The organism is Vibrio sp. 10N.261.46.E11 (assembly GCF_041472735.1).
Classification (GTDB): Bacteria; Pseudomonadota; Gammaproteobacteria; order Enterobacterales; family Vibrionaceae; genus Vibrio.
On sequence record NZ_JBFRQW010000030.1, the window covers coordinates 1 to 57,671 of the forward strand.

The 57,671-nt window shown below is 43.4% G+C and carries 46 protein-coding genes and 6 pseudogenes (1 of these 52 running past the window's edge); 25 read left to right on the forward strand and 27 right to left on the reverse strand.

The genetic code is table 11. From position 1 onward, the window contains the following. The first annotated feature begins 166 nt into the window (after nucleotides 1-166). Nucleotides 167-1,033: a DUF2971 domain-containing protein gene (locus tag AB4407_RS09910; RefSeq protein WP_372120435.1), complete on the forward strand. Its 867-nt coding sequence runs from the start codon at nucleotides 167-169 to the stop codon at nucleotides 1,031-1,033. Nucleotides 1,034-1,303: 270 nt separating this feature from the next. Here AB4407_RS09910 and AB4407_RS09915 read toward each other — a convergent pair. After that, a pseudogene (locus tag AB4407_RS09915) lies at nucleotides 1,304-1,420 on the reverse strand (integrase); the annotation flags it as partial. Nucleotides 1,421-1,658: 238 nt separating this feature from the next. Between AB4407_RS09915 and AB4407_RS09920 the strand changes: the two are divergent. Beyond that, nucleotides 1,659-2,192 (forward strand): shikimate kinase, encoded by a 534-nt coding sequence (locus AB4407_RS09920; protein WP_372120436.1) that lies wholly within the window; start codon nucleotides 1,659-1,661, stop codon nucleotides 2,190-2,192. Between the two features lie 292 nt (nucleotides 2,193-2,484). On the opposite strand, the gene AB4407_RS09925 is transcribed toward AB4407_RS09920, so the two are convergent. The 3 genes and pseudogenes from AB4407_RS09925 to AB4407_RS09935 all read right to left on the reverse strand — a co-directional run. Next, nucleotides 2,485-2,763: a type II toxin-antitoxin system RelE/ParE family toxin gene (locus AB4407_RS09925; RefSeq protein ID WP_372120437.1), complete on the reverse strand. Its 279-nt coding sequence runs from the start codon at nucleotides 2,761-2,763 to the stop codon at nucleotides 2,485-2,487. Further along, nucleotides 2,760-3,044, reverse strand: coding sequence for a damage-inducible protein J (locus AB4407_RS09930; protein ID WP_372120438.1), 285 nt, complete (start codon nucleotides 3,042-3,044; stop codon nucleotides 2,760-2,762). The genes AB4407_RS09925 and AB4407_RS09930 overlap by 4 nt, the downstream gene beginning before the upstream one ends. 77 nt (nucleotides 3,045-3,121) lie before the next feature. Further along, nucleotides 3,122-3,241, reverse strand: a pseudogene (locus tag AB4407_RS09935) (IS110 family transposase); the annotation flags it as partial. 91 nt (nucleotides 3,242-3,332) lie between these two features. Between AB4407_RS09935 and AB4407_RS09940 the strand changes: the two are divergent. Continuing rightward, nucleotides 3,333-3,806 (forward strand): GrpB family protein, encoded by a 474-nt coding sequence (locus tag AB4407_RS09940; RefSeq protein ID WP_372120439.1) that lies wholly within the window; start codon nucleotides 3,333-3,335, stop codon nucleotides 3,804-3,806. A 251-nt stretch (nucleotides 3,807-4,057) separates the two neighbouring features. Here AB4407_RS09940 and AB4407_RS09945 read toward each other — a convergent pair. The 3 genes and pseudogenes from AB4407_RS09945 to AB4407_RS09955 form a co-directional block, all read right to left on the reverse strand. Continuing rightward, nucleotides 4,058-4,153, reverse strand: a pseudogene (locus AB4407_RS09945) (integrase); the annotation flags it as partial. 103 nt (nucleotides 4,154-4,256) lie between these two features. Beyond that, the gene (locus AB4407_RS09950; protein WP_372120440.1) at nucleotides 4,257-4,547 is read right to left on the reverse strand and encodes a type II toxin-antitoxin system RelE/ParE family toxin; all 291 of its coding nucleotides are present in this window, start codon (nucleotides 4,545-4,547) and stop codon (nucleotides 4,257-4,259) included. Then, a complete protein-coding gene (locus tag AB4407_RS09955; protein WP_009847096.1) occupies nucleotides 4,540-4,761 on the reverse strand; it encodes a TA system antitoxin ParD family protein in 222 nt (73 codons plus the stop codon). The genes AB4407_RS09950 and AB4407_RS09955 overlap by 8 nt, the downstream gene beginning before the upstream one ends. A 351-nt stretch (nucleotides 4,762-5,112) precedes the next feature. On the opposite strand from AB4407_RS09955, the pseudogene AB4407_RS09960 reads away from it, so the two are divergent. After that, nucleotides 5,113-5,439, forward strand: a pseudogene (locus AB4407_RS09960) (hypothetical protein). A 449-nt stretch (nucleotides 5,440-5,888) separates the two neighbouring features. Here the strand turns inward: AB4407_RS09960 and rplY are convergent. Further along, nucleotides 5,889-6,167, reverse strand: coding sequence for a 50S ribosomal protein L25 (rplY, locus tag AB4407_RS09965; RefSeq protein ID WP_009847093.1), 279 nt, complete (start codon nucleotides 6,165-6,167; stop codon nucleotides 5,889-5,891). A 468-nt stretch (nucleotides 6,168-6,635) separates the two neighbouring features. Here rplY and AB4407_RS09970 point away from each other — a divergent pair. Both AB4407_RS09970 and AB4407_RS09975 read left to right on the forward strand, forming a co-directional pair. Further along, nucleotides 6,636-7,075 (forward strand): annotated as a pseudogene (locus tag AB4407_RS09970) (glycosyltransferase family 2 protein); the annotation flags it as partial. Further along, nucleotides 7,074-7,216 (forward strand): annotated as a pseudogene (locus tag AB4407_RS09975) (VOC family protein); the annotation flags it as partial. The pseudogenes AB4407_RS09970 and AB4407_RS09975, both read left to right, overlap by 2 nt. 111 nt (nucleotides 7,217-7,327) lie before the next feature. Here the strand turns inward: AB4407_RS09975 and AB4407_RS09980 are convergent. From AB4407_RS09980 to AB4407_RS09990, 3 genes are all read right to left on the reverse strand, one after another. Further along, on the reverse strand, nucleotides 7,328-8,677 hold the full coding sequence (locus tag AB4407_RS09980) for an ATP-binding protein (protein WP_372120441.1): 1,350 nt from the start codon (nucleotides 8,675-8,677) through the stop codon (nucleotides 7,328-7,330). 102 nt (nucleotides 8,678-8,779) lie between these two features. Next, nucleotides 8,780-9,439 carry a response regulator transcription factor gene (locus tag AB4407_RS09985; protein ID WP_372120442.1) on the reverse strand — a complete coding sequence of 220 codons (660 nt, stop codon included), beginning with the start codon at nucleotides 9,437-9,439 and terminating at the stop codon, nucleotides 8,780-8,782. 25 nt (nucleotides 9,440-9,464) lie between these two features. Continuing rightward, nucleotides 9,465-9,863, reverse strand: coding sequence for a PepSY domain-containing protein (locus tag AB4407_RS09990; protein ID WP_371694658.1), 399 nt, complete (start codon nucleotides 9,861-9,863; stop codon nucleotides 9,465-9,467). A 286-nt stretch (nucleotides 9,864-10,149) separates the two neighbouring features. Between AB4407_RS09990 and AB4407_RS09995 the strand changes: the two genes are divergently transcribed. Next, nucleotides 10,150-12,531 (forward strand): GGDEF domain-containing protein, encoded by a 2,382-nt coding sequence (locus tag AB4407_RS09995; RefSeq protein ID WP_372120443.1) that lies wholly within the window; start codon nucleotides 10,150-10,152, stop codon nucleotides 12,529-12,531. A 76-nt stretch (nucleotides 12,532-12,607) separates the two neighbouring features. Here the strand turns inward: AB4407_RS09995 and AB4407_RS10000 are convergent, their stop codons facing one another. Beyond that, entirely contained in the window at nucleotides 12,608-14,347 is a 1,740-nt protein-coding gene (locus tag AB4407_RS10000; protein WP_372120444.1) for a DEAD/DEAH box helicase, read from the reverse strand. Nucleotides 14,348-14,444: 97 nt separating this feature from the next. On the opposite strand from AB4407_RS10000, the gene rsuA reads away from it, so the two are divergent. The 3 genes from rsuA to AB4407_RS10015 all read left to right on the forward strand — a co-directional run bounded on the left by rsuA (nucleotide 14,445) and on the right by AB4407_RS10015 (nucleotide 17,196). Further along, nucleotides 14,445-15,140 (forward strand): 16S rRNA pseudouridine(516) synthase RsuA, encoded by a 696-nt coding sequence (gene rsuA, locus AB4407_RS10005; protein ID WP_009847085.1) that lies wholly within the window; start codon nucleotides 14,445-14,447, stop codon nucleotides 15,138-15,140. Nucleotides 15,141-15,319: 179 nt separating this feature from the next. Further along, the gene (locus tag AB4407_RS10010; RefSeq protein ID WP_016788018.1) at nucleotides 15,320-16,537 is read left to right on the forward strand and encodes a Bcr/CflA family multidrug efflux MFS transporter; all 1,218 of its coding nucleotides are present in this window, start codon (nucleotides 15,320-15,322) and stop codon (nucleotides 16,535-16,537) included. Further along, nucleotides 16,537-17,196: a DUF2913 family protein gene (locus AB4407_RS10015; protein ID WP_017101185.1), complete on the forward strand. Its 660-nt coding sequence runs from the start codon at nucleotides 16,537-16,539 to the stop codon at nucleotides 17,194-17,196. The genes AB4407_RS10010 and AB4407_RS10015 overlap by 1 nt, the downstream gene beginning before the upstream one ends. Before the next feature lie 126 nt (nucleotides 17,197-17,322). Here AB4407_RS10015 and AB4407_RS10020 read toward each other — a convergent pair whose 3' ends face one another. Then, entirely contained in the window at nucleotides 17,323-18,759 is a 1,437-nt protein-coding gene (locus tag AB4407_RS10020; RefSeq protein ID WP_372120445.1) for a DUF2867 domain-containing protein, read from the reverse strand. A 96-nt stretch (nucleotides 18,760-18,855) separates the two neighbouring features. Here AB4407_RS10020 and AB4407_RS10025 point away from each other — a divergent pair, with 96 nt between their 5' ends. From AB4407_RS10025 to nhaA, 5 genes are all read left to right on the forward strand, one after another. Continuing rightward, complete coding sequence (locus AB4407_RS10025; RefSeq protein WP_372120446.1) at nucleotides 18,856-20,229, forward strand: MATE family efflux transporter; 1,374 nt, start codon at nucleotides 18,856-18,858, stop codon at nucleotides 20,227-20,229. A gap of 122 nt (nucleotides 20,230-20,351) precedes the next feature. After that, a complete protein-coding gene (locus AB4407_RS10030) occupies nucleotides 20,352-21,023 on the forward strand; it encodes an ABC transporter ATP-binding protein (RefSeq protein ID WP_017060385.1) in 672 nt (223 codons plus the stop codon). Further along, nucleotides 21,004-23,457 carry an ABC transporter permease gene (locus AB4407_RS10035; RefSeq protein ID WP_372120447.1) on the forward strand — a complete coding sequence of 818 codons (2,454 nt, stop codon included), beginning with the start codon at nucleotides 21,004-21,006 and terminating at the stop codon, nucleotides 23,455-23,457. Before AB4407_RS10030 ends, AB4407_RS10035 begins: the two co-directional genes overlap by 20 nt. Next, nucleotides 23,447-24,595 carry a lipocalin-like domain-containing protein gene (locus AB4407_RS10040; RefSeq protein WP_372120448.1) on the forward strand — a complete coding sequence of 383 codons (1,149 nt, stop codon included), beginning with the start codon at nucleotides 23,447-23,449 and terminating at the stop codon, nucleotides 24,593-24,595. Before AB4407_RS10035 ends, AB4407_RS10040 begins: the two co-directional genes overlap by 11 nt. 275 nt (nucleotides 24,596-24,870) lie before the next feature. Next, the gene (nhaA, locus tag AB4407_RS10045) at nucleotides 24,871-26,034 is read left to right on the forward strand and encodes a Na+/H+ antiporter NhaA (RefSeq protein ID WP_372120449.1); all 1,164 of its coding nucleotides are present in this window, start codon (nucleotides 24,871-24,873) and stop codon (nucleotides 26,032-26,034) included. Nucleotides 26,035-26,268: 234 nt separating this feature from the next. Here nhaA and AB4407_RS10050 read toward each other — a convergent pair whose 3' ends face one another. Next, a complete protein-coding gene (locus AB4407_RS10050; RefSeq protein ID WP_372120450.1) occupies nucleotides 26,269-26,880 on the reverse strand; it encodes an OmpA family protein in 612 nt (203 codons plus the stop codon). Further along, entirely contained in the window at nucleotides 26,880-28,187 is a 1,308-nt protein-coding gene (locus tag AB4407_RS10055; protein WP_372120451.1) for a TolC family outer membrane protein, read from the reverse strand. The genes AB4407_RS10050 and AB4407_RS10055 overlap by 1 nt, the downstream gene beginning before the upstream one ends. A gap of 302 nt (nucleotides 28,188-28,489) precedes the next feature. On the opposite strand from AB4407_RS10055, the gene AB4407_RS10060 reads away from it, so the two are divergent. From AB4407_RS10060 to fabV, 4 genes are all read left to right on the forward strand, one after another. Further along, nucleotides 28,490-31,585 carry a VCBS domain-containing protein gene (locus tag AB4407_RS10060; protein WP_372120452.1) on the forward strand — a complete coding sequence of 1,032 codons (3,096 nt, stop codon included), beginning with the start codon at nucleotides 28,490-28,492 and terminating at the stop codon, nucleotides 31,583-31,585. 445 nt (nucleotides 31,586-32,030) lie between these two features. After that, nucleotides 32,031-32,660, forward strand: coding sequence for a TetR/AcrR family transcriptional regulator (locus AB4407_RS10065; protein ID WP_017065403.1), 630 nt, complete (start codon nucleotides 32,031-32,033; stop codon nucleotides 32,658-32,660). 55 nt (nucleotides 32,661-32,715) lie between these two features. Beyond that, nucleotides 32,716-34,998, forward strand: coding sequence for an acyl-CoA dehydrogenase (locus AB4407_RS10070; RefSeq protein ID WP_372120453.1), 2,283 nt, complete (start codon nucleotides 32,716-32,718; stop codon nucleotides 34,996-34,998). Between the two features lie 210 nt (nucleotides 34,999-35,208). Further along, nucleotides 35,209-36,411, forward strand: a complete 1,203-nt coding sequence (gene fabV, locus AB4407_RS10075; RefSeq protein WP_372120454.1) for an enoyl-ACP reductase FabV — start codon at nucleotides 35,209-35,211, stop codon at nucleotides 36,409-36,411. Nucleotides 36,412-36,596: 185 nt separating this feature from the next. Here fabV and AB4407_RS10080 read toward each other — a convergent pair whose 3' ends face one another. Together AB4407_RS10080 and AB4407_RS10085 are read right to left on the reverse strand one after the other, a co-directional pair. Further along, nucleotides 36,597-38,279, reverse strand: a complete 1,683-nt coding sequence (locus tag AB4407_RS10080; protein WP_012604238.1) for an aspartate:alanine antiporter — start codon at nucleotides 38,277-38,279, stop codon at nucleotides 36,597-36,599. Between the two features lie 251 nt (nucleotides 38,280-38,530). Next, on the reverse strand, nucleotides 38,531-38,794 hold the full coding sequence (locus AB4407_RS10085; protein WP_009847069.1) for a GrxA family glutaredoxin: 264 nt from the start codon (nucleotides 38,792-38,794) through the stop codon (nucleotides 38,531-38,533). 525 nt (nucleotides 38,795-39,319) lie between these two features. Here AB4407_RS10085 and AB4407_RS10090 point away from each other — a divergent pair. Further along, complete coding sequence (locus AB4407_RS10090; protein WP_372120455.1) at nucleotides 39,320-40,621, forward strand: iron-containing alcohol dehydrogenase; 1,302 nt, start codon at nucleotides 39,320-39,322, stop codon at nucleotides 40,619-40,621. 127 nt (nucleotides 40,622-40,748) lie between these two features. On the opposite strand, the gene AB4407_RS10095 is transcribed toward AB4407_RS10090, so the two are convergent. The 5 genes from AB4407_RS10095 to AB4407_RS10115 all read right to left on the reverse strand — a co-directional run bounded on the left by AB4407_RS10095 (nucleotide 40,749) and on the right by AB4407_RS10115 (nucleotide 46,307). Beyond that, nucleotides 40,749-41,603, reverse strand: a complete 855-nt coding sequence (locus AB4407_RS10095; RefSeq protein WP_004734686.1) for a MurR/RpiR family transcriptional regulator — start codon at nucleotides 41,601-41,603, stop codon at nucleotides 40,749-40,751. A 359-nt stretch (nucleotides 41,604-41,962) separates the two neighbouring features. Continuing rightward, nucleotides 41,963-43,606, reverse strand: a complete 1,644-nt coding sequence (gene panP, locus AB4407_RS10100) for a pyridoxal-dependent aspartate 1-decarboxylase PanP (protein ID WP_372120456.1) — start codon at nucleotides 43,604-43,606, stop codon at nucleotides 41,963-41,965. 118 nt (nucleotides 43,607-43,724) lie between these two features. After that, nucleotides 43,725-44,252, reverse strand: coding sequence for a hypothetical protein (locus tag AB4407_RS10105; protein ID WP_372120457.1), 528 nt, complete (start codon nucleotides 44,250-44,252; stop codon nucleotides 43,725-43,727). 174 nt (nucleotides 44,253-44,426) lie between these two features. Further along, nucleotides 44,427-45,332 (reverse strand): lysine exporter LysO family protein, encoded by a 906-nt coding sequence (locus AB4407_RS10110; RefSeq protein WP_372120458.1) that lies wholly within the window; start codon nucleotides 45,330-45,332, stop codon nucleotides 44,427-44,429. A gap of 54 nt (nucleotides 45,333-45,386) precedes the next feature. Continuing rightward, a complete protein-coding gene (locus AB4407_RS10115; RefSeq protein ID WP_372120459.1) occupies nucleotides 45,387-46,307 on the reverse strand; it encodes an HDOD domain-containing protein in 921 nt (306 codons plus the stop codon). 355 nt (nucleotides 46,308-46,662) lie between these two features. On the opposite strand from AB4407_RS10115, the gene AB4407_RS10120 reads away from it, so the two are divergent. Further along, nucleotides 46,663-47,244 carry a TfoX/Sxy family DNA transformation protein gene (locus tag AB4407_RS10120; protein ID WP_009847061.1) on the forward strand — a complete coding sequence of 194 codons (582 nt, stop codon included), beginning with the start codon at nucleotides 46,663-46,665 and terminating at the stop codon, nucleotides 47,242-47,244. Between the two features lie 127 nt (nucleotides 47,245-47,371). On the opposite strand, the gene AB4407_RS10125 is transcribed toward AB4407_RS10120, so the two are convergent. From AB4407_RS10125 to AB4407_RS10135, 3 genes are all read right to left on the reverse strand, one after another. Further along, nucleotides 47,372-47,914, reverse strand: a complete 543-nt coding sequence (locus AB4407_RS10125; RefSeq protein WP_372120460.1) for a hypothetical protein — start codon at nucleotides 47,912-47,914, stop codon at nucleotides 47,372-47,374. A 357-nt stretch (nucleotides 47,915-48,271) separates the two neighbouring features. Continuing rightward, on the reverse strand, nucleotides 48,272-48,769 hold the full coding sequence (locus tag AB4407_RS10130; RefSeq protein WP_372120461.1) for a response regulator: 498 nt from the start codon (nucleotides 48,767-48,769) through the stop codon (nucleotides 48,272-48,274). Beyond that, complete coding sequence (locus tag AB4407_RS10135; protein WP_372120462.1) at nucleotides 48,762-50,705, reverse strand: ATP-binding protein; 1,944 nt, start codon at nucleotides 50,703-50,705, stop codon at nucleotides 48,762-48,764. The genes AB4407_RS10130 and AB4407_RS10135 overlap by 8 nt, the downstream gene beginning before the upstream one ends. Before the next feature lie 183 nt (nucleotides 50,706-50,888). On the opposite strand from AB4407_RS10135, the gene AB4407_RS10140 reads away from it, so the two are divergent. The 3 genes from AB4407_RS10140 (at nucleotide 50,889) to AB4407_RS10150 (ending at nucleotide 54,166) form a co-directional block, all read left to right on the forward strand. Further along, nucleotides 50,889-52,151 carry a DUF945 family protein gene (locus tag AB4407_RS10140; protein ID WP_372120463.1) on the forward strand — a complete coding sequence of 421 codons (1,263 nt, stop codon included), beginning with the start codon at nucleotides 50,889-50,891 and terminating at the stop codon, nucleotides 52,149-52,151. Between the two features lie 163 nt (nucleotides 52,152-52,314). After that, nucleotides 52,315-53,409 carry a 3-phosphoserine/phosphohydroxythreonine transaminase gene (gene serC / locus AB4407_RS10145; protein ID WP_372120464.1) on the forward strand — a complete coding sequence of 365 codons (1,095 nt, stop codon included), beginning with the start codon at nucleotides 52,315-52,317 and terminating at the stop codon, nucleotides 53,407-53,409. Between the two features lie 64 nt (nucleotides 53,410-53,473). After that, nucleotides 53,474-54,166: an MOSC domain-containing protein gene (locus AB4407_RS10150; protein WP_372120465.1), complete on the forward strand. Its 693-nt coding sequence runs from the start codon at nucleotides 53,474-53,476 to the stop codon at nucleotides 54,164-54,166. A gap of 116 nt (nucleotides 54,167-54,282) precedes the next feature. Here the strand turns inward: AB4407_RS10150 and AB4407_RS10155 are convergent, their stop codons facing one another. Both AB4407_RS10155 and AB4407_RS10160 read right to left on the reverse strand, forming a co-directional pair. Continuing rightward, on the reverse strand, nucleotides 54,283-54,999 hold the full coding sequence (locus tag AB4407_RS10155; protein ID WP_372120466.1) for a 3'-5' exonuclease: 717 nt from the start codon (nucleotides 54,997-54,999) through the stop codon (nucleotides 54,283-54,285). Between the two features lie 5 nt (nucleotides 55,000-55,004). Further along, nucleotides 55,005-56,894, reverse strand: coding sequence for a DUF294 nucleotidyltransferase-like domain-containing protein (locus AB4407_RS10160; protein WP_372120467.1), 1,890 nt, complete (start codon nucleotides 56,892-56,894; stop codon nucleotides 55,005-55,007). 150 nt (nucleotides 56,895-57,044) lie between these two features. On the opposite strand from AB4407_RS10160, the gene AB4407_RS10165 reads away from it, so the two are divergent. After that, on the forward strand, nucleotides 57,045-57,671 hold the 5' portion of the coding sequence (locus AB4407_RS10165; protein ID WP_372120468.1) for an outer membrane beta-barrel protein. 15 nt of this gene lie beyond the right edge of the window; 627 of the gene's 642 nt are visible here — the first part of the coding sequence; the start codon lies at nucleotides 57,045-57,047; the stop codon falls past the right edge of the window.

The window sequence follows — 57,671 nt, forward strand, 5'->3', positions numbered from 1 at the left end:
GAAAATGAACCACTGACGGGTACCGGTCTTAATGATAAGAGTGGAGCGCAAGTCAGTCCTAAAAAGCAAATTCCATAGATAGAAGCGGCCAAGTCCAACAGGTATTTATCCATTGTGCTACGACAACGGATAAATACTTAAGCGTTAAAAAGGTCAATAGGACACAATGGAAGAAAAGTTAAAAAAAGATATAGAAAAAATAGATAAGGTTTATAGGTTTTTAAGCGATGCTAAATACAATATTGAGGGTTTCAGTCAAGACTACCTTTGGTTTAGTGAACTCGATCGTTTTAATGATCCATTTGAATTAGTAGTCAAGGAAGGCGATTTTAACTTTACTAAGCTTTCTCATCAGCAACTAAAGTCATTCCTTCTTAGTAACTCTGGAATCACATTTGGAGATCCAGAATCTCCTGCTAAAAGTTATTCGATTAGTGACTTTAGCGATAAGCAACTAGAAAAATTGGTCGTCGAAAAATTCGATGAAGTGGCTAGCGCACTCAATGTTATTGTACTTGATATTATAAACAAGAAACAAAATAACAAGTTTCATAGTTTAGCTCATGATGCAAATACACAACCGCTTGAGAATAGGTTAATGTGGTCACACTATACTAATGGTTTGAGAGGTTTTGTTATCGAGTTTTACCTAGATCCTCTTTTGGCCTCGATTGCTAGTAAAGCAAGTTCATCTTTTGGTGGGTATACGCTTATGAACTACACAGCTCTCAACTTTGATAACTATATTAAAGAGACAATTGATAGCGGTAAACCACTATATGCCGATAGAATGTTGTTTTCCAAACATCTTGACTGGAGCTACGAAGAAGAGTTGAGGCTAATATGTGCAGAACAAAAAAACACATATGACAAATCGTGTATCTCCAGAGTTATTATTGGTGAAAAAATGGATCCTAATAAGAAGAGAGATTTGATCGGAATTATCAAAAGTAAAGGGCTTCTAGATAAAACGTATGTCACTTCAATAGACAGAAAAGACTACTCAATAAATATTTGCAAGTTTGTAGAGTAGCCTGCTTAAATTTAACTAACTAATAAGGATTAAGGTGTTGCGCAGCCAACACTAAATCCCGAGTGTTGAACAAGCCCGAAGCCACTTTATTAAGTAAATTGTACGATTGAACTTGAAGGGCGCACCGTTTTGAGGCTTTTCTCAAGGCGAGCGAGGCCAAGATGAGGTTGTGATAGCAATCTTATCAACCAGTTAGCTTTTTTTCGTTTCTTTCGTCGTCACATCTCCTCTGTTTTCGTCAATGCCATTCTCCTTATTATCAAATGCCTTTCGACGAACCGCACGAGAATAGGCATCAATGGTCGCAGGTCGTTTACCTTGCAGCTTTAGGCTGGTAAGGTGTTGTTCATAAAGGGTGTTGTAGCGTTTTAAGTCATCGGGTTTCATGGGATTACTCCTGTGAACGACCATCAGTGTGATGGTGTTACAAGAGTATGGCTTGCACTCGCTTTACTCTGCCGCGCAGCGACTTCGTTCAACAAACAATTTAAGAGTGATTCACAACGCTTGGTGTCCTTACTTCAAGTCAGTTTAGCGTTTATGGCACAATGCTTTAGGTAAGGTGTTAGCGTTGTTCACACCTGAATTTGGGGTTATGTGCTAAGGCAAAAAATCAGGTCAGGCGATGAAAAGAATCAATGTAATAGGCACTAGTGGTAGTGGAAAAAGTACTTTCAGTCGCCGGCTTGCGAGTGAGCTAAAGTACCCTTATGTAGAAATGGATGCCATATTCTGGAAGCCCAATTGGCAAGAATCTTCAGATGAAGAGTTTTTCGCTAATTTAGCTGATAGGTTAGGCGCCGAGCATTGGGTTCTTGATGGTAACTACAACCGAACTGCTGAAATAAAATGGAACAGAGTAGATACCATTGTTTGGGTTGATTACTCCTTTGTAAGAACGTTGTTTCAAGCTGTGAAAAGGGCTTTAGTTCGTACAGTGACCAAGCAGGAATTATGGGATAAAACAGGTAATGTTGAGTCGTTCAGAAAGTCTTTTCTTAGCAAAGACTCTATCATTCTTTGGACGCTGAAAACGTACAGTAAAAATCGGTCTCGTTACACAGAACTACTTAACGATCCAAAGTATAGTCATATCAAATTTGTAAGAATAACAAGCCCTAAAAAAGCAAAGGCGTTCCTGAGCGAGTTACGCACATAACTAATAAGGATTAAGGTGTTGCGCAGCCAACACTAAATCCCGAGTGTTGAACAAGCCCGAAGCCACTTTATTAAGTAAATTGTGTAATTTAGTTTGAAGGGCGCATCGCTTTGAGGCTTTTCTCAAGGCGAGCGAGGCCAAGATAAGGTTGCGATAGCAATCTTATCAACCAGTTAGCTGTTTTTAATAGAATAATCAGACCTTGCACCTTCGGTGCAATTAAGTACCACATAACTGTGGTAAATCCTCTGAATGGGGGCGTGTCATTCGTTAGTTCGCCCACTGATTATAATCAGTCGGTAGGGAATTTCTGCTTCTGGTGTAGAACTCGCATGACACGCACTGCTGGGCAATCAACCCAGTACGAAACGACCATAGAGATTTCAGGAACAATTAGTAATCGTCCTCGAATACCAACACGTTGAACTCCCATTCGTGGTTGCTCAAGTAAATTTTCTACTTTGGCTTCGATAATTTCGTCAGTTTTTTCTGCCACGTCAGGGCTGAAATCATAAAGAAACTCAAAGATCTTCTCACGATCATTAAGTGATTCTTCTTCCCATAAAATCATTGTTGTTCTCGGCTGCGAATCTTAGCTTTTCGGTCTGCCATTCTTGTTTTTGCTGAGTCATGATCAACAAATGAAGCTTTTCCTGAGTCAAACTTCTCAAATGCTAGGTTAACTTGTTCAGCTAACCAAGTGTCATGAGATAATGTTTTTCGTTGTTGTTCAGCCATTTGCTCCGTAAGCTCACGGCAAGCGTCGCTGAGTGTGCGTCCTTGGCTCTCTGCCATTTGCTGAGCTAAACGTTTAACTTCGTCATCAACGCGAAATTGAATTCTAGTATCCATGAGTAACTCCTAAATTGACGTGTGTCAAATGTTAGCACTGGAGTAGAGCAAGGGCAACTAACAAGCGAGTATGGGATCAGCAGTTTAGAGCGGGTTACTGACTTATGAAGTAAGACTTTACCATTTTGGTCTACGGCATGAAGGCTAAAGTGGTTTTTAGCTAGGTCGATACCGCAGAAATAAGAATAATCAGACATGGTGCCTTCGGTGCAATTAAGTACCACATCAGTGTGGCAGATCCTCGGTAGGGGGAATCCATGTCATTCGTTATACCTTTTGGGAGAAAATATGCAATTTTACAAAGCAGATGACTATCAGGTCTCTTGTGCAAATCTCTATCGTAAGTATGAACTTCAGATAGCCGCTTTACTTCCAGGCGCAACAATTGAGCATATTGGGGCATCTTCTATCCCTAATACTGTATCTAAGGGAGACCTAGACATACTTGTTGGTGTTAACGGTAACGAGCTAGAAAAAGCAGTGAAGTTACTTTCTACTTTAGGCTTCAACGAAAAATCCAATACGTTAAGAACTCCAGAGCTTTGCATGTTAGAAAACAGCTCAGGTGAAGATGTCGCTTTTCAAGTTGTAGCGAATGGCTCAGAATTTGACTTCTTTGTAAAGTTTAGGGACAAGCTCCGTAGAAGCCCTGAGTTAGTTCAACAATACAATGAACTCAAAATGTCTTGTACAGGTTGGGCTCACGAAGAGTATCGTCGAAAAAAGTCAGCTTTTATTGAGCGCGTTTTAGGACAGGCATAACAAATAAGGATTAAGGTGTTGCGCAGCCAACACTAAATCCCAAGTGTTGAACAAGCCCGAAGCCACTTTATTAAGTAAATTGTACGATTGAACTTTAAGGGCACATCGCTTTGAGGTTTTTCTCAAGGCAAGCGAGGCCAAGATAAGGTTGCGATGGCAATCTTATCAACCAGTTAGCTATTTTTCGTTTCTTTCGTCGTTACAGCTCCTCTATTTTGGTTGATGCCATTCTCCTTATTATCAAATGCCTTTCGATGAACCGCACGAGAATAGGCATCAATAGTTGCAGGTCGTTTACCTTGCAGTTTAAGGTTAGTAAGGTGTTGTTCATAAGGAGAGTTATAGCGTTACAAGAGTATGGATGGTAGCTGTTTTACTCTGCCGCGTAGCGGCTTCGTTCAGCAAACAAGTATGGGTCAGGCGGGAAAGGATATTTTCGATCACATGGAATCAATATATTTTCTTCATATCTCGAGAAAAGTTTTCGTGTGAGCCGAGAGCCATTAGTTCGAGAGTTACAGTACCATCTTCATAGCTATAACCGAGCAATGTTAATTGCTTAACCATCTTGAATTTATGCACTCTCAAGAAAAACAGGTCACCTTTCTTCTGCTCACCAAGATGCGGATCTTCTATAAGGGCTCGAATAGCATTATCTAGATCCGTTTTTTGGTTCTTGTGTAATTTCTTGACCGCCTTCTTAAAATTAGGTGTCTGAAGAATGTTGGTAATCTTAGTCAAAAGAGTAAGCCTCTAATTTACCGGCTTCCTTCTCAGCTTTTGCTATGACTGCTTGCTTTACGAACTCATAAGGTAGATCAGGGTTGTCTTCCATCATTTTCCCGATTTTAGCCCAGTGCTCAATTTGTTTTGGTGTAGTGCGGTTTAGTGCTTTAGCCATTATCGCTGCCTTATCAAAAAGATCTTGGTCAATACGTACACTTGCAGTAGCCATAATATGTCTCCTAATTTAGTTTGTATTTATATTGTAGTAAATCGCCACAGATGTTGCAAGTTGCGCCATGACAAGCATTTAAGGCGGATTCTTATATGTACCTCTAGCCAAATTTTATGCCTGTATTTCTTAGCATCAAGCGAAATCTAAATTAGTGGAATTAATATCAAACTAGACTTTGGAAATATCCCTACAGGCGTTTAAAGCAGCCTAATACTGGCCCTTCCTTTCTGCTCAAGATTGGATTTCGTGTTAATAGCGCTCTGGTTTACTATTGGGTAATCGTGTCGGTCACGTCCTTTAAACGCCGTAACGTCCTACCCTAAGAAGTAACACTTGGTGGAGGTCTGTATGAATATCAAAGAGTCTGATTGGAAAATTTTTGCGATATAAAGAGTGAAGCTGCGCAACTGTTTTGTACTCGTCAGCTAGATGAAGCCATCAAAGCGATTACTGATGAATCAGAATCTGTAGCGGAAAGGTTTCACTTTATGTGCGAATACTCCAAAGAATCTCAAAAGCAAATGAAGCTTATTTTTGATGACCATTCTCGAAGCCGAGCATTTATCCAGCTCATGCAAATGTGCGAGGAAGGTTTGGTTGTACCAAAACAATTCGAACGCCTTTCAGAGGAACTCAAAAAAAGACATTACGAACGCTCTAGAAAGAAAAGCCTAAGGAAAGTCGGGTATTCAGGCCGCTGACCTTGTAAATGTACGATAACCTTCCAAGGCAAACTGCTACAACCATCTTAATATTACTCTTCTTTATTCGCTAATTCGGAATCGAATCCATGATTTTTGGGCAGGGAGGCTGAGTGTTATGTTTTGAAAAGTGAGTGTGCGAAGCCTAGCGAAAAAGCGGTCTAGTCTTTGCATTAGAAAAACAATTGTATAAGTCCACCTTTCGTCCACCCCAGCAAGACTGGGATAAAGTGGGGAAGAGGAAAATTGATTATTTTCAGTCTATTGCGCGAGATTTGAGGCGTTTTTGAGGGCTCAAAAACGGTGAAACCCCGATGTTGGTAGCATCGGGGTTTCGAATTTCGAGATTTCTCGACTGGTAAGATCGATTATCTTTTCTATGCAGAAGGCTGGATTAATCCAATCTTATTCCTTGGTAGGGAATTAGATACGGATGAAGTCCATGTGCTCAACTTTAGGCTTGAACGCGTGACGTTGAACGTCTTGCGGCTTAACCTTAACTTCTGCGCCGTCAATCACTAGAGTGATTGTTTCGTAGAATTCAGGCTTATCCATTTGGTTGATCACGTCAGCGTGAACAAGTTCGATAGCTACAGCTGCTGCTTCGCCACCGTAGATTACAGCTGGGAATTTACCAGCGTGACGTAGGCGGCGGCTCGCACCTTTACCTAGTTCAGTACGTACTACTGCTTCAAATTTCATAGTTTTACTCTCAAATTAGTAAAAATTAACTTCACACCTCAATGCGACCTTGAGTATGTGGTAAAGCTTAGGCATAAACGAGTTCATGCTTAAGCGAGCGCGGATACTAACATCACATTCAAATCTGAGCAAGTCAGAAGCCCATCTCAAAGTGAATTTCCTTCGATAAATGACTCATTTGGAGATAAAACGTTCACTAGCGCTTATTTACCTCATTTTATCGTCTTTTACATTGCCAATCTTATCTATTTATAGCGCAGCTAAATCATCAAGTTAATGAACGGAAAATGAATGTTTGCCTAAGGCCTTGTTAATGCTCGGTTGGTTAATCTTAGTGTTAATTAAACAGCAGATTGAATAGGTTAAAATATGGAACCGGTAAGCATTGTCGTTATTACGCTAAACGAAGAGAAACGCATCAGCCGCTTAATGGAAGAGTTGAGTGTGTAAACCCATCAAGAATTTGAGGTGATTGTTGTTGACTCGAACAGTGAGACAACACAAGAGGGGTGGCACAAGCTTATGAAAGCGCGTTGCCAAAGTTAACGGTTCATCATATGGAAAATCGTGGTGTGAGCCTTGGCCGAAACGCAGGTGCTTCATTAGCGCAGTACAACCGAATCCTTTTCTTGGATGCCGATGTGAGTTTACCCCGAAACTTCCTTGCGAAAGCGCTTTATGAACTAGAGGAGAACAAGCTTGAAGTCGCGGGTGTGTACATGAGTTCGAAAGGCTTGCCGCTTGTACACAAGTTTGGTTACGGGCTCCTTAATGCTGGCTTGTTTACAACGCAGTTCTTCTTCCCTACAGCGATTGGCGCCTGTATTTTCTCGACTAAACGAGTGCATGATGAGATCGGCGGTTTCGATGAAGAGATCGTACTGTGTGAAGACTGTGATTATGTAAGAGGATTGTGCCACAGAAGCAAGTTTGGCTGCGGCCAATGGTGGCGAGCTACAAGTACCCAAAATGGATATTGGCGAGCATGGTTTATCAGTGTAGTGAGTGACACGGAAGGCAACATGATAGGGCTTCACTCGATGAGCTAATCGTATTGAAGTGGGAAAAGCTTTGTTAAACCAGAATCAAGTTAAGCCCTAGCGTTGTGCTAGGGCTTATCGTATCTATTTAGTTTACTTAGTCTATTTAGCTCGTTTAGCTTATGTAACCTTGCTTATTTTGAGCACCAAAGAGGCTTTCAATCCGCCCATAGAGCTCTTGCTGAGCGTTAGGCTGCCTCGGTAACTGTGTGCCATTTCATTCACGATGTTAAGCCCCAATCCTGTTCCCGGTGTGGTTTCATCAAGTCGAACACCACGTTTGGTCACTTGCTCAAACTTCTCTTCAGGAATGCCTTGGCCATCATCTTCAATCACCAATTCTATGTTGCCATCGTCGAGTTCATTCGAATGGACACGGATAATGCTGCTCGCCCATTTGTAACTGTTCTCGAGTAGGTTGCCGACCATTTCATCAAGGTCGGTCTTTTCGACCGCGACTTCAATCTCAGAGTCTAGCTCGTTAATCATGGTGACGTCGTTGGCGGCGTAGACTTTATCAAATGCCATTGAGATAGCTTCGACACGCTCACAAGGTGAAGACTTCACCGAAAGAATGTTCATTGCACCTGCCATGCGCGCACGGCCAAGGTGATAGTCTATTTGGGTCTGAATCTGATGAATGGGGTGTTGTAACAAGGTTTTGTCATCGTCTGGAAGTCGCTCAATCTCATTTTTCAAAACCGACAGCGGCGTTTTCAACGCGTGAGATAAGTTACCCGCATGGTTACGAGCTCGCTCCAATAACTCTTGATAATGGAAGAGCAGGGCATTGAGATCAGACACTAATGGAGAAACTTCTTTTGGGTAGTTAACACTTAACCCTTGTTGCTCGCCGTTTCTTAACATCACCAGTTCACGTTGCATCTTACTCAGTGGCAATAGCGACCAACTGACTTGAATACCAATCAACATCAGAACGCCCACAAACAGCAACATCAAAATCAACCAGACTTGACCAGTAAGCTCGGTCAGTGTGGATTCTAGAGGGTCTTCATCGATACCAATGGTGATCGTGACAGGGTGATTCAGTTCAGGCAGATAGATATCCTGCTCGATATAAATCAGCTTTTCTTTATCAGGCCCTTTGATTGAAGTATGAATCGGCGAACGCTTGATGGTGAGGTCTTTGTCCCATAGAGATCGAGAGCGAATAATCTGGTCTTGGGTAGCAGCTCGCCAATAGATACCACTGTAGGGTTGGTTAAACCTAGGGTCAGATAGGCGCTCAGCCATGATTAAGTTACCACTTTCGTTGGTTTCGATATTGGCGGTTAACTCATCCATGGTTAAAGCAAGCTGCTGCTTCATGTCATCGACGAGGTAGTCATTAACCAGTTTCGGAATTCCGACACCTGCCGCTAAGATCATCGCACCTAGCCAAAAAGCCGCGGCAAGGAGCAAGCGGCTTTTTAGACTGACGTTTTTAAGTGTTCGTTTTTTTAGATTCATACGTTACCAGCCTGACTTTACTCGTCTTGCTATCAGAACAATAACTATCAGCACAGGCTGTCCACTGATTGGAGATTGCTCTTAGCTTAATTAAACACAGCATTATTCAGCATTCAGTTGGTAGCCAAGGCCACGAACGGTTTTGATGATCTTAGGTGCGATTTTCTTACGAATACGACCGATGAAAACTTCAACCGTGTTTGAGTCGCGGTCGAAATCTTGTTTGTAGATGTGTTCAACCAACTCAGTGCGCGAGATAACTTTGTTTTGGTTATGCATGAAATAAGCGACCACTTTATATTCAAGCGCTGTGAGGCTAACTGCTCGGCCTTGCCACAACACTTTAGAGCTACGTGTGTCTAGGCTTAAATCACCGATTTGAAGTATAGGAGCAGGACTACCTGACGCTCGGCGTAGTTGAGCACGAATTCGAGCAATCAACTCGACCATTTCAAATGGCTTAGTTAGGTAGTCATCAGCACCTGCATTCAAGCCTTCTACACGCTGAGTTAGCGTGTCACGCGCACTTAGGATAATCGCTGGCGTATTGATGTTTTCGTCTCGAATGCCTTTCAACACGGTTAAACCATCTAGCTTTGGTAAGCCTAAATCGAGAACGATGGCATCCCACTCCTCTGATGTAGCACGGTAGAGTGCGTCGATGCCATCTTGAGAAAGCTCGGGAACCCAGTCTGCTCCCTCAAGTGTTTCAATAATTTGTTGACCTAAACGAGGTTCGTCTTCAACGACTAAAATTTTCATGTATCACTCTTTTTATTGTTATTGATTATTCGTGGGAGTTTTTGATTGCTTCTTTAAAGTTACGACCTTTAATCATCAGCATTTCTAACGTTTCAGCGTTGTATTCCACTTTAATGATATTGTTTTGGTAATTTATTTTTAGCTCATACACCCAAATATCATCGTCTTCTTCTAGTTCTACTTTAATGATTCGGCCATGAAGGTCGTTTTCAACCGCAGCATACATTTCTGAGAAAGGGCGAATGTAGCCCTCTTGCACCGCTTCATAGACTTCGTCTTGATCTTCTTCAAATTCGATACGGGTTCCCGCTTTATGAACATCTTGTACAAGATCATGACCGTTATGGTGATCATCTTGTGCAAAGCTTGATGTCGAGCCTATAGCTACAGCGATACAGATGAGTATAGCGCTTGGTTTTTGCATGCAGTGGCCTTAGTAAAAGAAGCAAGTAATGACAGTTTAATACAATAAAAATGAATGGAGTATGAATGTGAATACGAGAGACGCTTTATGATTTTAGCAATGTAAAGTGTTGTATCAACGTGCAATTAACCAACCTGAGATTCATGTTGATTCATTTGCACAATAGTAATGTGTTGACGTTATTACATTCCCTTACAAATTACAAATAATTAACATGGTAAACTCGCAAGTATATGACTTATGGGGCTCTTTGCCGCGCGATATTTGATTTAATAAGGATTTTAGAGTGCCATTTACAGTGCTAGTTATGTTGCTTTTTTCAGTGCTGATAACGTTCACTAGCCATGCTAATGAGTTAGATTTTAAGCAAATCAGTGATTTCGAATATGGTATGGTAGTGAGTGACTCTTCGGTTGATGCCATCCTATATAAGGAAGAAGGGTGGAGCTCAATTGTTACTTGTATTCCTGAACCTAATCAGTCGTGTTGGCTTAAACTTGTACTACCTTCAGACAACCAATCATATGAACATTTAGTTTGGAAATCTCTTTCATCCCGGACAGGAGAGCTGTTTTTTGTTGATCAAGACGGCAAAGTTGTTGGCAATTTTCTGTTTGAGTATTATCGCTCGCTACGGCTGAACAAAAATTTTGAATACAGTTATGTTTTAGTGAAATTTCCTAGAGGTAAGACTGTAAATGCCAGTGCGTTATTTTCGAAAGAGCATCAATTAAAGCAATCACTTGTCATGAAAGATGGGGTAATTCTAGCCCTATTTATATTGGCGAGTGCCATATCGTTAGTTTATGTTTATTATGTTTGGCCGATAAAACGAGCTAAAACACTATTTATAACTTGTTATATAGTGCTGTTCTCTATGTTTTATATTTACAAGTTTGGGTTTTTATGGGATGGGTATGATGATAAAGGAACCTACGTTATAAATTTTTTTAGAAGCGACTACTGGTTCGTTTCTTATTCATTATCTTTAGTTTGCGTGTATTTAATGCTTGTTTTTTCAAGTTGCGATAGAATAAATACTAAGCACTTACTGATTTGTTCTTCATTTGTGTTTCTACAGTTCTTTTCAGTTTATATAAACTTTGACGTTATTGTCGGATTTTTAATTAGTACTATCCTAGCAGCCGTTGTTATAGCATTTTGTTTGATATCAAAAGAAGTTAATAATAAAGTTCAAATAATAATTAGCTATCTTTCCTGTTTTATTATGTCTGTGGTGGTTCTTGAATCATCAATGACTATTTCATTCATGCCTGAGTATTACTATTTAATACAGGCGTTATTCTACTTATCTCACGCTTCTTTTGTATTAGCGTGTGTTTATGATCTTGGGGAATTAAGAGTTATTAATCTGGGCGATTATAAGAAATTGTTGTCTAACTCTGATAAAGATTTCATGACAGGGTTGTATAATCGAAAATCCATAGAATATAAAAAGGTCATTGAGAGTTCTCGTTGTTATTATTACATTGATGCAAATCAGTTGAAGTTTCTCAACGATAGTCAAGGTCACCATGTGGGTGATCGAATGATAATAAACTTAGCTATGCGCTTCAAAAAAATAGCCGCACAAGGCATAGGGAAGGCGTATAGAGTCGGTGGAGATGAATTTGTATTAATTTGCCAAACGTCGGTTTCCAAGGAGTTGCTAGAATATTTGTTGGAACAGAACCTCACCCAAGAAACAGAAAACGCTCTCAGCTTTAGTTTTGGCCGTTATCGCAGTGGTCCTAATGAATCTGTCGAAGACTGTATTTACAAAGCTGAATACTGTTGCCGTAAAGCAAAGTCCAACAATGAATCTTACCAAGACTGGCAGCAACAAGATGGGGTCATGCTCTATAGCTTACCGAATCTTAGAGTAGAAGCAGTTGAATTACTTAACTCGGATAGGTTGCTTTGCTTTGCTCAAAAAATTCATTCTTTAAAGGGTGTTGCTTCGAGCTATGAGGTACTGTGTCGTTTAAAAATGGAAGACGAAGAGGGGCGTGAAAAAATCGTTTCTGCTGGTGAATTGCTCGATGTTGTAGCCTCTCATGGGCTTGAGAAGGAGCTCGATTCTCGTATGCTTACTTACGCAATTGGCTTACTTGAGCATTATTCAACTATTCAATTGTCATTAAACTTCTCAGTTAAAACCATTTTCGATATGAGTGTTATCGATCGTTTATGTCATCTACCCCCTTATATCCGTTCCCGTTTATGTGTTGAAGTGACTGAGCTTGTTTTTTATCGTGCAGATGAGAAGTTTCGAAAAATAGTAGAGCGACTACAACACCACCAGATAATAGTTGCCTTAGATGATTTTGGTTCAGGTTATTCATCGTATTCAATTTTATCTGAAGGCTGTTTTGATACGATCAAGCTTGATGGTTCGCTTGTTGAAAATATTAACAGTTCTGATTTTAAGAAAAAAATGGTGCACTCATTAGTTGAGTTGGCAGAAATGAGCCAAACTAAAGTGGTTGCAGAGCGTGTTGAAACAATTGAAGAGTTAAGAACTTTAGAAACGCTAGGCATTGACTTTATTCAAGGCTTTTATATTCATCGGCCAACCTTAGCCATTGAGCTTTTTGATAATATGGAAAAAGAGGCGCGGGAATCAGAAAAAGCTGAGCGCAATCTAATTTGTGGTTTAACAAATTAACTCATGTGCGGTCATTAGAATGTGAATAAAAGGAGTATAAATACTCTTTTTATTAATTCTGTTGATTATTGGGAGCCTATTGCTTGAGTTCATCTTCGAATATCTTGTCTCTCATTTTCCAAAAGCGCCCGACTTTACGTGCAATCACGAATTGAGGTGGGCGGAATCGATGTTGGTGAGCGACCACCTTCGTCGGTGAAGCTTCCTCAAACGGTCTGTGTCTGTCGGCAAGGTGAGGGCGAACAAACTGATCCTTAAAGTTCTGCTTATGTTTCTTAGTGGTTAATGACCAAAACTCATGCACTTGTGCTTGGTTTTCTCCACGGTAGGTGACCTTAAGCTGCGATTTGCCTTTTTCGTCCTTGAGAACGTTAAGGTCCATTTCTAAACACTCAAACACCAACGCATCTTTGAGGTTTAACGCTTCCTTAAGCTTTTTATCTGGGTCGACCAAGGTGGCATCACACTCATGACAAATGCGCGCGGCAATGTCGTTGTCAGCGCCGCATTCACCACAATACTTAGCACGAAAACGATAGTTACAGTGCTCGCGTTCGCCCGTGTCTTCATCGGTAAAGTAGCCTTGGCATTTACGGCCAAAGTGTTCGAGTAAGAAGCCGTTGCTGTCTAGCTTGCCCCAGAAGTTATTATTGAAGCCGCAAGCAGGGCAGGGAATAGTGATGATTTCACTGTCTGAGTCAGGCTTTGGGTCTCCGACCTCTGGTTGGTAAAGGTCGTAACTGTTGCCCGCATAGTCGAGCACTAAACACTCTTTTTTACCCGGAGATAGGCGTAAGCCACGGCCAACGATTTGTTGGTACAAGCTAATAGATTCTGTTGGGCGCAAAATCGCGATTAAATCCACATGGGGCGCATCAAAACCTGTGGTTAATACTGACACGTTAACCAAGAACTTGATTTTACGTTCCTTGAAATCATTGATGATTTGGTCACGTTCGAGTGTCGGTGTGTCGCCGATTACAATTGAAGCTTCACCTTCGGGCAGTAAACCAAGGATCTCTTGTGCGTGTCGAACGGTGGCTGCAAATACCATGATGCCGAGTTTGTCTTTGGCCAGCTCAATAATTTGGTCGACAATTTGCGGGGTAGCACGCTTCGATTGCTCAATCACCATATCGAGTTCTGATTCTTTGTAGCGGCCTGTACTTGCAGGTTTTAGCTGTGAAAAGTCATAACTCAATACTGGCGCATCGATCATGCGTGCTGGTGTTAGAAAGCCTTCGTCCAACAAATAACGAATCGGCAGTTCGAAAATACAGTCTCTGAAAAATCTCGGCTCTTCAGAACGCACTTGGCCACGCGTGTGATATTGGTAAAGCCACCCCATACCAAGACGATAAGGGGTCGCGGTTAGTCCAAGCACCTTGATGCCCGAATTATTCTCGCGCAAGTGAGTGATCACTTTTTGGTAGCTACTGGTCTTTTCATCGGGAACACGGTGGCATTCGTCGATAACCAATAATGAGAACTGATTGGAGAATGAGTCAAGGTTTCGAACTACGGATTGAACTGAAGCAAACACCACTTGTTGGTCTGTCTCTTTACGCCCTAAACCGGCAGAGAAAATTGAACCTTTTAGCCCATAACCTTCATACTTTTCATGGTTTTGTTCGACCAACTCTTTAACGTGAGCGAGTACCAGAACTCGACCTTTCGCAAGCCTTGCTAGCTCTGCAATCACCAGGCTTTTTCCTGCGCCTGTAGGCAATACAAGAACAGCCGGTGTTTGGTGTTTTCTGAAGTAATGAATCACTGATTTTACTGAGTCAGCTTGGTACGGGCGGAGTGTATACATATCGTGTCTTGTAAAATGAAAAACAAATAGTGTGAAATAGCTCAACTAATTGAGCAAAGGTGACTATAATACCCGACTTAGATTAGTTGAGGTATTCATGCGTTTAGATAAATTTCTGTGCGATGCGTTAGGCGTCACTCGAAGAGAAGCAACACACTTATTAAAATCAAAAGCAGTGACAGTAAATGATGTCATTCAAAAAAGCGGCTCACTTAAGGTAACTGAAGAGTGCGTTGTGGAATGGCAAGGCAATGAACTGAATGTTCACGGCCCGCGTTACATCATGCTTTACAAGCCAGAAGGTTTTGTTTGTTCGCATGAAGATGGCTCAAATCGCACTGCGTTTGAGTTACTCGATGAAATCAAAATGGACAAGCTGCACTTTGCAGGTCGTTTAGATGTTGATACAACGGGTCTTGTCTTAATGACAGACGACGGTAAGTGGTCTCACCGCATCACATCGCCAAAGCACAAGTGCGAGAAGATGTACCGAGTGTGGTTGGTTGAACCTGTTGAAGACGATTACGTTGAAAAGTTCAAAGAGGGCATCCAGCTTAAGAGCGAAGACGGCCTAACACTTCCAGCACACCTTGAAGTACGTGCAGAGCGAGAAGTATTGCTAACTATTCACGAAGGCAAGTACCACCAAGTAAAACGCATGTTTGCAGCACTTGGTAACAAGGTAGAAGCACTGCACCGTGAACGTATTGGTGAAATCGAGATGGATGAATCTTTAGAGTTGGGTGAATACCGTTACCTAACACAAGAAGAAGTAGACTCTATCTGGAAGTAGTTTTTTCTATTGTAAAATGTGGCCGACCAAGGATAGCGTCGGCTGATTATTGTGACTGGTACTAGGACAGTTTCAGCCATTATTACTATTTGCGTATTTATATATCGCTATGTGTATATTCGCGTATCACTGTGTGCATGTTCATGCTCACATAAAACCTAGTACTTAGTCGGAGAGTTATGCAAACGTCTACCCAACAGACCCCAAAATCACAACCACAAACTCCTCAGTTAGGTTGGATGCTATTTTTGGTTCTGGGGGCGATTGGTGCACTGACACCACTCGCCATCGATATGTACCTGCCCGCAATGCCAACGATCGCCAAAGATCTCGGCGTAACAGCGGGTGAAGTACAAATCACACTCACAGCGTATACCGCAGGTTTTGCGTTAGGTCAGTTGTTACATGGCCCGTTAGCCGACAGTTATGGTCGCAAGCCTGTTTTACTGATTGGTGTCTTCTTCTTTGCAATTGCGTCTGTTGTGAGTGCTACTACTCATGGCATTGAAGCGCTAACGTTAGTTCGTACTGCTCAAGGTTTCGCAGGGGCAGCGGCAGCGGTCATTATCCAGGCCGTTGTGCGTGATATGTTCGACCGTGAAGATTTTGCAAGAACCATGTCGTTCGTTACCTTGGTGATGACGGTTGCGCCACTTATCGCACCTATGATTGGTGGTTACTTGGCATTGTGGTTTGGCTGGCGTTCAATCTTTTGGGTCTTGGCCATTTTTGCGGTGATTGTGATTCTCGCGGTAATAATCAAAATCCCTGAGACACTGCCTGTTGAAAATCGCCAGCCACTGCGCTTTAAAACGACGATTCGTAATTACGCTCGTTTATGTAAAAACCCTACGGCTATGGGCCTGATTTTCTCTGGTGCATTCTCTTTTTCTGGGATGTTTGCATTCTTAACCGCAGGCTCTTTTGTTTATATCGACATTTATGGCGTACGTCCTGATTTGTTTGGTTACTTATTTGGCTTGAACATTGTTGCGATGATTCTGATGACGACAATCAATGGTCGAATCGTTAAGAAGGTCGGTTCTCATACCATGCTGAGAGCAGCGCTGGTCATTCAATTACTGGCTGGTGTGGGTTTACTGGCTGGTTGGGCATTGAATCTCGGGCTTTGGGGTATTGTACCGTTTGTGATGCTGTTTATCGGCACTATTTCTACGATTGGCAGTAACTCTATGGGTCTACTGCTAAGTGGTTACCCTAATATGGCAGGCACGGCTTCATCGCTTGCGGGAACATTGAGATTTGGTACTGGTTCTGTCGTTGGAGCGATCGTTGCGATGCTACCAAGTGACAGTGCTGGGTCTATGGCTATGGTAATGGCTGCGTGTGCAGTAATGTCAGCATTACTATATTGGACATTAGGAAAGAAGGCATAATGTCAAAATACTATATTGAAATTCAGAAGTTAGTGAATGATGCACTAGGCGAGCTTTACGCTCTGCACAAAGCAGGCAAAGCGATTGATGCGCCTATTGCGAACAACCTTTATTTAGTTCGTTGGGTAACGAAGGCGATTAAATCTCAAGCGTATGATCGCGTGATTGTGCCTGACTTGGTTCGCTGGCAGAAACAGGGCCGTTCAAAGGGCAATAACTCTGATTTAACTTTTACCTTTAAACGTATTTCTGCGTTTTACGGACGTTTTTTCCCTGAAGGCGAAGAGCCTAAAGCGCTAAAAGACAGTGATGTTGAAGCGTTCATGGACAAAATGTACGAGATGGGGTGGAGTGTATCAAGTGAAGACGAGCTAACGACTGGCGGTAAGATTCAATTCTTCACCGATGGTGAGCACTCTTTTGCTTTGTGTGGCAAACAGTGTGACGACTCTTTCGACGGTGAGCTGATGGTTAAGCCAATGAACTGGTTTGTTCGTGGTAACCACGCAGAGTTCATTCAAGCAGCGATGGAAGCCGGTTTCATGCTTCACAAAGTCACTGACTACAAGTCAGCGGTGAAGTACCACGGTGAATACATTGTGTACCCTGCTAACCAAGGCAACCAGCTGGCTGAGATCCCAATTAGCGTTATTGGCTAATCTAGTGACAGTTAAAAATATAAAGACCGCCTAAATGGCGGTCTTTTTCTAGCAAGAAGGTGTGGAGGCAGTCTCATCTATAGCTCTAAATTTCTTCGTATCTCGTTGCCGGATCTCGAATCTGCTTTAATCCTTCATCTGCTCTTTAGCTTGCTTCTCAATCGCCTTCACCATGCCTTTAAAGATAAATAGGTGAGCTGGCATCATTGCGAACCAATAGAGTAGACCTAGAAAGCCTTTTGGGTGCCACCAAGCTGATATGTTCAATTCGCGAGACTCTCCATGGTCAGACACAGTAATCTCCAATCGTCCTAACCCGGGGCCTTTCATTCCGAAAAGCAGGGAGAGAAACTGATTTTCCTCACAGCGAATCACTTTCCATGAATCGATTTTGTCGCCCACTTTTAGCTTGGGGCCTTCAGGCATTTGTCGCACAGGTACGCCGCCGCCGAAAAGAAGGTCCAACCATTCGCGTGTGCGCCATAAAGCGTTAGCGAAGAAGTAACCTTGCTTCGGGCTTCCTATCTGTTGAGCTACTTGCCAAAGAGACTCTAGTGAGGCAGTAGACATGATGCTTGCGCCTGTTTTTTTTGGGTAATAACCGTATCCCGCTTGCCAGCGTTTGAAGGCAGTTTTATCGAAGCCCCACACATTACTCTTTACGAAGTTTCCTTCAGAATGAATAGCTTGCTCAACCATATTCTCGAACGAGATAAGCCTCTGAGGGTACTTTTCTCTAATGGTGGTCGAACTGGCAATAAAGTCATGCTTTAAGCCAGCAAGCAGTGCTCTGCCTATGTTGGACGGTACAGATGTCACTACGCCTAGCCAATATGAAGCAATCTTGGGTGTGAGCAGTGATGTAGCCCACAGCCGGAGTGGACGATCGGCCGTTTTGGCAATATGAGCAAATTGGTTTCGATAAGAGACAATATCCGGCCCACCAACTTCGAAGGTTTGGCTTTCTATAGGCGTGTTTTGTGCTAGCTTCAGCAGATAGTGGTTCAGGTTCTGCAAGGCAATAGGGTTGGCTTTAGAGTCGACCCATTTTGGCGCAATCATAATAGGCAAGTTGTAGACGAAGTCTCGCATGATCTCGAACGCCGCAGAGCCAGGGCCTATGATGACGCCTGCTTGAAGTTCGGTTATCGGTACCGGCCCTTTACGAAGTAGTTCACCGGTTTTCTTTCTCGCTTGAAGGTGCTCTGAGTCACCAGTTTGAGGCTGCAGCGAGCTTAGATAGATAACGTGCTGGTTTTTAGGGCCAAGTGCAGAGACAAAGTTACGGGCTAAGTTCAGCTCATAATCGATAAAGTCGTGGCCTTCTGCCATTCCATGGACAAGGAAGAAGATAAGATCAAAATCGGGGACTAAGGCTTGTGTCGCAGCTTGATCGGCCAAATCAAGATACTCAAGTGATAAGTTTTCGTGAGGCTCGGTCCGTGCCTTTAAATAGTCGATATGCCTTGCTGCTGCCGTGACTTGATAGCCTTGCTCAAGCAGGAGAGGGAGGAGTTGTGAACCTACGTATCCAGAAGCGCCTAAAACCAGTACTTTCTTCATTACTACTCCATTTATATCTGTGGTTAAAAACCGAACATTGATATAATAGCGCGATATTTATCTTTATTCATCAATACGTTCTGTTTAGGTCTCTCTATGTTGCTCTCTTCAATTATTCATCACACACGCGGTGATTTTGTTCGCAGGCTGATTGCCATAGCTTTGCCAATCACCTTGCAGAGCATCATGTTTTCGAGTCGAGGCTTAGTGGATGTGTTGATGCTAGGTCAGCTTGGAGAAGCAGACATTGCGGCTGTGGGTGTGGCGAGTCGTGCGATGTTCGTGACGACCATTATGCTGGTGGGTGTCACCACGGGTGGTGCGTTATTGACTGCGCAATATTGGGGCGCAGGTAACAAGCAAGGCGTCAGAGAAAGTACGGCGTTGACTTGGCTGGTTTCAACACTGTTTGCATTACTAACTATTGTTTTCTTCGTTTCATTTCCCGCACAAATCATGGGTGTGACGACTGACTCACAAGAAGTCATCAGCCTTGGTGTTGACTACATCGTGATTACGTCGTTTAGCATGTTAGCGGTGTCGTGTGTCAGCAGTATGGCCGTTGGCCTAAGAGCGATGCACAAGCCAGGTTTAAGTACTTTCTTTAGCGGTATCGGAATTCTATCGAATGTGTTTCTAAACTGGGTTTTGATTTTTGGTAATTTGGGCTTTCCTGCCTTAGGAATAAAAGGCGCGGCGATTGCGACAGTGTTAAGTGGTGCAATCGAAGTGGCGACCTTGTTTGGTTATCTTTATTGTTCAAAGCATCTCTTGGCTTTCAAGTTATGCGATATAAAAGCAGCAGCTTCGATTGAAAAAGTGGTTCGCTTCTTAAAGTTATCGCTGCCGACGACGTTTAACTTTTTGGCGTGGGCTGGTGGCTTATTTGCTTACCACGCGATCATGGGGCAATCGGGCGTTCAAGGACTGGCAGCACTGTCAGTGATGACGCCGGTTGAATCTATCTCATTGAGTTTACTGATTGGCCTTTCGAATGCGGCAGCGGTTCTGGTGGGTAATCAACTTGGCGCAAAGAATAATGAAGCGGTTTATTACCAAGCGTTAGGCTTAACGATTCTGTGTTTCTTGACCAGTATCGTGGTCGCGATTTTTCTTTACTTCGCACAAACGCCAATACTGAATGCTTTTAGTGCACTGACGGAAGAAACCAGAGCCCTCTCAGAAAAGTTCATTCTAATTTTAAGCGTGGGTATTGTTATCCGATCGGTACCGCTGACTGTCATTGTTGGTGTGTTGAGAGCGGGCGGTGATGTGAAGTTCTGCCTTTATCAAGACCTGATTGCCCAATGGGTGATCGGTATTCCGCTCGCCGCGATTGCTGCTATCTATCTGAAGTTTCCACCTGAGTGGATATATCTGCTTTTCCTCACTGAAGAAGTGCTTAAGTGGGGTGGGTCGCTCTACCGCATGAAAACAAGAAAATGGATTAAAAACTTGATAGGAAATTGAAGTAGAGCGCATCAACCCCATCACTTTATCGTTGGTGTGTGATCTATCTTTCAAAATACTTCCTCCTAACAGGGAATTAGTGTAGATTCTCATTCCAAATTCTAATTAATGTGAGCTGTTTAATGTTAAAGCTGTCAGACCTGTGTAAAGGCTATGTCGATGGGGGGGAGTTTCACCCTGTTTTGCAAGGTGCTGAATTAACATTAAACCAAGGTGATCAGCTGGCATTAATGGGAGAAAGTGGCTCTGGTAAGAGTACTTTGCTGAATCTTATCGCGGGGTTAGACCTAGCTGATTCAGGTGAAATTGCTTTCCCTCACTTCAATATGCACGACTCTACCGAGCGTGACCGCACCGCTTATCGTAGAAACAACATCGGTCATATCTTCCAGCAATTCAACTTGCTACCAACGCTTAACATTGCCGACAACATCCGTTTTTGCCGCCAGTTAAAAGGTTTACCTGAAGATAAGGGGCTCTGGAGACAGATTCTTTCTGCTTTAGACCTAATGCCTTTGCTTGGTCGTTACCCTGAAGAAGCGTCTGGTGGTCAACAACAACGCGCAGCGATTGCTCGTGCCTTGTATATGGAACCAAAAATTCTGTTAGCCGATGAACCGACGGGAAGTTTAGATGAGCGTAATGCAGAAGCGGTAATGCGTTTGCTGACCTCTTTGGCCCGTCAATTAGAATGTACCTTATTGCTGGTGACACACAGTGAGAAAGTTGCATTGCATATGGATGGCAGAATTCGCCTACAAGGAGGGCAACTGCATGTTATGGCCCGTAGTTAAAGCGCTACTTGGTCACTATCGACGTTACCCACTTCAGATTATCTTGGTATGGCTTGGTTTAACCCTAGGCGTATCACTTTTGGTTGGTGTTACCGCTATCAACCAACACGCCAAGCAAAGTTATACGCATGGCGAAAAACTCTTTTCGAATCCTCTTCCTTACCGTATTCGACCAAAACATAACGCGAATAAAATCCCGCAAGGTTTTTACATTCAGCTTCGTCGTGAAGGCTTTCAGCAGTGTTCTCCTTTTGACCACCATAGTATCACTGATGAAAATGGTGCAAACTTTATGCTTATTGGCATAGACCCTGTTTCTATGCTTCAGCTTCAGCCTGGTGCTGCCCTAAAAGAACTCACCACGTTAGATCTCATGAAACCACCATATCCGATCCTAGTGAGTGATGATCTTGCTGAACATATGGAATGGAAGGATGGGGACTACATTCCACTGATGGATGGTTCAGAGCTAGGTCCAGTGGTAGTGGACCAAAATAACCTGATTAATGGTACAAGGTTGATTGCGGATATCTCTTTGCTCCGAATGCTTAAACGCAGTGCAGGGCTTTCCGTGATTGCGTGTTCAGACATGTCTCCCGAGAAGTTTGAACGTCTTAAAAACATGTTGCCCAATGGTTTGACAATCTCTCGCAGCTCTAAAGCTGAGCTTGAGTCATTGACTAGCGCTTTCCACTTAAATCTAAAAGCGATGGGCATGCTGTCGTTTGTCGTTGGCTTGTTTATTTTCTATCAAGCGATGTCGCTGTCTTTCATTCAGCGCCAACCACTCGTCGGAATCTTGAGACAAACAGGTGTGTCTGGTTGGCAACTGACTAAAGCGCTTTGCTTAGAGTTATTGTTATTGGTTCTACTGAGCTGGATCTGCGGTAATGTATTCGGTGTCATGTTGGCAAACCAACTGTTACCTGCCGTTTCTTCGAGTTTAGGTGATCTTTACGATGCGAATGTGGGCTTAACCCTTAGCTGGAGTTGGCGTTGGAGTGGTTATAGCTTATTAATGGCGTTGCTTGGTGCATTCCTAGCGTGTGCATGGCCATTGGTTCGTTTGCTGAGGTCGCAACCGATTCGTTTGTCATCTCGTTTATCTTTGATGCGTTTTGCTGGTACTGAGTTTACTTGGCAAGCATTGATTGGTTGTGGTTTCTTGGTTGCAGCTGTCGCTGTGTATCAAGCCCCACAAACGCAAGAATCTGGTTTTGCGATTATTGCCCTGATGCTCGTCAGTGTGGCTTTGTTTACGCCTTTCTTGATGTGGAAGCTGTTCAACAGTTTGTCTTATTCACTGCGTTGGGTTCGTGCTCGCTGGTTCTTTGCGGATGCCGCTTCAAGCATGAGTTATCGTGGTGTGGCGACAATGGCGTTCATGCTAGCGTTAACAGCGAATATTGGTGTAGAAACCATGGTGGGTAGCTTTAGGGATACCACCGATAAATGGCTAACACAGCGTTTGGCTGCAGACCTTTACATTTACCCAACCAACAACGCCGCTGCACGTATGAGTAATTGGCTGTCAGAACAGCCTGAAGTCGATTCAGTTTGGTGGCGTTGGGAGAAAGATGTCGCTTCCCCTGTCGGAAGTACCCAGGTGGTCAGTACTGGTCCTTCTGAAGGCGAATTAGAAGCGCTGACGATCAAGTTAGGTATTCCGAATTACTGGTACCACCTGCATCATTCGAAAGGTGTGTTGATCAGTGAATCGATGTCTCTCAAGTTAGGGATTCGCCCAGGCGACTATATAGACCTTTATGACAGTCTTGGCTCTGGTTGGCAGGTTGTTGGTGTTTATTACGATTATGGCAACCCTTACCATCAAGTCATGATGTCACATCGAAACTGGCTATCTGGGTTTGCTGGACGCGGAAATGTCGGTCTAGGCGTCATACTCAAAGATGATGTCAATTCCGTAGGACTTCGAAGTCGATTGGAAAGCGTATTCAGGCTTGGATCTGAGCGTGTTTTTGATAATAACAATATTCACAGTCAGGCGATGAGAGTGTTTGATAGAACATTCGCGATAGCTGATACATTGGGTAACATCACTTTGGTCATCGCGGTCTTTGGCATCTTTTTCGCGACGGTTGCGGGTGAAGTGTCTCGACAAAGGCATATTTCATTGCAACGTTGCTTAGGGGTCTCGGCAAAAGAGCTGATTTTTACAGGCAGCTTGCAGTTGTTTGTGTTCGGACTTATTTCTTCCTTGATTGCTATCCCGCTCGGATTGGCGTTAGCCAGCTTGATCGTCGATATTGTCATCAAGCAGTCTTTTGGGTGGTCACTCGAATTACAAGTGATTCCTTGGGACTATTTGCAGACATTTGCGTGGGCCATGGCAGCATTAATGTTAGCTGGTGCATTACCAGTGATGAGAATGATTCGGAATACACCGATGAAATCACTGAGGGATGCACTTTAATATGCTTCAACGAAATGGTTCAAAAAAACTCAGACACCGACTTGTTTCCGCTCTATTACTGATTGGTTTCTTTGGCATTATTTTGGGTGTATGGGCGTACTATTCCTACTTTGTCGATGTTGGTGATAAGGGCGAGAATGAGGTTAACTCAGTACTTGTAAGCGAGCACTTCAATGTGTTTGAACCTGTATTACCAGACCGCGGCGTTTCGTTACCTCGTGATTTTCAGTTCCACCCAGAATTCCAGCATGAGTGGTGGCATTATTTTGCTTCTCTAAAAGGGGATGATGGAAAAAAGTACTCGGTACAGTGGAGCTTCTTCCGTATAGCTACCGATGAGAGAGAAACTCGAGGGTGGCAAAGCCCGCAGGTTTATATTTCAAATGTGGTGATTTCGTCTGAATCTAAGGTTTGGAAAGAGCAGCGTTTGGCGCGCGGAGGTATTGGCCAGGCGGGTATGACCAGCCGTCCATTTAGAATTTGGATTGATAATTGGAACTGGCGCGCCCTTGGTAACACTCCTTTCCCAGGTCGCCTTGAAGTACAAACCGATACGTTTGGCCTAGAACTCGACACTATTGCGAAAGGGCCATACGTACTTAACGGTGATAACGGTTATCAGAAAAAGCACGATTTATTGCCTGTCGCGTCTTATAACTTCAGTGCTCCGTTTTTATCTTTGAGTGGGGTTTTGAATCTCGACGGCGTAGCGAAAGAAGTTGAAGGTACTGCGTGGGTACATAAAGAGTGGGGCAGTGGTTTACTTGGAGTGGGTCAGCAAGGCTGGGATTGGTTCGTGTTTAACCTCGATGACGGTACTGCGCTGAGCATTAACCGCTATCGCCATAATCAACAATTACCGTATGTGTTTGGAACATTGGCAACGCGTTCGGGCAAAGTGTATCAGCTAACGGACTCCGATATTTCTATCCAACCTTTACAGAATACGACGCTACTGAATGGTAGAAGAATGCCGCTCCAATGGATTATTAACGTGCCACAACACAATATTAACCTCACTACGCGTATCAAACGTAGGGATATGTGGTTACCTTTTGTCATACCCTATTGGGAAGGGCCAATTATGGCTAGCGGAAGCCATGAAGCAACAGGCTTTATGCAGTTAACCGGTTACTAAAAAGCACCTAAGGCTATCATTTGATAGCCTTTTTTTATGTTTGATATTCCGACAGCCCTCGAATTATTTGTGCATACAGCCTTGATGAACTCATCTATACTTAGTTCATGGTGCATAACAACATTATGGAATATACGACGTATTGTTTAGTATTTGTAGGAAAAACCGAAGTTAAACATCCGAAGAAGTGATTATCTATCGATTGAGCTTGGATATAAACTCGTGGTTATTCTTTGTTATTCGTTTATTTAAATAATAAATATAAGGGCGAAATCATGACCGACGTCATCCGTGACTTCTTTAAATTGGAATCTGCTGGCGGCATCATACTAGTCATCGCTGCGGCGATCGCAATGTTTGTAGCAAACTCACCACTGAACGAAATGTACCAAGGGGTACTGCAAAGCTACGTTCTTGGTATGTCTGTATCTCACTGGATTAATGATGGCTTAATGGCTGTCTTCTTCCTTCTAATTGGCTTAGAAGTTAAGCGCGAACTGTTAGAAGGCGCATTAAAGTCTAAAGAGACAGCTATCTTCCCAGCTATCGCAGCTGTGGGCGGTATGCTAGCTCCTGCACTTATTTATGTGCTATTCAATTCAAGTAACCCTGAAGCGCTTCAAGGATGGGCTATCCCAGCGGCAACTGATATCGCCTTCGCATTGGGTATCATGGCTCTTCTTGGTAACCGTGTACCGGTAAGCTTGAAGGTATTCCTACTAGCGTTGGCAATTATCGATGATCTAGGGGTTGTTGTTATCATTGCACTGTTCTACTCAGGCGATCTATCGACGCTTGCACTAACGGTTGGCTTCATTGCAACTGGTGTGCTGTTCATGCTAAACAACAAGCATGTAACTAAGCTGAGTGTTTACCTTATTGTTGGTGCAATTCTGTGGTTCGCAGTATTGAAGTCAGGTGTTCACGCAACATTGGCTGGTGTAGTCATTGGTTTTGCTATCCCACTGAAAGGCAATAAAGGAGAGCGTTCTCCGCTGAAACATCTAGAACATGCTCTGCACCCATACGTCGCTTTTGCAATTTTGCCAATCTTCGCATTTGCAAACGCAGGTATCTCACTAGAAGGCATCTCAATTTCAAACCTTACAGGCATGCTACCGCTTGGTATTGCTATGGGTCTATTGGTTGGTAAGCCTCTGGGTATCTTCTTATTCAGCTGGGGTGCTGTGAAAACGGGCGTAGCTAAACTTCCTGAAGGTGTGAACTTCATGAACATCTTCGCGGTATCTGTGTTGTGTGGTATTGGCTTTACGATGTCTATCTTTATTTCATCGCTAGCATTCGGACCAACGAACGCAGAGTTTGATACGCTTGCTCGATTAGGTATCCTGATGGGATCGACAACAGCGGCAATTCTGGGTTACATCCTGCTACGTACTTCTCTACCGAGTACGAAGCAACAAGAAGTAAAACTATAATCATTTGGTAAAATTACATCGGTAGTCTGCTCGCTAAATAGGGAGCAGACTCACTAAGTAAAAGCTATTTCCCGAATAGCTAGAAGCGTCACAGAGTCATCCCCTTGATTCGTGTGACGACAAAGAAAAAAAGCCGTGATGGGCAACCCTATCACGGCTTTATTGATCTTGAAGCTTAAGTGTATTTGTCAAATAACTTACTTTACATCTTTCGCTTTCAGTGATGATGTCACGTTACTTTTCTAGTGTGGTAAAAATGGTCCACTCTTCAACGATCTGCTCACTTAACCCAACTACGGTCGCGGTTACCTTACGATTCAGTGCGTGTGAAGTAGGATCGTCACCATCGTTTTCTAAGCGTTCTTCACCATAGCCAACAATTCTCACGCGCTCTGGTTCTATACCATTCGAAAGTAACTCATCTTGTACATTGTTTGCTCGTTTCTTTGACAAGTCTAAGTTGTATTCGTTGGAGCCCACTTTACTGGCGTAACCTTGGATTTCAATTGAAGCGCTTTTGTAGTTTTCCAGAAACTCTGCCATGGTGCTAATTTGGCTAGAAAATATTGGGTTTACTTCATATGAGTCATGAGCAAAGAGTATTTTCAGCTGTCGTACTTCTTCTGCTCGAATTGTTTCACCACAGCCATCATTGTCGACTTGTGATGTTTCTGGTGTACCAGGGCAGGTATCTCGCGCGTTTACTACACCATCTTTATCATCGTCTTGTAGATCGGCAATTTGTTCAGCTTCGGGCGTTTCGATGTAGGCTTCTCGCTGCTGATTGGAGCAGGCAAATAAAGTCATCGTTAATACGGGAAGTAATAAGTAAGTTATTTTCATCATTAATACTCCACGGCCGTTGTCCACTCTTCTGGTATGTCGACCAGTAGAGCGTTCAATAAAGAACCTGTAGCGTTCATCACTCGGTATTTAGCGTACTGCTCCGAGTAATGGGCATCCAGATAATCTTTGCGGGCCTCAAACAGTTCGTTCTCGGTATTGAGTAGATCAAGCAGAGTACGTTTACCTATTCGATATTGTTTTTCATAAGCGATAACGGTTTCCGAAGCTGAATCAACATGATCAGATAAGAAGTTCTTTTGTTGTAATGTGAGATCTAAGGCGCTCCATGAAAGACGAAGGCCTTCCTCAACTTGGCGATAAGCACGATCTCTCAGATCTTTCGCTTTGTTCAGTTGGTAAGCAGCAGCTTCAGAGTTAGCGCTGTCTGCACCACCATTGTACAAGTTATACCGCATTCTCAGCATTGCGAGCGTTTCTTGACTCGAACCTTCATCGCCTCCTGCATCATCACGCCATGACTGAGACGCTTCTATAGAGAATGTAGGGTAGTTTACACCTTTGGACTGTTTGTATTGAAAATGTGCTGCGTCGACATCTGCCGCCGCTATTTTAATTACTGGGTGTTTATCTAGTGCATCAACTAGGGCATCTGACAATGACAGTGGAATCCAAGATATATTGGCCCTTGGGTAAATCAGACCGAGCGGTTCTTGTCCTACAACTCTTCTAAATTGGGTATGTGTGTCGATCAAATTATTCTGGGCGGCCAATAAGTTACCATGAGCTTTTGCAATCCTAGCTTCTACTTGCGAAACGTCTGCGGTAGAACCTATGCCTGAACTCGCTCGTTTTTTGATGTCTTTATAGATTTTCTTGTGTATCGCAAGGTTACTTTCTGACAGCGCCAGTACCTCAGTCGCTTTTACTGCGTCGAGATATATTTGTGTTACCTCCAGTGCTTTGTCTTCGGCATCTGCTATCAATTGCAAACGAACTGATTCGGCTTCTGCAGCGGTACGGTCAATATCGTTCAGAGTCGAAGAACCATCCCACAGCAATTGAGTGAGGGAAATCGTTGCTTCCTTTCTTGTTAGATCCGTGTCTGGACCGTTATTGGGTGCAGGGTTTATACCTTCATAACCAATACCGGCATCAAGGTCGATACTCGGCCTGTATGCCCCACCAGAGGCGTCATTACGCTTTCTAACGCTCACATATTCGTTAAAGATGCTTTTTATCTCTGGATTCGTTGCCAAGGTAATAGCCACAGACTGTTCCAGAGTTTGAGCGGCGAGTGGTGCTGCAGCAACTAAGCAACACATTATGGATAATTTAAACAATTTCAAAGTAGCTCTCCTTCTACTTTCAATGCCTCATCCGTTTCCCAACCTACGTTTACCATTGAATTGAGTACATGGTATTAAACGAAGCTTAGGACATTTACAAAAAAATGCGAAGTTTGTTGGTTTTTTTTTTGAATGTAAGTCGCTATTGCTATTGACTAATTTAAAAAGCATCGCATTCCCATGCTTTTAGTGAGTTGATTATCAATAATGCCACTACTAAATTTATTGTAGGAAATAGCCACAGCGCAGAGTGGGATTGGATCCGCGTTTGGTGTGTTCTGGGCAGAAGTGGGAATATGGATATGGGAAATATCAACCTAAATATACTAGGTCTTGCGAACGGCGTCATAGTGCTCGACGCTCAAGGTCAAGTTAGACGTTTGTCTCCGGGCGAGCAACCAGCTGCTAGCGACGTCATTGTCACTGTCGAAACAACTGAAGAGAGCGTGCCAAACGTTTCTGCACGGTTTGTCGATGACCAAGGTCAGCAAAACGTGATAGACACTGATGATGCGATCGCTCAAGTTCAACGTGCTATTGAAGAAGGGTTTGATCCAACAGAATTGGGTGAAGAGTTTGATGCCGCAGCAGGTGAGCAAGGCTCAAGTCTAACCAACAGCGGTAGGATTGAACGTACAGGGGCTGAAACTCTGGCTTCAACAAACTTTGAAACTGACGGACTTGAATCTCAAGGGCTGTCCGAAACTCAAAGTATTGCTCTTTTCGATATCATTGCTCTTGCGCTTGTTTCAGGTGAAACCAACGTTATTGAGTTTGAACAGGATGAGCCTATTGAAACCGGGGGCGCTTTAACCATTGACGATCCGGACGTTACCTTTATCGCCAAAGATGCGGAAGGCGAAAATGGGTTCGGGTCTTTTGTCGTTAATGAGGATGGCTCCTGGACATTCGTGGCCAACAGTCCATTTGATGAACTTGCTGATGGCGAGCAAATTCAAGATACGACGACAGTGCAAACCTCCGACGGTGGCGAACAAGTCATCACCGTCACCATCATTGGTACTGATGATGCGGCAGTCGCTACCGATGACTCGGGCAGTGTGACTGAGGACATTGATGTAGATGAGATCACCAATCAATTAGTGACGTCTGGTCAGATCGTAATTACAGATGTAGACAGCGACACTCCTACCTATTCAGCTGACGGTGAGTTTAACCTCGTAGGTTCAACAAACGAATCACAGCTAGGCGTATTGAGCATCGACCCTGATGGTGCTTGGACTTACGTAGTTAACAACGACGATGTTCAGTACTTGGATGACGATGAATTCGTTACTGAGGTTTATACCGTGACAGCCAGTGACGGTACCACTAGCGAAGTGACTATCACTATTAACGGTGCCGATGATCCATCTGACATAACTGTTGGTGAAGGTGATTCAGACACAGGAGAAGTGACTGAGGATGTGGATGTTGATCAAGAGAGCAACAACTTAGCGACGTCAGGGACGCTAACCATCACCGATGTCGACGATAACGACGTCGCTGCTTTCGAACCAAACGGTGTGTTTAACCCAGAAGGTTCGACCAATGATACCGCTCTGGGTTTTTTGACCATTACCGATGGTGGTGAATGGACTTACGTCGTCAACAACGATGATGTGCAATACCTTGACGACGATGAGTTTGTCACCGAGGTTTACACGGTTACTGCGATTGACGGAACCACAAGTGAAGTGACCATCACCATCAATGGTGCCGATGATCCATCTGAGATTAAGGTTGGGGAAGGTGACTCTGATGTGGGAGAAGTGACAGAGGACGTCGATGTCAATGAAGATACCAACGAACTCTCGGTGTCTGGTACTTTAACGATTACTGACGTCGACACCAGTGACATGCCTGCATTTAAACCTAATGGTGTGTTTACCCCTGTTGGATCTACTTATGCACTTGCACTAGGAATGTTAACGATTACTCCTGAAGGGGCATGGAGTTATGTCGTTGATAACGATGCGGTTCAATATTTGAACGATGACGACACGGTTATTGAGCGATATGTCGTCACCGCCATCGATGGTGTAGAGCATGTTATCGAGATAACCATCAATGGTGTCAATGATGCACCTGAAGCGACGAGCTTTACGGTCGTCAATGATGAGGACGCAGTCATACCAATCCTTTTCGATTCTGAAGATGGTGGTATGCCTGATTACATCTCAGATATAGAAGATGACCATGATGACATTCCACTTAATATTAGGATAGAAAGCTTGCCAACCAACGGCAGCCTTTTGTATACCGACGAAAATGGCGTCACGAGAGAAATCGTTCAGTCTGATGTTGATAACGGTGTGTTGTTTGTTCCGAACAATATCAGTTTTGTTGCTGGACCTGGAGAGATGTTTGAAATGGGCTTCAGTGGTGATCCTGAGGATATGCCAGATCTTGTTGATGGTTTCTATAATTGGGGGGAAGAAGTTTCACCAACAGAGAGACTTATTACGCTAGATAACGGTAATACGATTACAGTAACGATCGAAGATAACAATGATAAACCGTTGAAACAGTATCAAGGCGAACAATCTCATGTTGGTTTTGGTATTGGTGATACTGATGGTAGAGGTATGAACAGCCAGGAGACCTTGGTCCTCGACTTTACTAATAATCCATTAGAGGTTGTTGATTTTGGTTTAGATGGTTTGGGTGGTTCATTTAACACTGATAGTAATGTTTATGTTGAAGTGCTCTATACCTTTGCTGATGGCACGACTCAGACGGAGCAATATCAAAAAGATCCAGGGGATACGGGGAATAGCCAAATTCTGTATGATTTTAGTTATTCTTCACCAGACAATCCGATTGTTGGGATGGAGTTGTCATCGACAGGGGGCAGTTGGGAGTTACGCTATGTCCAAGGTTACGAGGCAGTAACCGAAGACCCGCAGTTTGATTACGTCGCAGTCGATTCTAATGGTGCAGAAAGCACGGTAGAGACGGTCACGATAGATATCGAAGATCCGCAGCAATATAACGTTGTTAGTGCGGCGAGTAATGAACCCTTGTATGCACAGTCAGGTAACGATCTGCTGATTGGAGATAGCGGAGATAATATCTTCACTTGGCTAGACTCCGCGCTCGACAACGGTACTGATATTATTAAAGATTTCGAGCTTTATACTGCTGGTTCTGGGGACCTGATTGATCTCAATGATTTGGTCGAAGATCCTCAAGACGAGACTCAAATGGCAGAGTTACTTGATGCGATAGAGGTCTCTGTCGACGGAGAAGATATCGCGTTGTCCATTCCAATCAATGGAGGGGATGATGTTCAAACTATCGTTGTTGAGGGGATTGCGACTGAACTGGGTGGTTCGGTTGACCTAGGTAATGACCTAGCAGTGCTGGGAGAGCTGATAAAAAATGACGCAGCTTAATTAGATAAAGTGAAAAGTTCTAGCACTCAATGTAAGCAAAGCCCTCGATTTTTCGGGGCTTTTTTTGTATCGAATACCAGCCAAAGAAAAGGTATCGGAATAACACACAAAAAAAGCCCAAACCAACGTGGTTTGGGCGGATACAAGTATAGGAGTTAATAAGGAAAATGCAGTAATTAAGAAAGCAGTGAGAAGAACAAGTTTGACGGCCTGTTAAACTTCTAAATACGCTGTTTTCTACCTAATTTATGACCCTCCATTTCCATTTCAGTTCCAAGAAAATTCATTATTTTTTTCTTTTTTTGTAAACACACAGCGATTCAATCGGTTAGTGCTGAGTTTTACTAACTGGTACGACCAATTTGTGAAAATGTGATGTTGCTTGCTTGTTAAATAAATGTGCTAAGCGTATATTTCAAACAGTTGTTTAATACGAGTGATTGAAATGGCACCAAGAAGTACAACCAAAGACAAAATCTTAGATGTGGCTGAAGGCTTATTTGCTGAGCACGGTTTTAATGACACCTCTTTACGCACGATTACGAGTAAAGCGAATGTCAACTTAGCTTCAGTGAACTATCACTTTGGCGATAAGAAGACTCTGGTTCGTGCGGTACTCAATCGTTACTTAGAAGCATTTATGCCAGCACTGCAAGATGCATTAGTGAACTTAAACTTGAACGAAACGTATTCTATGAGTGACGTGTTTGAGTCTTTAAGGCAGCCACTAAGAGCACTTAATGATGTTAGGCCAAATGGTACAAGCCGGTTCATGTTACTTATCGGCAGAGGCTATACGGATGTGCAAGGACACTTGCGTTGGTTCATTACTACCCGTTATAGCGAAGTACTTTCTTTGTTTACAACGTCAGTAATGAAGGCGAATCCGAACCTCACTCAAGAACAGTTATTTTGGCGATTACACTTCACCCTAGGGACTTGTGTATTCACCATGGCATCAAGTCAGGCTCTGGTAGAAATTGCAGAGAATGACTATGACAGAAAGATAGATGCTAAGGCAGTGGTCGATATTCTTATTCCATATTTAGCCGCTGGCATGTCAGCAGAAGAATAAAACAATAAAAAGCGAAACATTCACAACCAATATAGTGAACAAAAGGATCTGAACTATGAGCTCTCTAAGACAAAAATGGGTAAGTGACCCAGCTTTTAAACTCTTTAAAAAAGTACTACCACCACTATCTAGCACCGAGAAAGAAGCGATGGAAGCAGGTAGCGTGTGGTGGGACGGAGAGCTGTTTTCTGGTAAACCAGATTTCACTAAGCTTCACCAGTACCCAAAACCTCAGCTGACAGCAGAAGAGCAATCGTTCATGGACAATGAACTTGAAACTCTACTCGCTATGCTTGATGACCACAAAATTGTGAAAGAAGACCGGGACCTTCCTGAAGAGGTGTGGAACTTCTTACGCAAAGAGCGTTTCTTCTCGCTAATTATCGCGAAAGGGTACGGCGGCCGTGAATTTTCGGCGCACGCCAACTCTACAATCGTAACTAAGATTGCAACGCGTAGTATCAGTACCGCGGTTTCGGTAATGGTTCCAAACTCTCTTGGCCCTGGTGAGCTACTGTCTCACTACGGAACTCAAGATCAAAAAGACTACTGGCTTCCACGTCTAGCTGACGGTACAGATATCCCTTGTTTCGCACTAACAGGCCCTGAAGCAGGTTCTGATGCGGGTGGTATCCCTGATGTCGGGACTGTGTGTATGGGCATGCACGAAGGCAAAGAGACTCTAGGCATCAAGCTTAACTGGAACAAGCGTTACATCACGTTAGCTCCTGTGGCGACTGTACTGGGTCTGGCTTTCAAACTGCACGATCCAGAAAAATTACTGGGTGACAAAGAAGACATTGGTATTACTTGTGCACTTATCCCGGCAGACCACGAAGGTGTTGTGATTGGTGAGCGTCATGATCCACTTGGTCTTGCGTTTATGAATGGTCCAACACGCGGTCACGATGTATTTATTCCTATGGAATGGCTAATCGGTGGCGCAGATTACGCAGGTAAAGGCTGGCGTATGCTGGTGGAGTGTCTGTCTGCAGGTCGTGGTATTTCATTACCCGCACTTGGTACGGCGATGGGCCACCTAACAGCGAAAACAACTGGCGCATATGCTTATGTTCGTAAGCAGTTCGGTATGTCGATTGGTAAATTTGAAGGTGTTGCAGAGAGCTTAGGCCGTATTGGTGGTTTAACGTATCTATTAGAAGCGACTCGTACACTGACAACCACTTCACTGGATATGAAAGAGAAGCCGGGTATCGTAACGGCTATCGCGAAATATCATATGACAGAGATGGCGCGTACTATTCTGAATGACTCAATGGATATCCACTCAGGTCGTGCAATTCAAGATGGCCCAATGAACTACTTGGCTGCGCCTTACCTAGGTATTCCAGTTGCTATCACAGTAGAAGGTGCGAACATCCTAACTCGTAACCTGATGATCTTCGGTCAAGGTGCGACACGTTGTCACCCATACGTATTGAGCGAAATGGAAGCGGCAGCGAACCCAGACGAGAAGCAAGGTGCAAAAGACTTTGATAGCTTGTTGTTCAAGCACATCTCACACGCAACTAAAAACACGTTTGGCGCATTTGGTGCAGCACTGACTGGCTCTAAGTTCATTAAAGCCGACATGAGCGGCCCAACTAAGTCTTACTACCAAGATTTGACTCGTTTGAGCCGTGCGCTTGCAGTGAGTGCGGATTTCGCAATGCTGACGCTAGGTGGCGAGCTGAAACGTAAAGAGCTTATCTCTGCACGTTTGGGTGATGGTCTAAGTTACCTATACATGGCGTCTGCTGCGCTTAAGAAGTATGAAGACGAAGGTCGTCAACAAGCTGACCTAGACTACGTACACTACGCGGTTCAACACTGTTTCCACAATGCGGCTAAGTCGTTACAAGAAGCGTACCGTAACTTCCCGAACAAGATGGTGGGTAAAGTACTTAAAGGTCTAGTTTTCCCTGTAGGTAACCACTTCGAAAAACCAAGTGATAACCTAACCGTTCAACTAGCAGAAAGCTTGATGACTCCGGGAGCACACCGTGAACGTCTGACTCACCTTTGCTACATCGGTAAGGAAGAGGATGATAGTGTTGGCCTTATGGAGAACGCGTTCAATGCGATGTACAGCATCAAGCCTCTGGAGCGTAAAATCTTCAAAGCAGTGAAAGAGGGCAAAGTGGCTCGTAAAGGCTTGCTGGCGGATAAACTGGCTCAAGCACTTGCTGCTGATGTTCTAACACAAGAAGAAGTCGACCAAATTGTTGCTGCTGATAAACTTCGTTATACAGCGATTCAAGTTGACCACTTCAGTCATGACTTTAGTGAAACTTTGACGCGAAAAGAGTTAAAACCTAAGCTAAATAGCGTTGCTTAAATAAAGAAACGATAAAAGGCACCTAATAAGGTGCCTTTTATCGTTTTTGTCGTAGAAGTCGCAATAGAAGCGTTAACAAATGGTGACTTAGTCGGCAAATATCAGTTGAGTGCTCCAACCACTTGCATTTTCACCACATTTTTACAGAAATTAGATGCCATTTGCGCACGAAACTCTTATCCTTAACCTGATTTTTTAAGGAAGTTGAATATGATCATCAAACCTCGAATTCGCGGATTCATCTGTACTACAACACATCCAGTCGGTTGTGAAGCTAATGTAAAAGAACAAATTGCTTACACAAAAGCTCAAGGCCCAATCGCTAATGCACCTAAACGTGTACTCGTTGTTGGCTCTTCAAGTGGCTACGGCTTGTCTTCACGTATTGCGGCTGCATTTGGTGGCGGCGCTTCAACTATCGGTGTTTTCTTCGAGAAAGCCGGTACTGAGAAAAAGCCGGGCACAGCTGGTTTTTACAACTCAGCAGCGTTCGATAAGCTAGCTAAAGAAGAAGGCCTGTATTCAAAAAGCCTTAACGGCGATGCTTTCTCTAACGAAGCTAAACAGAAAACAATTGACCTGATCAAAGAAGATCTAGGTCAAATCGATATGGTTGTGTACTCACTGGCATCTCCAGTGCGTAAAATGCCAGAGACTGGCGAAGTGATTCGTTCATCTCTTAAACCTATCGGTGAGACTTACACATCTACAGCGGTAGATACAAACAAAGATGCGATCATCGAAGCAAGCGTTGAGCCTGCTACTGAAGAAGAGATCAAAGACACTGTTACGGTAATGGGCGGTGAAGATTGGGAACTTTGGATCAACGCACTTTCTGAAGCGGGTGTTCTAGCTGACGGTTGTAAGACTGTTGCTTACAGCTACATCGGTACTGAGCTAACGTGGCCAATCTACTGGGATGGCGCGCTAGGTAAAGCTAAGATGGATCTAGACCGTGCAGCGTCAGCGCTTAACGAGAAACTAGGCCAAACTGGTGGTACTGCGAACGTTGCTGTTCTTAAGTCAGTTGTGACTCAAGCAAGCTCTGCTATTCCTGTTATGCCTCTTTACATCGCTATGGTGTTCAAGAAGATGCGTGAAGAAGGCATTCACGAAGGTTGTATGGAACAGATCTTCCGTATGTTCAGCCAACGTTTATACAAAGCAGATGGCAGTGCAGGAGAAGTTGATGAAGTGAACCGTCTACGTCTAGACGACCTAGAACTTCGTGACGACATTCAAGAGCATTGTCGTAACCTATGGCCTCAAATCACAACTGAAAACTTAAAAGAACTGACTGACTACGTAGAGTACAAAGAAGAGTTCTTGAAGTTGTTCGGTTTCGGTGTTGATGGTGTTGATTACGAAGCTGACGTAGAGACAGCTGTTGAATTTGATGTAGCTGACATCTAATTCAAACAATCGAATCAAAACGAAATAGGCGCTCATTGAGCGCCTATTTTTTTGTCTGTAGTTTGAGGAAAGTAGTATAGAGATGTGGGATGAGAAAAGAGATTAAGTCATAAAAAATGCACTAACTCAAAGATGAATTAGTGCATTTAAAATATCTAATCTAAAGCGCTATAACGCTGAATAAACTAGCTAATGATAATGATAAAGGTACCCGCTAAGGTCATCAATATATTGGCTATCGCGTACGTACCCGCGTACCCAAGTGCTGGGATAGTTGAACGAGCGTGGTCATTTACTATGTCCATCGCCGGAGCACAGGTTCGTGCGCCAATGATGGCTCCAAAAAGAAGAGCTCGGTTCATCTTCAGTGCGTAAGCGCCGACTAGGTAAGCGAAGAATACCGGCAGTACACTCACGATAAGTGCTATCCCGATAACTTGCGGGCCTACTTGAGTCAAATGCTCAAATATCTTACCACCGGCGCTCAAGCCGATACCGACCATAAAGAACATCAAACCGAGATCTTTGACCATATTCAACGCCCCTTGAGGAACGTAACCGAAGGTAGGGTGGTTCGCTCGTAAGAAGCCAAGCATGATGCCCGATAGAAGAAGACCAACTGCATTACCTAAACCAAATGAGACTTGGCCGAATGTCATGGTGATCAAACCAAACAAAATACCCAGAATGAAGAAGCTACAGAAAGCCGTCAAATCGGCCATTTGGCTGTGAATCGAGATGAAACCAATTTTTTCTGCAAGGCCGTGAACACGGCTCTTTTCACCACTCACCTGCAGTACATCACCTTTAGAAAGTACGATGTTTAAGTCCATCGGCATTTCAATTTGAGCTCTCACTACGCGGTTAAGGAAACAGCCGTATTCGGATAAGTTTAAGTCAGATAAACGCTTACCCGCGATGTTGTCACTTTTAACGACGATTTCTTCTTCGACGATTCGTAGATCGAGAAGGTTACGGTCAAAAACTTCTTTGCCGTTTCGGAAACTTGGATCAAGACGAGCGTGGCTGTCAGGGAAGCCAACTAATGCGATTTCGTCACCTTCTTGCAAAATAGCGTCACCATCGGGGTGGGCAAGAATACCATTACGTCGAATCCGCTCGATGTAGCAACCAGTTTGGCGATAGATGCCAAGCTCACGAAGGTTCTTGCCATCAGTCCAGGTAATTAGCTCTGGTCCCACACGATAAGCTCGGATAATGGGTAAGTAAACCTTACGCTGGCCAGAGGTGCCTAGGCCGCGCTCTTGAGCGATTTGTTCTGCAGAGTCGTGTAGGTTTACTTTCTGAAGCTTTGGAATAAGGCGAGCAAACATAATCATACTGATTAAGCCGACTAAATAAGCCATCGCGTAACCTACAGAGAGGTTTTCTATAACCAGACCCAGGTCCATGTTTCTTGGTACTTCAGCTAAACCTGAATTGAGTGCATCTTGTGCGCCAACTAATATTGGTGTTGCAGTTAGTGCTCCCGCCATCATACCTGCGGAAAGTCCGAAACCAAGACCCAAATATTCGCTGCAAAAGTAGGTAAGGGCAATGGCGGTAGAAAGTACAACGAGGCTAAGAATGAGGTAATGCTTACCGTCTCTGAAGAATATACCGAAGAAGTTGGGGCCAGCTTCAATACCTACACAGTAAATGAAGAGCATGAAACCAATTGTGAGAGCGTCGGCGTTAAAGGAAAAGCCAAGATGTCCCATGATAAGAGAAGTAATCAGAACACCGATTGAATTTCCAAGTTGGAGGCTACCGAAACGAATTTTACCAATGGCGAGGCCAATAGATAACACAACAAAGATGAGAAGGATGGGATTTTGTTTTAACAGCAAGACAACGTCGATATTCACAGTGATTGCTCAATAATTAGCGTGAAACACAGGATCAGTTTGAGGAATGAATTGTATCTAAATATAAATAAATTATAAGTGCTATTTTCAATTTTATTCGATATTGGCCTGAATCTTACTCCGTTTGAAAAATTGTCACAAAAAAGCCCGCTACAATGATGAGCGGGCTCTATATCAATCGTCCAGTCTAACTCTTATTTTTGTTAGCTGTTCAAGGCGTTAGCGTAAATTCTCGTATGAGAAATTCCCGCTTAGTCGAAAAGGCCTAAGTTTTCTTTTGCGTATGCTTCAAATTCTGTGCAGCCGCCAATATGATCTTGGTCGATGAAGATTTGTGGAACTGTGTCTACAGGTTTACCAACAGTCTTCTCTAGGTCAGCTTTGCTGATGCCTTCAGCGTGGATATCAACATAACGGTAGTTGAAGTCATCGCGTTTAGCTTTAAGAGTTTCAGCATGCTCTTTTGCACGAACACAGAATGGACAAGCAGGGCGACCAAAAATAACTACAAACATTTAATTTCTCCTAAATACGGGATGAGGCTCGTTAACTCAGTTATGTTAACTATTCTTTAATGAATGCCACTCAAAATTTCTTAAAACCAACTATGCCTCAATGCCATGGGGAAATAAAGATGGAATTGCCTCTTAATACGATAGGTTCTGCCTATCAGCACAAATATTAATCATAAAAAGGTAGAGTATTGTTTACTGGCCACTGTCATCGTTAAGCCCCCTCAGTATTAGAGTGTGAATTACCCCTAAGATTACGACTTTAATCCATCTTTAGTGCGACAAGTTGCACCTCGTCAAAAAAAACAAACATAGAACGAGGCATCCTTTATCTGGGTATGGAACCATATTCGGTAAGCAGCATGATGTAACGATGTTTAGGGTATTCGTATTTAGGATGCAGAGATTGTGTTGTAAATACCAAGGTCATATTTCAAAAGTTAAATTCCAAAACACCCGTTTCCCCAAATCAATTTTCCAATAACCAAGAGCTCGCAGTTTTGTTCGGTCATAGGCGCAGGAGGCACCATGTTTCAATTTATGACATCTACAAAGATCATCTTTGGTGATGGAGCCCTCTCTGCTTCATTGTCTCTCTTTAATCAATACGGTTACAGCGTGCTATTGGTGACTGGCAATACATTAGAGCGAGCTTCAATTGTCACTGGCTATCTCGATGCACAGAGCATGCGCTATCAACACATTGCTATTTCCGGAGAACCCAATATCAAAATGGTTGAAGAGGCGGCGATATCTGCACGTCGATTTAAACCCGATATGGTAATCGCTTTGGGTGGTGGCAGTGCCATCGATATGGGCAAGGCGTTAGCTGCGGTTTTACCTAATCAAGGCAACTTATACGACTATGTTGAAGTTGTCGGGCGTAATGTTCCTCTTAAAGCTAAACCGCTTCCGTTTATCGCGATTCCAACCACTGCGAGTACAGGTGCAGAAGTCACTAAAAATGCGGTGCTGAAATCAGGGCAAGATCAGGTCAAAATAAGCCTTCGAAGCCCTGACATGCTAGCCGATGTTGCGATTGTCGACCCTACTTTAACTCATGGAACTAATCTGTATTTATCGGGGCGTGGTGCAATGGATGCGTTTACCCACTTAATGGAAGCCTATGTGTGTGGCGAACCGAATCCGTTAACCGATATGATCTGTGAAGAAGGGCTTCGCAAGTTAAGTTGTTCTGTTATACAGGCATGTATCTACGACGAGCCTCAAGCGCGTTCTGATCTTGCTTTCGCTTCTATGCTCGGAGGAATGGCAATAACCAATGCCAAACTTGGTGCCGCCCATGGGGTAGCATCTGCGTTAGGGGGCAAGATATCCGCGCCGCACAGTGTGATAACAGCGCGCTTAGCGCCATTTGTGATGTTAGAAAACATTGCAGTAGCGAAAGAACAGCAAAGAAACGACATATTAGCGCGCTATCAGCGCATTGCTCAGATTGTTACTGGAAGTATTGAGGCAAAAGAAGAAGACGCGATTGCTTGGTTATCTGAAGTGTTGGACACGTTAAAGCTTCCAAGCCTACTGGAGTTTGGTGTCTGCGAAGCTCAGTTTGATGAGGTGTCTGCCGATGCGCTCAAATCAGTGGCTATTAAAGGAAACCCTTTACCGTTGAATCAAGAGAGGCTTGTACGTATTCTGAAGCAGGTTTGTGAGGAATGCGACTGTGGAGGGGAATACCATGAGACAGCCTCGATGAATCAAACTGCTCAACTTGCCACAGAGCAGGCTACGGAGTCGAGTTTTACCATCATTAACTCTTATGCGTCTGAGAACAGTGTTGTAGAGAAAGGCAATAGCTGGACTATTTAACGGTCTTAGATCTGTTCGCTGTATAAGGCATTAAAACAGACAAACAAAAACGGAGCACTAGGCTCCGTTTTTTAATAGCTATCTTTTTGTTCGTATCTAAGAGGCACTTTGTTTCTACCTTAGAAGATTAGAACTGAGAGTACTTTTCGTAACGTGAATCACGAAGTGACTCTTTTACTCGTTTCAGGTTCTCTCGGAAGCCAGAACCACGACGAAGCGTAAAGCCTGTTGCTAACACATCGATAACCGTCATCTGAACAACACGACTTGCCATTGGCATGTAAACGTCAGTGTCTTCCGGCACATCCAATGAGATAGACAGAGAACTCGCTTTATCTAGCGGAGAGTCTTTTGCTGTGATAGCGATAACTGTCGCGCCGTTTTCACGAGCTAAGTTCGCAATCTCTACTTGGCTTTTGGTGCGGCCAGTGTGAGAGATCAGAACAATAACGTCGTTGTCACTGCAGTTAATGCAGCTCATGCGTTGCATCACGATGTCTTCGAAACAAGTGATTGGGATATTGAAACGAATGAATTTGTTTTGAGCATCTTTGGCTACAGCAGAAGAGGCACCCAGTCCGAAGAATGAAATGCGTTTTGCTTGAGTCAGCAAGTCAACCGCACGGTTTACTTGCATCGCGTCTAAACTGTTTTTAGCAACATCTAGACAAGCCATAGTTGATTCAAAAATCTTATGCGTGTAAGCATCTGGGCCATCATCTTCTTCAACATTACGGTTCACGTAAGGTGTACCGTTCGCCAAGCTTTGAGCTAGGTGAAGTTTAAAGTCAGGGAAGCCCTTTGTGTCTAAACGACGACAGAAGCGGTTAACTGTAGGCTCACTCACGTCAGCCATTTTCGCTAAGGTAGCAATGCTAGAATGAATTGCAGTTTGAGGGGAAGCCATGATTACTTCGGCTACCTTACGCTCAGACTTGCTGAAATTTTCCAGGTTTTTTTGTATTTTTTCTAATGTATTCATAGTGTTCACAAGGGTATAGAGAACAACTTGCTAGTTAATATCTTTTACCAGGGGGTATGGCTGAAACAAATATAAGAAAATACAAAACCAAACCTATATTCGGTATTGTAAATTCTACTGCATCAAAGAGATATCAAGCTAACTAGCACCATAGAGTCAGTATAAACCCAACATACTATTCACTAATACAAAAACACGGCATCAATGCTTAAGAATATGACAAACCTCAACAAAATTTTAGAAAACTACAGAATTGGAAGAGGGTTTGAGCAAAAAGAATGCAAATTGAGTATGAACTGACAGCTAAGTTACATCAAAAAGAAAGAAATTTTCAATTTGATGCAACTAAAATTGAATGGCTAGGCGTTGATTAGCTTAACCAATTTGGTGATTTTACTCATCAAGTTGGGTGCTAGTTTAGAGATTTCACGCTGTTCTTCAAGCACTGAAGAGAGAATATCGTTGCCCGTCAGTGGATTTGCTAATACTACACGGAAAACGATGATTGGCTGATGCGCCCATATTTCGGGATTTAAGCGCGTTCGCGATACGAAAGACTTGCCCGTTTCACGTTGCTTCTTCTGAATAAACTTGGTCAGTTCATTCAGTAGCTCATTCAGTTCAACACGCTCTGGTGCTTTAGCCTTGAGTAGTGCTGCTTTGACTGATCCAGGCACATAGCGATAGGTCAGTAGGCAAAGCTCAGGCTCTGAAACCAGTTCGAAGTCGATTTGATCTTTAATCAGGTCAGCAAAGTAGCGCGCTTTATTGATGCTCTGGTCGATCAGCAGTTCATAACCTGGGCGACTGATGATGTGCATTGAGGCGTAGACTAACATTGCCATACCTGAACGAGAGCCTTCTAACGTATGGCTACCTAAGTCTTTTGAGCCCTTGCGAAGGATGTATTGAGCATGATGTTCGATTGCGGTCATCGCATCTGGCTTCTTAAACAAAACCATGCCAGCACCCATAGGGATATAAAGCTGTTTATGTGCATCAATCGTAACTGAATCAGCCAATTCAATACCATCAAGTAGGTGACGATGGTTGTTCGACATTAGAGTCGCACCGCCCCAAGCGGCATCAACATGGAAATGACAATCGGATTCGGCACAGACTTCTGCAATGTCTCTTAGAGGGTCGATATTACCGGTTTCGGTTGTACCCGCCACACCAATGACAGCGAAAGGCTTTATCTTATTCTGTTTGAGCTGTTCAATCTTGAGTCTTAGGTCGTCCGTACAAATGCGGTTGTCGTTATCCGTTTTAACAGACACTAGACCTTCTTGACCAATACCAAGGACATCCGCTGCTTTTTTCAGAGAGTAGTGACCACGTTCAGAAACCAAGATAGCAAGGCCTTCGTAGCCGTAGTGCTTCATGGCTTTAAATAAGCCTTCTTTTTCCACACCTTTGAACGAACCTTGTGCTTTTAGTGCATTGTTACGAGCAACCCAAAGCGCAGTAATATTCGCGATGGTACCGCCAGAACAAAACGCTCCTAAAGAGTGGTTGGCACTGTGCATCCAGCGAGAATAAAACTGGTCGCTATCCTGATAAATCAGGCGATGTAACATACCCAGAACTTGACGTTCTAGGGGAGTGAAAGCTTTTGAGGTCTCGATTTTTACTAGATTCTGATTTAGCGCAATCATGATTTTAGACAGCGGCATCAGGAAATAGGGTAGCGCAGACGTCATGTGACCAATAAAACTTGGCGACGACGTATGTACAGAATGAGATACAAGAGAATCGAGGAGATGCTCGGTATGTTCTGAAACAAACTCAGGCTGCTCTGGGATATGAGCATTCGAAAAATCTTTCTCAATCTCACGTAATGGCTTTTCTTCAGCCACAATGTGTTCACGTAAGAATTGATTCAGGTTTCGTGAAAGTTTGTCTTCGATTTGAGTGAGTGTTGAGTCTGGGCCTTCTGGTACTGTAAAGATACGTAGAAGACTGTCAAAGCTAACATCTGCTGTTTTTTGTTCCGTAACCATAGCAAGCGAGTTATTTTTCTTATATTGACGCGAGCGGGATAATCTAAACGAAAACGGGAACAATGTCCCGTCTTAATTATGAAATCCAACTTCCCATAAAAGCATAGTAAATTAAGGGTTATTTACACTTAATCGCTTCTAGTTTGGCGATCGACTGGTTGTAACGCTGCAGTGCTGTATCGATTTGCTTAGGGTGACTAAGCAGCTCAGCAAACGCAGAACGTAGCTCGTAGTTTTGAGCGTGAGGTGTTGATTGGCGGTCGTCGAATGTTGTTTTCGCGATTCTACCAAGTTCATCATCACGTGTTGATAGCGTTTTAATGTCGTGTTGTTCTAATTGCAACCAAGCTTCTACAGGTTGCTCTGTTGCCACTTTGCTTGAATCGTTCACAAGGTAGTAGTTTACCGCAGCGCGATTAAGCTCGAAGTGGTGCTTACGACCTTCTAGGAACCACTCGCTTACTTCTGTCAATTCTGGGTATTGCTCAGAAGTTAATGTAGCGAGGTCAGCATACCAACCTAAAGAGGCGTCGATGTACGCATCATATTTTTTTGCTTGACACTGGTTTGTCTCAGACATTGAATCTGCTGCAAAAGAGAAAGTAGAAGTTGAAGCTAGCAGTAATGCGACGCAAAGGCGTTTCATAGCGGTTCCTTTTGTAAGTTTATTCTTTTTATAACGTTGTCGTTACAGATTACCGTGATCATTATTTGTTGAGCAATGACACTTAGTGTCTTTTTATTTCGGTAACTGTATCGGTGTCTTGGGCATCGGTATTCGAGTTGCATTCTAATCTAAAACAAACGCTATTCCTGCGATCTAGTTAGCAAGAGATACAAAGAACAACATCAAAATCGGGACAAGCAGGCTGAGGATAAAGCCACTTACGATCGCGACTGGCACGCATCGAACGCCACCTGTTGTTTGAATAACAGGCAAGGTGAAGTCCATTGCTGTCGCGCCTGCATAGCCAATAGAGGTGCAGGGGTAGCTGCGGATAAGTACTGGGATCAGCACTAATGCCACTAACTCTCTCAATAGTTCTAGCATGAATGAAGCACCGCCATAAACAGGACCAAAGGCATCGCCCATCAAGATACCGGCTAAAGAATACCAGCCAAACCCTGAAGACATTGCCAAGGCTCTAAACAAGGGGATATCAAGGATATAAGCCGCAACAATACCACCAAGCATTGAGGTGGTGATGATTGCGATTGCGATTACCATACCGTGCTTGTTGAGTAAGATTTGACGAAGTGTTAGTCCGCTATTGCGTAGCTGAATGCCAATAAAGAACAGTAGAATAAAGAGAATCCATTCACTCGCGGTGTCAACCCAATCAAGTCCAATTGGCAGAACTAAACCAGCGATAAGGCCGGAACCGACCACTAAGATGAGTTTGGCAGACTCCATCGCCATAGAAGACAGGGGGAGTTTTTTATTACAGCTGTCTGTCTGGAGTGGTAGTAACTTATCAATAGCAGGTAGCGCCATTAGGTTACAAACGCTTAAACAGACAAAGAAAGTGGCCGTGTATAGAAGAATTGTCTGCAGGTTACTGCCTAGGTTATCGAGTGCGGCTAAGCTTAGTCCCATTAACGCGAGAATCACGTAGATCAACCGCGAAGTCGAGCGGTTGATAAATTCTAGCGTCTGAGCGTTCGTAATTGAAAAAAGATACCCCACGACGAGTGGCGCAAATATAAAGATCATCCCTGTAAACATGCTTTCCCCATTGCATTGACTTCATGTTGCATTTACTAGCGATGTAACAGTAACTTAGAAGCCGCTAGTATTGATCACGTCACTTAGCTTTGCATTAAAATCCTGTTTGCTCAAGTTGCTTAATTTATAAAGTACTTCCGCTCCTGTCACGTTTAGTTCAACTTCGTGCTCATCAATGTTCTCATCCTTGTTTCTAAACATCAGTAGGTGGTTAGCGATTCGTGCAATATCAAGATAAGAGACTTCGCGTTCCTCTTGCTTGTTGATGGTGTTGCTGCACACGTCAATGAAGTCGCTGTCGAAGCCCCAGCGATCAAGCACCAGTTTACTGGTTGCTGAACATTGGCCTTGGAATATTTGCAGTGCGATGTCGTGATCTAAATAGTTCCCGTTGTCTAGGTAGAGGTGATATTCACTAACTAAACAAAACAAGCCAATATCTGCAAGTAACCCAACAAGTAGTGACTTTTCATGTTCTAGATAACGGTATTCGGTAGGGGACAGTTCTTTAAATAGGTTAGTGACTAACACCATAGTTGCGGCGAGTTCTTTTGATACAGAAGCGCTCTGAACCAATAGCTCGTTGCACTCTTTACTCAAATTGACGGAATGTTTAAGTTGTTCAATAGCCTGAGCCGTGACAATGTCACGCACTCTCAATATACCAAGACGCGATACGGCCGTCATAACATCGACACAAGTAATATTACGTCTGTTGAAGACAACTGAGTTAGCAACTCTGATCACGATTGCTGTCAGCCCTGGGTCTTCAAGTAAGCACTCGGCAACTTCGGCGACGCCTGTTGGTTCAAGAGTACAAAGCTTTTGAATTTTAAGTACAACCTCAGGAATCGGAGGAAGAGTTATTTTTCCCGCTGAGATGGAATGTCCAACAAGTTGGGCAAACTCGGATTCTAGGCCCTTAAGAAGAAGAGCTTTATTTTGTGGTAGCCAGAAAAATGATAAATGATTCATATTAAGAGTAAGAACATGTATGTCGTACCATTTTACAAGCCGCGATGCTGCGAGGCAATACTCATCGAGCCACATAAGCTTTGATAACTTGAACGGAAGTATCACTAGGAATTAAATTCTTGGCGCGATTTGATAGTTTAATGTGATGTAAATCATTAAAAGCAAGGATATTCAACTGATTGATGTGAACTGTGCCCTGACTTATTTTTCTTTTCGAAGTATCATTTATTTCAAAGGTGACAAACGAAACCATAATATTCACCTAAACATTAAATAGATTTAAAATTTTTCGCATAAAAAGCTGCTTGTCTGGCGATCAACCTAATCGGGGTAATTTGATTAAGGATCAACGGATATGACCGAGACAGCATTTATTAATTACGTGAATCAATTTGGTGAACATCAAAAGCGCTCTATGTTTGGAGGTATTGGCCTCTTTCAAAATGACGCTATGTTCGCTTTGTTGAGTGAAGATTGTGTATTCATTCGAGGTGGGAAGTTATTAGATAAAAAGCTGACGGGGCTTGATTGTGAAAAGTATCGTCACGTAAAAAAGCAGACGACAGCAACCGTGAATTACTACGACATCACGGATCTCTTTACATCTGAGCATCCTGAATTGGATAGTATTATTCGTACTTCAATCGATAATTCAATTCAGCAGCGTAGCTTCAAAAAATCATCTGCTAGCCGTAGATTAAGGGATCTGCCTAACATGCAACTGACGTTAGAACGCATGGTTAAAAAGGCCGGAGTGGATGATGTTTCAATGTTTATGCAGTTGGGTGCATCTGAAGTGTTTAATAAGGTTCGCGAAGCGTATGGAAACGACGTTGACCTAAAATTACTTTGGAAGTTTGCGGGTGCAATTGATGGTATTCACTGGAAACTATTACAAGAGCCACGCAAGCAGCAATTACTAAAGAGCTGCCACTAAAGATATCGCCTGTATATGCATAGGATTACTGTTTATATATAAAAACCGAGGGATTTCCTCGGTTTTTTTTGTTTCTATCTAGCCCGTTTTAAAGGCTAAGCCCTTATTAAGAGCTTTCTCGTTTTACTTAAAGCTTGAAACGAGTCGTGAACATTAACTGATCACCGTAGAAATCATTGATACGAACTTCTGCACCTAGAGAGAATAGTTCTGTAGAGTGGAAACGAACGTAAGCAGAACCGATCCAATCATCTTTATCATCGATAGAAACGTAACCGCCTTTGCCGCCAACTTCTAGTTGTGGGCCAAGCCATTGGCGAACACCAACGTTGAATTCCATACCAACATCAGGAGAGCTTTTCGCTGCTGGTTGAACTATACGAGCTAGCATTTCACCCGTTAGATCTGCCCAGTTGTTGATTGGAGCGTGGAAACCAAGACCTACAGCAGAGTCGTAATCGCCTTCAAATTCTGAATCGATACGCGCTACTGCGTGAGCATTCGGGTGGATTGACTTACTGAATGCACCACCAAATGTGATTGGGCTCGCACCGATACGAGCGTCAAAGTAATCGTAGCTAAAGTTGCTCATTACTTGTGGTTGTTCATCGACAGCTAGCGCTTGACTAGAAGCCAATAGCATAGCGGTAGTAAGTAGTATTTTGCGCATAACGACCGTAAACCTTTATTAGTGTTAATTCCTTTGGTTTGAGAAAAATCAGGCAAACCATAAACATTGAGACAGTTTAATCTAACTCGCGGAAAAATAACCCATAAAAATGCAATTCATTTGTCATTTAGCTAAAAAACAAGAAAGTAAAGTACTGCTCTGTTACAGAGATCTCATGTTTTAGGACTATTTAACAAAATCTAGTATCCATTCACTCGTTATTGATAACGATTAGATACACTTAATTTACTCGCTGTGATGCAAAATGTACTTCGTGTTAAAAGTGCAATAGCGATTAAATCGCTATTCATTATCTAATCACTATTCAGCAAACAACCTCTATTTACCAATCTATCGCTATTCACCGAAACTAGTTCGCTTGTCTGACATTGATGTCAGTATGCGCTCAGTATCTAAAATGGAAGTCCAGTTTAACAACTGCTTGTCGTTTGTAATGACATAGTCTGTCAGTTGTTGAGTAATCGTGTTTCTAAGTTGATCGCCTTGCCAAGGTTTTGAAATATAAAAATCAAGCGCCGCGTTGTTAATTGCTGTGACGGTATCTTCTAGCCCGGCTTGCCCGGTGAGCAGCAGCTTGCGTGTTGGCTTTGTAGAATCGTGCTGGTTAAGTTCGATAAGAAAATCGATGCCTGTTTTGTCAGGCATGATGTGGTCACACAAGATTAAGGCGAGTTTAATACCTTCCTGTTCCATTTCTTTAATGACTTGCTTAGCTTCATCGACCGATTCGGCTCCTTCAACAAAAAAATTGTCTTCAAATGGTGCTAAATCTTGAAGGACACTGTTGAGAACTTCTGGCTCATCATCGACACATAAAATTAGGTACTTATTCATGAGGTGCTCCTTCTTGTTTGAATGGAAGCCACACTTGCATGTGTGTATGGCTGCCTACCTCAGACTCCACCAAAAAAAAACCTTGATGAGCCGAAACGATTTGTTGAGAAATGGATAACCCAATCCCTAAACCAAAATTGCCTTCTTTTTTGGTCGTGAAGTTTGGGTTGAAAATAGTGTTGATGTCTTCTTTGGTGATACCGTGTCCAGTGTCCGATATTTGCACTACAAGAAACGTGTCGTCACCTTTAGTTTCTTGAGACGTGGTGATAGAGACTTTGCCTCGCTCTGAAAGCGCATCCAGTGCATTAGATAGAAGGTTGGTCCACACTTGTTGTAGCGAGAGCGACTGGCACAATAAAGGCGGAAGATCGGTGTCGTAGTGTTTTTCGAGTTGATGATACTTCAATCTATTTTCAAAGATCACTAAGGTGTCTTCTAGTCCTTCATGGATATCCGCGTAGTGGCGGACCTCTTCATCTTCTCGGGCATAGCTTTTTAGGCTCTTGACCATATCGGCAATACGTTTGCTGCAAACTTGAATCGAACGAATAGAGTTTCCAACATAGTGATAATGCTCTAAGTCATTGAGCAGCTCTTTGCCTGCGACTGGGGAGTCTTTCAAAGTATCTAAAACCACAGAGTCTTGGCTCAAGTTCAGTCTCACGGCTTTTTTAGCGAGCGTACGATCATCGATAGTCGATGAGAGGTGCTTAACGAGTTGTCTCTCTTGTACCGTGGATAGAGGCTTAGCCAATTTTGAGTGTGCTAGTACTTCCGTCCCTTTATTCGATTCTGGGAGTGACGAGTTTTCGAGTATTTGGTCGAGATGTTCAGACAAAGTTTCAATACTTCGCAAGATCGCTGCAATCGGGTTATTTAACTCATGTGCGACACCCGCCACGAGTTGGCCGAGCATCGCCATCTTCTCTTTCTCGATCAATTGTTGATGTGCAGATTCCAACGATTCTAGGGTTTGCTGAAGCTGGATCTTATTGTTGATACTTCTTTGTAAGCGTCGGTTAAAGTGACGGAGCAGTAGATTGGTAAATAGCGGCAGCAGGGTATTGTTTGAATGCATAACCTGAGCAAAGCTATCTTTATCGAGCTTTATCACTCGTGTCTGGGTTAGGGTGATCGCAGTAGAGAACGAAGGTTCACCCGTCACGAATGACATCCCGCCGACGATATTCCCTTTGGAGTGACGCACTACTTCTCGTTGTTGCCCCAGCTCATCTTTTTTATAGAGAGCGGCTTCACCTTCAATGATTAACCAAAGAAAGCGATTGTCTTCACCTTCTACAGTCAGCAGATGTTCTGGCGAGTAATCACGAATGGCTTTGGTTTTGTCGTCTTTCGAAAAGACATCCTGCAAAGCATTGACGACACGCTCGGCAAGGGCATTGTCAGAAAGCTGGTGGTAATCGTGAATGAACCCAGATTGGAACGAATGAATCTTTTGTTCGATGTGTGCTCTGAGTAAGCGTTGTTGATCTAACGCATCACTGTAAGACAAAAGGTTTTCTGGGTCGTACTCGATGACAAAAGAAGTCAGCTCTTTTTGTGCTGATTTGAAGAGAACCTGATCTTGAACCGGTTTGGTTAGGCAGTGGTTGAGCCTACCTTCGTTTACTGCGGTTAGAATGGATTGAATGTCTGACGAGGCGCTCACCAATATCGTTCTAGCGGTATTACTATGAGGCAGCTGTTCAAGTTCAATCAGAAATTGCACACCATTGAATTCAGAATGATGGTGAGAGATCACCAAGGCGACGGTTTGGTGATTGTCGTGGATATCTTCTAATGCGTGATGCGCATCTTCTAGGTTCTCAGCAGTATAAATGTCGAATACATAAGACAACGGAGCCAGCTCCGAGCGTATTCTTTCAATGCTCACCGGATTATTGTCCAAACAAATAACAGCGTATTGATTCACGGTTCAACCTTAGTAGTAGCGACGCTTCTAGCCTACCAAGAAGCGCTTAATAAGGATGAGAGCTAGCCGTTAATTTGTTGAGGGAATTGAAGTATCGAGCAATAGACTGATTTAACTCAATGTTTCTTGTTTGCTACTGATGGGTTAGACTAAAAAAAACAGACTAGTGTAGAAAGAGAACTCATGGAACAGTTAAGAAAAATTGGCGCAATTGGTGGAGCAATCGCATTGGCACTTTGTTGGCCACTCGCGGTTGGGCAAATTGGACAAAATGCCATTACCGATGGCGTTGCAAAGCTTAACAATTCAAGCATTCAAGCTGAGATCGTGGAATACGATAGAGGTTACCTATCTTCTAACGTAACTACTCGCCTAACTGTGACCGATGAAAACCTGAAAGAACAACTCGCGATTGATGGGCTGCCGAGTGAGTTTGTCATCAATAGTGCAGTTAGCCACGGTTTGGTGAGCCTAAATGCACTGTCGACATTTGAGAACACTGATATTTTACCTCTAACTCTAACGACTAGCACCGAGTTAAACGGCAACACTGATTTCAATTTCGAGTTAAGCCAGTTCAATTATCAAGGTTCTGATGAGAATGGTACTTCGGTATCGATCACTAAATCGAATCTTTCTGGCCATGCGACTGTCTTAGGCCAAGTTGATTACGAGCTTTCTATCCCATCTGTTCAAATTGATTTTGAAACGGGTGAAGAGGTGACACTGTCTAACCTAAAAGGTATTGGTTCAGGCCAGCAAGCGAAAGGTTACTGGTTAGGCACGCAGAACTTTACTATTGATAGCTTCTTGATTTCAGATTCTGCAATGCAGCCATTCATGACCATCGAAAACTCTAAGTACGATTTTGAATCGCATCTAGATGAAGCGACTAAGCGTCTGCGTAGCAACCTTAAGCTGGATATCGCAAACATCGAGACCAGTGAAGGCCAGTTGAACAACCTAAACGTCGATTTCGAAATGTCGAAATTGGATAGCGAATCTTTTGAGAAAATCTTTGAGATTTACCAATCTAATCCTGTAATGACGCAAGAAGACGTTGCAGAGATCATTCCATTTATCGATATCCTGTTTGCTAAAGGTTTCGACCTTTCCATGAACAACATGTCGCTAGAATTAGGTAAGGGTCAATTTGAATCTAAGTGGTTGGTGAGCGTACCGGAAGGAACCGAAAACATCAGCAGTAATCCTTCGATGATTGTACCTGCATTAAAGGGTAACGTTCACTCTAGCTTCTCAAATGAGCTTGTTGAAGAGTACCCATTCATCCTTCAAGGTATTGATGAATTGCTTGTGATGGAAATGATCAAAGAAACAGAAAGTGGTTATGAAATCCGTGCTGACGTTGAAAATGGAAACCTAGTGTTCGAAAATGGCCAAGAAATTCCATTAATTGCTCTACTTATGCCGGTTTTTGTTCAATAAACAGAGCAAGGCTGAATACTGATAGGGTGATTTAGCCGGTTAAGCTTAAACATTTTATACGGTACAAAACAAAAGAGGTCTTAAGACCTCTTTTGTTGTTTTTATGTTGGGTAAAACATGGTATTACTTGCATAGTTATTATTTAGCAGGAGCAATCATCCCCATGGAACTTACATTAGATAACGTATTCAACTTCAGTGCTGGCCCAGCGGCACTGCCTAAATCGGTAATGAAACAAGCGCAAGCGGACTTTATTGATTGGAATGGTTTAGGGACTTCCGTGATGGAAATCAGCCATCGCAGCAAGGAATTTATTCAAGTTGCTGACGAGTCCGAACAGGACCTACGTGATCTTCTGAACATCCCAGACAACTACAAAGTTCTTTTCTGTCAGGGGGGCGCTCGTGCTCAATTCGCTGCTGTTCCTCTAAACCTTCTAGGTGACGCGACCAAAGCGACTTACATCGATGCGGGGTACTGGGCAGAAAGCGCAGTGACTGAAGCGAGCAAATATTGTGAAATCGACGTATTCAATGCTAAGACATCGATTGATGGCAAAGCGGCTGTTGTTCCGGCTAAAGATTGGAAAATCGACCCAGAAGCGGCATATGTGCACTTTTGTCCAAATGAAACCATCGATGGCATCGAGATCAGTGAGCTTCCACAAACGGATAAGCCTATCGTTGCTGACATGTCATCTAACATCTTATCTCGCAAAATCGATGTGTCTCAGTTCGGTGTTATCTACGCGGGCGCTCAAAAGAACATTGGCCCGGCGGGTATCTGCATCGCTATCGTGCGTGATGACCTTCTGGAGCTTGCGAACGAAGTATTGCCAAGCATTCTGAACTACAAAGTGCTTGCTGAAAAAGACTCAATGTTCAACACGCCGCCAACCTATGCTTGGTACTTATCTGGCTTGGTTTTCAAATGGTTGAAAGCTCAAGGTGGTGTAGAAGCGATGGAATTAGTGAACAAAGAGAAAGCAGCACTGCTTTATAATGCGATTGATAGTTCTGCTTTCTACAAAAACGACGTTCATACAGCAAACCGTTCGAGAATGAACGTGCCATTCCAATTAGCGAAACCAGAGCTAGACGCCAAGTTTTTAGAGTTGGCTGATGCTGCGGGTCTTAAATCACTAAAAGGCCACAGAGCAGTGGGCGGAATGCGAGCTTCACTTTACAACGCAATGTCTCTAGAAGGCGTTCAAGCGCTAGTAAGCTTCATGAAAGATTTCGAAGAGAAGTACGCTTAATCAAGGTGTTATTTACAAAAAGAGGAGCGAAAGCTCCTCTTTTTTACTTGCTGAAAGGAAGGGTATGAAGAAGTTTGGTACAGTAAACAGTGTTTTGGGCGGTAAGGTCGTTGCTTTTGCTCACGGTACAAAGAGTGCCATCAATAAGCAGGTTTTGTCGGAGCGCCAGCACGCTACAGAGCTTGGTTTTATCAACGATGAACAAGGCGACCCTCGCTTTCATGGTGGTATTCAGAAAGCCCTTCATATTTATCCAAGTGAGCACTATCCGGTTTGGCAGCAAGAACTAGGCTACAAAGACATTTTCCAATCTGCAGGCGCATTTGGTGAGAATATAAGTTCAAGCGGTGTGACTGAAGCTTCCATTTGTTTAAAAGATAAGATTCGAATTGGTTCAACCTTGCTGGAAGTTTCACAAGGTCGTATGCCTTGTTGGAAGCTGAACGTGCGATTTGATCAAAATGATATGGCTAGAAGGCTACAAGATACCCTTCGAACTGGCTGGTACTTCTGTGTTTTGGAAGAGGGTGATATCGGCTCCGGTGACGAGATTATCCTGTGTGAAAGACCTTATCCAGAATGGCCGTTAAGCCGGGTTATGAGTGCGGTATTCACGGGTTGTTTAGATAAACAAGAGCTTAGAGAACTGGCGGAGCTGCCTTTAGTCGAATCTTGGGGCACGCTCGTAGAACGTCGACTTGAAACTGGCGAAGTTGAAGATTGGGAAATGAGATTGGTTGGCCCGACAGCCGAGTAGACTTTCTATTCATGCTTAAAAGACAATCATGCGCAAAACAAAACGCTCACTATCTAGAAGATGTGAGCGTTTTTTGTTCTGATTAGTCAGTAACTTACAGCGACTAGTTTATCTAACTATAACCAGAAATCTTTAACAGGCATATCAGGGCTAAAATGGTGCGCAACCTGTGCTTGTAGAAGCTCCGCTGTCGCAATCGCATCAGTTAACGCATGATGCGGCGTGTAGTCGGGCAAATGGTATCTACGACGGCTCTGCCCAAGCCTCACTGACGCAGGCTTCTTACCTTTCAGTTTATTCCATAGGCCGCCGGACAGTTTGTTTTGGATTTGAGATTCAATTTCGAGCGTGTCTAGGACTGGAAACTCAATCCCTTCACCTAATCTGACTTTCAACGCGTTATCCAAGAAATCACGCTCGATGCGGCGATAATGAACGACTGGGATATGGCCGCCCATCGATTCTAAGATCTCATCTAATACTTCACTTAAGTCTGGCGCATCAATGATATCGTTGTGAGTGATACCATGGATTACCACCGAGTCTTCTTCCAATTTCTGTTTTGGCCTTAATGTCCAATGTTTGGCTTGTCGCAAGTAGATTCGATTGAGCGTAAATGGCACTAAACCTATGGTAATGATGCCATCTTTGTTTGGGTTTAAACCGGTCGTTTCAAAGTCGACAGCCAAGAAGGTCACTTCTGAAATGGGTGTATCAGGCGCAGGAAGAGGCTGGCTATAAAAATGCTTCAAGCGTTCATCTCTCGCTCGTTCGAGCTTCTGAGCAAACTTAAATGGCCAATCAACCGCTGGAGATCTGAATAGTTTGTTCATAGGGCCTACTTAAACTTGTTGCTAGCTTGATAACGAAACTTAAGGAAGTTCTGCGCATTACTTAATATTTGGAATGCATCCTTCAGGTTGCGTCGCTCGAAGTCAGACAAGTTCTCTGGCTCAATGTTGTTATCAGGCTCAATGTTGTTGTCGACATCGTGGGCTTGGTGGCGAATACGAACTAAGGAGATGAATTCCATCGCATCTTTCAAGTCTTGAGCTCGACCTTTTGGCAAAATACCTGCGTCGATAATGTCATCTAAACGTTCGAATGAGTTCTTAGAGCGAGATGCGACTGCTAAAGAGTGAACGCGGATTAGATCGGCAAGTGGTGCGGTACCACGACGTTTAAGGTTGATCGAGTTGTTATGGCGACCATCTTTCTCCATTACGAAATCTTTGAAGAAGCCCAGAGGCGGAGTACGGTTGAGCGCATTACGAGCAAGACACGCCAAGAAGCGGTTGTTCTTACGTGCACGGCGAACAATAAAGCTGTTCAGTTGTTCCGCCCATTTTAGGCGGCCATAAACACCATCTAAATCAAAGAAAATAGAGGCGTTCAGTAGCGCTTTCGGGTTTGGATCATCAATCCAATCAGCGAAGCATTCTTCCCATTGTCGACGTGTCATACGCCAAGTTGGGTTCGTGGCCATGATGTCACCCGTACAGTACACATAGCCACATTGGTCTAAGCCATCACAAATGAAGGTCGACAGCTCTTCAAAGTACTTACCGTGCTTTTTCTCGTCGTAAGTATCATCAAGAATGATGGCGTTGTCTTGGTCTGTAACCAATAACTGCTCATCACGCCCCATCGAGCCGAGTGCGAGGAAACAATAAGGAATCGGCGCTTTACCGAGTTTATCTTCGGCTAGTTCAATAATTCGTTGTTTAAAGCTACGGCCAATTACCGACATTGCGGTACCCACCATGTGGGCGTTGGCATCTTCGTTAACCAAGCGCACAAAGCTGTCTTTTACTTGCTCAGAAAGGACTTTTAGGTCTTCGATACTTTGTTGCTGGAAGATGCTGCTTACCAATAGCAGTGAGTTTTGAGATTCGTAACGTACGATATCGGTCGCTTCAATAATACCAATAGGCTTCTTGTCTTTTAGTACTGGTAGGTGATGCACGTTGTAGCGAAGCATGGTCATCATGGCTTCGTAGACATAGGCATTATGATCGAGCGAGATAACCTCTGCTGTCATTACACTTGATACTTCATCCGATGGATCGAGTCCTTCTGCTAAAACTCGGGTACACAGATCACGGTCGGTAATAATGCCAATAACGGGCGTCGAATCGTCTTCATCATCTTCGACAATATCCGGGTCGATGATCAGCAAAGATGAAACATTATCTTGTGCCATCATGGTCGCGGCTTGTTGAATCGTACGAGTCTTCTCGATCATCGGCGCTTCGCTGGTCAGTAGCGTTTTTACCTTGGATGTCGTGAGATCGTTGGCATCGTTATTACTTGAGTTTGCTTGACGAAGACGCGCGTTATCTTCTACTTCGACAAAGTCAGCGAATGAATCATAGTTGTCGTAGAGTTCTTGGAAAATAGGTTCAGGGATACAGTAGAGTAGGGTGTCTTCTGTTGCCTTTACTGGGAAGCGAACTTTATTGTTGGTGAGTAGCCCCATTTGGCCAAATAAGTGTCCCTCATCCAGCCGGTTATAGAGCTCACCTTTACGACGATAGACTTCTACTTCGCCGCTTCGAACAATGTAAAGGTCGTTAATCTGATCACCAAAGTGAATGATAGGGGTATCTTGGCGGTAATAAGAAATTTCGACGCTACTGGTCACTTTCGCCAACATCTCCTCTGGGAGTTCTGTGAAAGGGGGGTATTGTGCCAGAAAGTTTTGAATCTCTAATAACTCAGCATCCATAATGATCATCCATTGGTTTGTATGATTTCATGGTACAACATTTGATAATGTTTTGCCGTCACAAATCAATCTGTGAGCTAAAACCTTTTTAAAGTCTTAGGGATAGACTAATCTTTCAATTAATAGGATGACAGTTAAAGGATGTTAGGAATGTCGAAGTGGAAACTTAGTTTAGTGTCTGCAGTTTTTATGTTTTCTTCAAGTTCGTGGGCCGAGACTCACAGTGTGGATATTCTCGATTATGACCATATATACGCCACCGCTCATTCAGGAAGTTTGAATGAAGATGCAGGCAGCAATAACAATGCATCATCTTATGGATTAGGTATCAGCTATGCGATGACGGATGAATGGCTATTGTTGGGCGATTACAGTGCTCGTTTCATTCACCCTGATGACTCAACAACTCGAATGGATACCCTTATGCCGGGCATTGGTTACCGTTACAGTATTAAGCGCGATCTAGATATAGTGGCTTACTACTTGCTTGGTATCACTAAGGGAGAAGTCGAAGATAATGGAACTAATATTACTCGCTCGTCAGACACGGAGTTTATCCAAGGGATAAAAGCAGAACTCAACTATGGCTTTGCAAAACGTTGGATAGCCAACGGAAGTGTTCAAGTGAATCGTAGTGATTTGTTCGATGAGGAAGTCTATCACTTAGGCTTACGCTATTTAGTGACCAATAAGTTTGCGATTGGTGGTTCTTATCAACACAGAAATGGCGAAGGTAAGATTCGTAGTGAACGCACTAACGAGCTAGGTGTAGAGTTC

Excerpts from the sequence above, each read along its gene's own strand:
- AB4407_RS10115 (WP_372120459.1), bottom strand. The coding sequence starts at position 46,307 with ATGAATCATTTATCATTTTTCTGGCTACCACAAAATAAAGCTCTTCTT.
- AB4407_RS10050 (WP_372120450.1), bottom strand. The coding sequence starts at position 26,880 with ATGATGAAAATAACTTACTTATTACTTCCCGTATTAACGATGACTTTA.
- AB4407_RS10150 (WP_372120465.1), top strand. The coding sequence starts at position 53,474 with ATGAAGAAGTTTGGTACAGTAAACAGTGTTTTGGGCGGTAAGGTCGTT.
- AB4407_RS10085 (WP_009847069.1), bottom strand. The coding sequence starts at position 38,794 with ATGTTTGTAGTTATTTTTGGTCGCCCTGCTTGTCCATTCTGTGTTCGT.
- panP (WP_372120456.1), bottom strand. The coding sequence starts at position 43,606 with ATGGTTACGGAACAAAAAACAGCAGATGTTAGCTTTGACAGTCTTCTA.
- AB4407_RS10030 (WP_017060385.1), top strand. The coding sequence starts at position 20,352 with ATGTTAAAGCTGTCAGACCTGTGTAAAGGCTATGTCGATGGGGGGGAG.
- AB4407_RS10070 (WP_372120453.1), top strand. The coding sequence starts at position 32,716 with ATGAGCTCTCTAAGACAAAAATGGGTAAGTGACCCAGCTTTTAAACTC.
- AB4407_RS10125 (WP_372120460.1), bottom strand. The coding sequence starts at position 47,914 with ATGCGCAAAATACTACTTACTACCGCTATGCTATTGGCTTCTAGTCAA.
- AB4407_RS10140 (WP_372120463.1), top strand. The coding sequence starts at position 50,889 with ATGGAACAGTTAAGAAAAATTGGCGCAATTGGTGGAGCAATCGCATTG.
- AB4407_RS10120 (WP_009847061.1), top strand. The coding sequence starts at position 46,663 with ATGACCGAGACAGCATTTATTAATTACGTGAATCAATTTGGTGAACAT.
- nhaA (WP_372120449.1), top strand. The coding sequence starts at position 24,871 with ATGACCGACGTCATCCGTGACTTCTTTAAATTGGAATCTGCTGGCGGC.
- AB4407_RS10010 (WP_016788018.1), top strand. The coding sequence starts at position 15,320 with ATGCAAACGTCTACCCAACAGACCCCAAAATCACAACCACAAACTCCT.
- AB4407_RS09990 (WP_371694658.1), bottom strand. The coding sequence starts at position 9,863 with ATGCAAAAACCAAGCGCTATACTCATCTGTATCGCTGTAGCTATAGGC.
- AB4407_RS10000 (WP_372120444.1), bottom strand. The coding sequence starts at position 14,347 with ATGTATACACTCCGCCCGTACCAAGCTGACTCAGTAAAATCAGTGATT.
- AB4407_RS10130 (WP_372120461.1), bottom strand. The coding sequence starts at position 48,769 with ATGAATAAGTACCTAATTTTATGTGTCGATGATGAGCCAGAAGTTCTC.
- AB4407_RS10090 (WP_372120455.1), top strand. The coding sequence starts at position 39,320 with ATGTTTCAATTTATGACATCTACAAAGATCATCTTTGGTGATGGAGCC.
- AB4407_RS10040 (WP_372120448.1), top strand. The coding sequence starts at position 23,447 with ATGCACTTTAATATGCTTCAACGAAATGGTTCAAAAAAACTCAGACAC.
- AB4407_RS10035 (WP_372120447.1), top strand. The coding sequence starts at position 21,004 with ATGTTATGGCCCGTAGTTAAAGCGCTACTTGGTCACTATCGACGTTAC.
- AB4407_RS10065 (WP_017065403.1), top strand. The coding sequence starts at position 32,031 with ATGGCACCAAGAAGTACAACCAAAGACAAAATCTTAGATGTGGCTGAA.
- AB4407_RS09985 (WP_372120442.1), bottom strand. The coding sequence starts at position 9,439 with ATGAAAATTTTAGTCGTTGAAGACGAACCTCGTTTAGGTCAACAAATT.
- AB4407_RS10105 (WP_372120457.1), bottom strand. The coding sequence starts at position 44,252 with ATGAAACGCCTTTGCGTCGCATTACTGCTAGCTTCAACTTCTACTTTC.
- AB4407_RS10020 (WP_372120445.1), bottom strand. The coding sequence starts at position 18,759 with ATGAAGAAAGTACTGGTTTTAGGCGCTTCTGGATACGTAGGTTCACAA.
- rsuA (WP_009847085.1), top strand. The coding sequence starts at position 14,445 with ATGCGTTTAGATAAATTTCTGTGCGATGCGTTAGGCGTCACTCGAAGA.
- serC (WP_372120464.1), top strand. The coding sequence starts at position 52,315 with ATGGAACTTACATTAGATAACGTATTCAACTTCAGTGCTGGCCCAGCG.
- AB4407_RS10110 (WP_372120458.1), bottom strand. The coding sequence starts at position 45,332 with ATGTTTACAGGGATGATCTTTATATTTGCGCCACTCGTCGTGGGGTAT.
- rplY (WP_009847093.1), bottom strand. The coding sequence starts at position 6,167 with ATGAAATTTGAAGCAGTAGTACGTACTGAACTAGGTAAAGGTGCGAGC.
- AB4407_RS09955 (WP_009847096.1), bottom strand. The coding sequence starts at position 4,761 with ATGGCTACTGCAAGTGTACGTATTGACCAAGATCTTTTTGATAAGGCA.
- AB4407_RS10060 (WP_372120452.1), top strand. The coding sequence starts at position 28,490 with ATGGGAAATATCAACCTAAATATACTAGGTCTTGCGAACGGCGTCATA.
- AB4407_RS09910 (WP_372120435.1), top strand. The coding sequence starts at position 167 with ATGGAAGAAAAGTTAAAAAAAGATATAGAAAAAATAGATAAGGTTTAT.
- AB4407_RS10025 (WP_372120446.1), top strand. The coding sequence starts at position 18,856 with ATGTTGCTCTCTTCAATTATTCATCACACACGCGGTGATTTTGTTCGC.
- AB4407_RS10015 (WP_017101185.1), top strand. The coding sequence starts at position 16,537 with ATGTCAAAATACTATATTGAAATTCAGAAGTTAGTGAATGATGCACTA.
- AB4407_RS10160 (WP_372120467.1), bottom strand. The coding sequence starts at position 56,894 with ATGGATGCTGAGTTATTAGAGATTCAAAACTTTCTGGCACAATACCCC.
- AB4407_RS09920 (WP_372120436.1), top strand. The coding sequence starts at position 1,659 with ATGAAAAGAATCAATGTAATAGGCACTAGTGGTAGTGGAAAAAGTACT.
- AB4407_RS09930 (WP_372120438.1), bottom strand. The coding sequence starts at position 3,044 with ATGGATACTAGAATTCAATTTCGCGTTGATGACGAAGTTAAACGTTTA.
- AB4407_RS10155 (WP_372120466.1), bottom strand. The coding sequence starts at position 54,999 with ATGAACAAACTATTCAGATCTCCAGCGGTTGATTGGCCATTTAAGTTT.
- AB4407_RS09925 (WP_372120437.1), bottom strand. The coding sequence starts at position 2,763 with ATGATTTTATGGGAAGAAGAATCACTTAATGATCGTGAGAAGATCTTT.
- AB4407_RS09980 (WP_372120441.1), bottom strand. The coding sequence starts at position 8,677 with ATGAATCTAAAAAAACGAACACTTAAAAACGTCAGTCTAAAAAGCCGC.
- fabV (WP_372120454.1), top strand. The coding sequence starts at position 35,209 with ATGATCATCAAACCTCGAATTCGCGGATTCATCTGTACTACAACACAT.
- AB4407_RS10095 (WP_004734686.1), bottom strand. The coding sequence starts at position 41,603 with ATGAATACATTAGAAAAAATACAAAAAAACCTGGAAAATTTCAGCAAG.
- AB4407_RS09940 (WP_372120439.1), top strand. The coding sequence starts at position 3,333 with ATGCAATTTTACAAAGCAGATGACTATCAGGTCTCTTGTGCAAATCTC.